56 protein-coding genes and 1 pseudogene (2 of these 57 only partly in view) are annotated in these 56,826 nt (G+C 56.0%); 34 read left to right on the top strand and 23 right to left on the bottom strand.

What is annotated here, in order from left to right; genetic code table 11:
* The 3 genes from J0A66_RS11290 to J0A66_RS11280 all read right to left on the bottom strand — a co-directional run.
* Positions 1 to 875: the 5' end (the start) of a formylglycine-generating enzyme family protein gene (locus J0A66_RS11290; protein ID WP_206573919.1), read on the bottom strand. 1,012 nt of this gene lie to the left of the window's left edge; the window shows 875 of its 1,887 coding nt (coding positions 1-875); its start codon is at positions 873 to 875; its stop codon lies off the left edge, out of view.
* Between the two features lie 211 nt (positions 876 to 1,086).
* Entirely contained in the window at positions 1,087 to 2,601 is a 1,515-nt protein-coding gene (locus J0A66_RS11285; RefSeq protein ID WP_206573918.1) for a YifB family Mg chelatase-like AAA ATPase, read from the bottom strand.
* A 197-nt stretch (positions 2,602 to 2,798) separates the two neighbouring features.
* On the bottom strand, positions 2,799 to 3,413 hold the full coding sequence (locus tag J0A66_RS11280; protein ID WP_206573917.1) for a trimeric intracellular cation channel family protein: 615 nt from the start codon (positions 3,411 to 3,413) through the stop codon (positions 2,799 to 2,801).
* 440 nt (positions 3,414 to 3,853) lie between these two features.
* Between J0A66_RS11280 and ilvG the strand changes: the two genes are divergently transcribed.
* From ilvG to J0A66_RS11235, 9 genes are all read left to right on the top strand, one after another.
* Entirely contained in the window at positions 3,854 to 5,509 is a 1,656-nt protein-coding gene (gene ilvG, locus J0A66_RS11275; RefSeq protein ID WP_206573916.1) for an acetolactate synthase 2 catalytic subunit, read from the top strand.
* Positions 5,506 to 5,790, top strand: a complete 285-nt coding sequence (ilvM, locus tag J0A66_RS11270; protein ID WP_206573915.1) for an acetolactate synthase 2 small subunit — start codon at positions 5,506 to 5,508, stop codon at positions 5,788 to 5,790. Before ilvG ends, ilvM begins: the two co-directional genes overlap by 4 nt.
* Before the next feature lie 13 nt (positions 5,791 to 5,803).
* On the top strand, positions 5,804 to 6,733 hold the full coding sequence (locus J0A66_RS11265; protein ID WP_206573914.1) for a branched-chain amino acid transaminase: 930 nt from the start codon (positions 5,804 to 5,806) through the stop codon (positions 6,731 to 6,733).
* 73 nt (positions 6,734 to 6,806) lie between these two features.
* On the top strand, positions 6,807 to 8,657 hold the full coding sequence (ilvD, locus tag J0A66_RS11260; protein ID WP_206573913.1) for a dihydroxy-acid dehydratase: 1,851 nt from the start codon (positions 6,807 to 6,809) through the stop codon (positions 8,655 to 8,657).
* Entirely contained in the window at positions 8,654 to 10,207 is a 1,554-nt protein-coding gene (gene ilvA, locus J0A66_RS11255) for a threonine ammonia-lyase, biosynthetic (protein WP_206573912.1), read from the top strand. The genes ilvD and ilvA overlap by 4 nt, the downstream gene beginning before the upstream one ends.
* Before the next feature lie 150 nt (positions 10,208 to 10,357).
* A complete protein-coding gene (locus J0A66_RS11250; RefSeq protein WP_206573911.1) occupies positions 10,358 to 11,869 on the top strand; it encodes a thymidine phosphorylase family protein in 1,512 nt (503 codons plus the stop codon).
* The gene (locus tag J0A66_RS11245) at positions 11,866 to 12,765 is read left to right on the top strand and encodes a ribose-phosphate diphosphokinase (protein WP_206573910.1); all 900 of its coding nucleotides are present in this window, start codon (positions 11,866 to 11,868) and stop codon (positions 12,763 to 12,765) included. The genes J0A66_RS11250 and J0A66_RS11245 overlap by 4 nt, the downstream gene beginning before the upstream one ends.
* 115 nt (positions 12,766 to 12,880) lie before the next feature.
* Positions 12,881 to 15,085, top strand: coding sequence for a hypothetical protein (locus J0A66_RS11240; protein ID WP_206573909.1), 2,205 nt, complete (start codon positions 12,881 to 12,883; stop codon positions 15,083 to 15,085).
* 85 nt (positions 15,086 to 15,170) lie between these two features.
* Positions 15,171 to 17,399 carry a tetratricopeptide repeat protein gene (locus J0A66_RS11235; protein WP_206573908.1) on the top strand — a complete coding sequence of 743 codons (2,229 nt, stop codon included), beginning with the start codon at positions 15,171 to 15,173 and terminating at the stop codon, positions 17,397 to 17,399.
* Here J0A66_RS11235 and J0A66_RS11230 read toward each other — a convergent pair.
* Entirely contained in the window at positions 17,390 to 18,310 is a 921-nt protein-coding gene (locus J0A66_RS11230; protein ID WP_206573907.1) for an ion transporter, read from the bottom strand. The genes J0A66_RS11235 and J0A66_RS11230 overlap by 10 nt on opposite strands.
* Positions 18,311 to 18,450: 140 nt before the next feature.
* On the opposite strand from J0A66_RS11230, the gene J0A66_RS11225 reads away from it, so the two are divergent.
* The 4 genes from J0A66_RS11225 (at position 18,451) to J0A66_RS11210 (ending at position 23,819) form a co-directional block, all read left to right on the top strand.
* Entirely contained in the window at positions 18,451 to 20,220 is a 1,770-nt protein-coding gene (locus J0A66_RS11225) for a hypothetical protein (RefSeq protein WP_206573906.1), read from the top strand.
* Positions 20,221 to 20,259: 39 nt separating this feature from the next.
* Positions 20,260 to 20,955 (top strand): MgtC/SapB family protein, encoded by a 696-nt coding sequence (locus J0A66_RS11220; protein ID WP_206573905.1) that lies wholly within the window; start codon positions 20,260 to 20,262, stop codon positions 20,953 to 20,955.
* A 153-nt stretch (positions 20,956 to 21,108) separates the two neighbouring features.
* A complete protein-coding gene (locus tag J0A66_RS11215; RefSeq protein ID WP_206573904.1) occupies positions 21,109 to 22,476 on the top strand; it encodes a PQQ-dependent sugar dehydrogenase in 1,368 nt (455 codons plus the stop codon).
* Between the two features lie 65 nt (positions 22,477 to 22,541).
* Entirely contained in the window at positions 22,542 to 23,819 is a 1,278-nt protein-coding gene (locus tag J0A66_RS11210) for a cytochrome P450 (protein WP_206573903.1), read from the top strand.
* Between the two features lie 115 nt (positions 23,820 to 23,934).
* On the opposite strand, the gene J0A66_RS11205 is transcribed toward J0A66_RS11210, so the two are convergent.
* Positions 23,935 to 24,150, bottom strand: a complete 216-nt coding sequence (locus J0A66_RS11205; RefSeq protein ID WP_206573902.1) for a hypothetical protein — start codon at positions 24,148 to 24,150, stop codon at positions 23,935 to 23,937.
* Positions 24,151 to 24,306: 156 nt separating this feature from the next.
* Between J0A66_RS11205 and J0A66_RS11200 the strand changes: the two genes are divergently transcribed.
* Together J0A66_RS11200 and J0A66_RS11195 are read left to right on the top strand one after the other, a co-directional pair.
* Positions 24,307 to 24,816, top strand: a complete 510-nt coding sequence (locus J0A66_RS11200) for a type 2 periplasmic-binding domain-containing protein (protein ID WP_206573901.1) — start codon at positions 24,307 to 24,309, stop codon at positions 24,814 to 24,816.
* Complete coding sequence (locus J0A66_RS11195) at positions 24,813 to 25,091, top strand: hypothetical protein (RefSeq protein ID WP_206573900.1); 279 nt, start codon at positions 24,813 to 24,815, stop codon at positions 25,089 to 25,091. Before J0A66_RS11200 ends, J0A66_RS11195 begins: the two co-directional genes overlap by 4 nt.
* Positions 25,092 to 25,139: 48 nt before the next feature.
* On the opposite strand, the gene J0A66_RS11190 is transcribed toward J0A66_RS11195, so the two are convergent.
* From J0A66_RS11190 to J0A66_RS11175, 4 genes are all read right to left on the bottom strand, one after another.
* On the bottom strand, positions 25,140 to 25,418 hold the full coding sequence (locus tag J0A66_RS11190) for a Rho-binding antiterminator (RefSeq protein ID WP_206573899.1): 279 nt from the start codon (positions 25,416 to 25,418) through the stop codon (positions 25,140 to 25,142).
* Entirely contained in the window at positions 25,419 to 26,075 is a 657-nt protein-coding gene (locus tag J0A66_RS11185; RefSeq protein ID WP_206573898.1) for a peroxiredoxin-like family protein, read from the bottom strand. It lies immediately after the preceding gene.
* A gap of 70 nt (positions 26,076 to 26,145) precedes the next feature.
* Positions 26,146 to 26,409: a DUF2024 family protein gene (locus J0A66_RS11180; protein WP_206573897.1), complete on the bottom strand. Its 264-nt coding sequence runs from the start codon at positions 26,407 to 26,409 to the stop codon at positions 26,146 to 26,148.
* A gap of 357 nt (positions 26,410 to 26,766) precedes the next feature.
* Positions 26,767 to 27,003 carry a thioredoxin family protein gene (locus tag J0A66_RS11175; protein ID WP_206573896.1) on the bottom strand — a complete coding sequence of 79 codons (237 nt, stop codon included), beginning with the start codon at positions 27,001 to 27,003 and terminating at the stop codon, positions 26,767 to 26,769.
* A 132-nt stretch (positions 27,004 to 27,135) separates the two neighbouring features.
* On the opposite strand from J0A66_RS11175, the gene J0A66_RS11170 reads away from it, so the two are divergent.
* From J0A66_RS11170 to J0A66_RS11130, 9 genes are all read left to right on the top strand, one after another.
* Positions 27,136 to 27,450 carry a winged helix-turn-helix transcriptional regulator gene (locus J0A66_RS11170; protein ID WP_241264146.1) on the top strand — a complete coding sequence of 105 codons (315 nt, stop codon included), beginning with the start codon at positions 27,136 to 27,138 and terminating at the stop codon, positions 27,448 to 27,450.
* Positions 27,451 to 27,670: 220 nt separating this feature from the next.
* A complete protein-coding gene (locus J0A66_RS11165; RefSeq protein ID WP_206573895.1) occupies positions 27,671 to 28,402 on the top strand; it encodes a tellurite resistance TerB family protein in 732 nt (243 codons plus the stop codon).
* Positions 28,403 to 28,883: 481 nt separating this feature from the next.
* On the top strand, positions 28,884 to 29,117 hold the full coding sequence (locus J0A66_RS11160) for a type II toxin-antitoxin system ParD family antitoxin (protein ID WP_206573894.1): 234 nt from the start codon (positions 28,884 to 28,886) through the stop codon (positions 29,115 to 29,117).
* The gene (locus J0A66_RS11155) at positions 29,110 to 29,406 is read left to right on the top strand and encodes a type II toxin-antitoxin system RelE/ParE family toxin (protein ID WP_206573893.1); all 297 of its coding nucleotides are present in this window, start codon (positions 29,110 to 29,112) and stop codon (positions 29,404 to 29,406) included. Before J0A66_RS11160 ends, J0A66_RS11155 begins: the two co-directional genes overlap by 8 nt.
* A gap of 158 nt (positions 29,407 to 29,564) precedes the next feature.
* Complete coding sequence (locus J0A66_RS11150) at positions 29,565 to 29,945, top strand: VOC family protein (RefSeq protein WP_206573892.1); 381 nt, start codon at positions 29,565 to 29,567, stop codon at positions 29,943 to 29,945.
* Positions 29,946 to 30,241: 296 nt separating this feature from the next.
* The gene (locus J0A66_RS11145; protein ID WP_206573891.1) at positions 30,242 to 31,888 is read left to right on the top strand and encodes a DNA glycosylase AlkZ-like family protein; all 1,647 of its coding nucleotides are present in this window, start codon (positions 30,242 to 30,244) and stop codon (positions 31,886 to 31,888) included.
* A gap of 194 nt (positions 31,889 to 32,082) precedes the next feature.
* Positions 32,083 to 32,487, top strand: coding sequence for a helix-turn-helix domain-containing protein (locus J0A66_RS11140; protein WP_206573890.1), 405 nt, complete (start codon positions 32,083 to 32,085; stop codon positions 32,485 to 32,487).
* A complete protein-coding gene (locus tag J0A66_RS11135) occupies positions 32,480 to 34,576 on the top strand; it encodes a VIT and vWA domain-containing protein (RefSeq protein ID WP_206573889.1) in 2,097 nt (698 codons plus the stop codon). The genes J0A66_RS11140 and J0A66_RS11135 overlap by 8 nt, the downstream gene beginning before the upstream one ends.
* On the top strand, positions 34,539 to 34,871 hold the full coding sequence (locus tag J0A66_RS11130) for a hypothetical protein (RefSeq protein ID WP_206573888.1): 333 nt from the start codon (positions 34,539 to 34,541) through the stop codon (positions 34,869 to 34,871). Before J0A66_RS11135 ends, J0A66_RS11130 begins: the two co-directional genes overlap by 38 nt.
* 165 nt (positions 34,872 to 35,036) lie before the next feature.
* Here J0A66_RS11130 and J0A66_RS11125 read toward each other — a convergent pair whose 3' ends face one another.
* The 8 genes from J0A66_RS11125 to J0A66_RS11090 form a co-directional block, all read right to left on the bottom strand.
* On the bottom strand, positions 35,037 to 35,546 hold the full coding sequence (locus tag J0A66_RS11125) for a hypothetical protein (protein ID WP_206573887.1): 510 nt from the start codon (positions 35,544 to 35,546) through the stop codon (positions 35,037 to 35,039).
* A gap of 18 nt (positions 35,547 to 35,564) precedes the next feature.
* Positions 35,565 to 35,966 (bottom strand): very short patch repair endonuclease, encoded by a 402-nt coding sequence (locus tag J0A66_RS23815; protein ID WP_206573886.1) that lies wholly within the window; start codon positions 35,964 to 35,966, stop codon positions 35,565 to 35,567.
* A 61-nt stretch (positions 35,967 to 36,027) separates the two neighbouring features.
* A complete protein-coding gene (locus tag J0A66_RS11115) occupies positions 36,028 to 37,020 on the bottom strand; it encodes a PD-(D/E)XK motif protein (RefSeq protein ID WP_206573885.1) in 993 nt (330 codons plus the stop codon).
* Positions 37,013 to 39,274: a Z1 domain-containing protein gene (locus tag J0A66_RS11110; RefSeq protein WP_206573884.1), complete on the bottom strand. Its 2,262-nt coding sequence runs from the start codon at positions 39,272 to 39,274 to the stop codon at positions 37,013 to 37,015. Before J0A66_RS11110 ends, J0A66_RS11115 begins: the two co-directional genes overlap by 8 nt.
* A gap of 98 nt (positions 39,275 to 39,372) precedes the next feature.
* Positions 39,373 to 41,379: an ATP-binding protein gene (locus J0A66_RS11105; protein WP_206573883.1), complete on the bottom strand. Its 2,007-nt coding sequence runs from the start codon at positions 41,377 to 41,379 to the stop codon at positions 39,373 to 39,375.
* A complete protein-coding gene (locus tag J0A66_RS11100; RefSeq protein ID WP_206573882.1) occupies positions 41,367 to 42,965 on the bottom strand; it encodes a DNA cytosine methyltransferase in 1,599 nt (532 codons plus the stop codon). Before J0A66_RS11100 ends, J0A66_RS11105 begins: the two co-directional genes overlap by 13 nt.
* Before the next feature lie 107 nt (positions 42,966 to 43,072).
* The gene (gene mads1 / locus J0A66_RS11095) at positions 43,073 to 43,273 is read right to left on the bottom strand and encodes a methylation-associated defense system helix-turn-helix domain-containing protein MAD1 (protein ID WP_206573881.1); all 201 of its coding nucleotides are present in this window, start codon (positions 43,271 to 43,273) and stop codon (positions 43,073 to 43,075) included.
* 107 nt (positions 43,274 to 43,380) lie between these two features.
* Positions 43,381 to 43,647 (bottom strand): hypothetical protein, encoded by a 267-nt coding sequence (locus J0A66_RS11090; RefSeq protein ID WP_206573880.1) that lies wholly within the window; start codon positions 43,645 to 43,647, stop codon positions 43,381 to 43,383.
* Between the two features lie 111 nt (positions 43,648 to 43,758).
* Between J0A66_RS11090 and J0A66_RS11085 the strand changes: the two genes are divergently transcribed.
* Positions 43,759 to 44,148 (top strand): thiol-disulfide oxidoreductase DCC family protein, encoded by a 390-nt coding sequence (locus J0A66_RS11085; protein WP_206573879.1) that lies wholly within the window; start codon positions 43,759 to 43,761, stop codon positions 44,146 to 44,148.
* A 493-nt stretch (positions 44,149 to 44,641) separates the two neighbouring features.
* Here J0A66_RS11085 and J0A66_RS11080 read toward each other — a convergent pair whose 3' ends face one another.
* Complete coding sequence (locus tag J0A66_RS11080) at positions 44,642 to 44,902, bottom strand: type II toxin-antitoxin system Phd/YefM family antitoxin (RefSeq protein ID WP_206573878.1); 261 nt, start codon at positions 44,900 to 44,902, stop codon at positions 44,642 to 44,644.
* Between the two features lie 267 nt (positions 44,903 to 45,169).
* Between J0A66_RS11080 and J0A66_RS11075 the strand changes: the two genes are divergently transcribed.
* Positions 45,170 to 45,571: a DUF6088 family protein gene (locus J0A66_RS11075; RefSeq protein WP_206573877.1), complete on the top strand. Its 402-nt coding sequence runs from the start codon at positions 45,170 to 45,172 to the stop codon at positions 45,569 to 45,571.
* A complete protein-coding gene (locus tag J0A66_RS11070) occupies positions 45,555 to 46,412 on the top strand; it encodes a nucleotidyl transferase AbiEii/AbiGii toxin family protein (protein ID WP_206573876.1) in 858 nt (285 codons plus the stop codon). Before J0A66_RS11075 ends, J0A66_RS11070 begins: the two co-directional genes overlap by 17 nt.
* 505 nt (positions 46,413 to 46,917) lie before the next feature.
* Here the strand turns inward: J0A66_RS11070 and J0A66_RS11065 are convergent.
* Entirely contained in the window at positions 46,918 to 48,216 is a 1,299-nt protein-coding gene (locus tag J0A66_RS11065; protein ID WP_206573875.1) for an aminotransferase class I/II-fold pyridoxal phosphate-dependent enzyme, read from the bottom strand.
* Between the two features lie 119 nt (positions 48,217 to 48,335).
* Between J0A66_RS11065 and J0A66_RS11060 the strand changes: the two genes are divergently transcribed.
* The 5 genes from J0A66_RS11060 to J0A66_RS11040 all read left to right on the top strand — a co-directional run bounded on the left by J0A66_RS11060 (position 48,336) and on the right by J0A66_RS11040 (position 52,360).
* Complete coding sequence (locus J0A66_RS11060; RefSeq protein WP_206573874.1) at positions 48,336 to 49,232, top strand: dihydrodipicolinate synthase family protein; 897 nt, start codon at positions 48,336 to 48,338, stop codon at positions 49,230 to 49,232.
* 14 nt (positions 49,233 to 49,246) lie between these two features.
* The gene (locus J0A66_RS11055) at positions 49,247 to 50,455 is read left to right on the top strand and encodes an MFS transporter (RefSeq protein ID WP_206573873.1); all 1,209 of its coding nucleotides are present in this window, start codon (positions 49,247 to 49,249) and stop codon (positions 50,453 to 50,455) included.
* A gap of 253 nt (positions 50,456 to 50,708) precedes the next feature.
* Entirely contained in the window at positions 50,709 to 50,930 is a 222-nt protein-coding gene (locus J0A66_RS11050) for an AbrB/MazE/SpoVT family DNA-binding domain-containing protein (protein WP_206573872.1), read from the top strand.
* The gene (locus J0A66_RS11045; protein WP_206573871.1) at positions 50,927 to 51,334 is read left to right on the top strand and encodes a type II toxin-antitoxin system VapC family toxin; all 408 of its coding nucleotides are present in this window, start codon (positions 50,927 to 50,929) and stop codon (positions 51,332 to 51,334) included. Before J0A66_RS11050 ends, J0A66_RS11045 begins: the two co-directional genes overlap by 4 nt.
* Before the next feature lie 204 nt (positions 51,335 to 51,538).
* Complete coding sequence (locus J0A66_RS11040; protein WP_206573870.1) at positions 51,539 to 52,360, top strand: isocitrate lyase/PEP mutase family protein; 822 nt, start codon at positions 51,539 to 51,541, stop codon at positions 52,358 to 52,360.
* Between the two features lie 64 nt (positions 52,361 to 52,424).
* On the opposite strand, the gene J0A66_RS11035 is transcribed toward J0A66_RS11040, so the two are convergent.
* The 4 genes and pseudogenes from J0A66_RS11035 to J0A66_RS23400 form a co-directional block, all read right to left on the bottom strand.
* Positions 52,425 to 53,744, bottom strand: coding sequence for a HipA domain-containing protein (locus tag J0A66_RS11035; protein WP_206573869.1), 1,320 nt, complete (start codon positions 53,742 to 53,744; stop codon positions 52,425 to 52,427).
* Positions 53,731 to 54,003 carry a helix-turn-helix domain-containing protein gene (locus J0A66_RS11030; protein ID WP_206573868.1) on the bottom strand — a complete coding sequence of 91 codons (273 nt, stop codon included), beginning with the start codon at positions 54,001 to 54,003 and terminating at the stop codon, positions 53,731 to 53,733. The genes J0A66_RS11035 and J0A66_RS11030 overlap by 14 nt, the downstream gene beginning before the upstream one ends.
* 204 nt (positions 54,004 to 54,207) lie before the next feature.
* Positions 54,208 to 54,504 (bottom strand): nucleotidyltransferase domain-containing protein, encoded by a 297-nt coding sequence (locus J0A66_RS11025; RefSeq protein ID WP_206573867.1) that lies wholly within the window; start codon positions 54,502 to 54,504, stop codon positions 54,208 to 54,210.
* Positions 54,504 to 54,926, bottom strand: a pseudogene (locus J0A66_RS23400) (nucleotidyltransferase substrate binding protein). The gene J0A66_RS11025 and the pseudogene J0A66_RS23400 overlap by 1 nt, the downstream one beginning before the upstream one ends.
* A 186-nt stretch (positions 54,927 to 55,112) precedes the next feature.
* Between J0A66_RS23400 and J0A66_RS11010 the strand changes: the two are divergent.
* Positions 55,113 to 56,354: a TIGR03862 family flavoprotein gene (locus tag J0A66_RS11010; RefSeq protein WP_241264145.1), complete on the top strand. Its 1,242-nt coding sequence runs from the start codon at positions 55,113 to 55,115 to the stop codon at positions 56,352 to 56,354.
* Positions 56,355 to 56,581: 227 nt separating this feature from the next.
* Positions 56,582 to 56,826, top strand: the 5' end (the start) of a protein-coding gene (locus tag J0A66_RS11005) for a marine proteobacterial sortase target protein (RefSeq protein WP_206573864.1). The gene runs 1,822 nt beyond the window's last position; only the first 245 of its 2,067 coding nucleotides appear in the window; it begins with the start codon at positions 56,582 to 56,584; its stop codon lies beyond the right edge, outside the window.

Genomic DNA, 56,826 nt, shown 5'->3' with positions numbered 1-56,826 from the left:
GGCACGGTAATCACTTTGGCCACTTCTGGCAGTGTCCTCTCTGCCACACAGTAACGCTTGTCCAGGCCGAGCAACTGGCAGGCTTCGGTACGCTTGAGGTTGCCCTTCAACTCCACGTTCATCTGTACTGCGTAGTTGCCAGCGCCGCTGAAACCATCACGGGTCACATCGGAGCGCTGAATCATCACATAGGCCTCCGAGTAGGGACGATGCTGTTTGGCAGCGGCCGCTTCAGTCAGGCCGTCATACAGCTGATCCAGGAAGCGCTTGGACGCTTTCTGTTTGGCCAGGAACTTGCCGCGCTCGGTACATTTGCCGATGGTTTCGTTGCGATCACAGGTGATCTCATGATTGACCGTTAGCTGATCCTGGCGGTTGAACTCATTAAACAAACGATCAACGCGGGCGTTGTTAAGCTGTTCCTTGAGGCTTTCAATCTTGTTCAGCAAGCTGTGCTTGGACAGGCGCAACTGTTCCACATCCTGCAGCTTGGACTGCCATTCATTGTACTTGGCGGTGATAGCGTCCTTGTTTTCCTTGTGCGCGCGCATGGCGGACAAGTATGCTTCACGGGCCTGATTGATATCCAGACTGGGATCTTCGATAGTGCGCTCATACTGGACATTCATCTCGTTCAGGCGTACCTGACGGGTATGTTCCAGTTCTTTATTTCGCGCTCTCAGCGCAGACAATTCACGTTCCAACTGAGCTGCCAGGGCAATCTCGCTTTCCAGCGTTCTGTGGTAGCTGTCGTATTCGCTTTGGTTGGTCTGAATCTGCTGTTGGATTTCCTCAACGGACTTGTTTTCCGCTGCGATACTGCCCGTCGAATGTATCAGGGCTATCGCCAGAGCAAGGTGTGCTATTCGCTTCATTATTCCATTCCAAACGGGTCGCCAGCCGGCAAACTGCTATTGTTTTTATGGTTTTTAAACGGCGTTATTCTTATCAATACAACGACATTCAACGCATGCAAAAATGCCGCAACAAGGCCCTATGCTATTGAGTTGTCAAGTAAAGCGCAAGTATCACCGGCGGTTATTGGTTATTAAATAAAACTCTTCGGATCGCCAGCCAGCCACCTGTCTACTGGCTGAGCAGACTGGCCAGCATGCGGTCAAAGGCGCGGTATTGCATAGCCTCGGCCAGATGTGTCTGATTTATCTGCTTTTCCTGCTGCAAGTCGGCAATGGTACGGGATACTTTGAGAATGCGGTGATAGCTGCGGACAGACAGGCCGAGTTTGTCGCAAGCCTGTTGTAAAAACGCCCTGTCTGTTGCCTGCAAAGGGCAAACCTGATCGATCTCCCCTGGCGACAGATGGCTGTTGGGCTTACCGCTGCGCTGCAGTTGCTGTTCCCTGGCCGCCACCACCCGCTTTTTCACCTGCCGGCTGGTTTCGCCCCGTTGCTGCTCGGCCTGGTGCAGGGTGCCTTTGGGCAGTCTGGGCACATCCACCTGCAGATCGATACGATCCAGAAATGGCCCGGAAAGCCGGTTGAGGTAACGCAGTATCTGATCCGGGCTGCTGCGTTTATCGTCCTTACTGCCGGTGGGACTGGGATTCATGGCCGCCACCAGTTGAAACCTGGCCGGAAACTGCGCCTGACGGGCTGCCCGGGAGATACACACCTGGCCGGACTCCATAGGTTCCCGCAGTACGTCCAATACCTTGCGATCAAACTCGGGTAGTTCGTCGAGAAACAGCACACCGTTGTGGGCCAGGGAGATTTCGCCGGGTCTGGGAATACTACCGCCCCCCACCAGCGCCACCGCCGAGCTGGTATGGTGAGGATGCCTGAAAGGCCGTTGACGCCAGTGTTCAAGGTCGACGGGCTTGCCGGTAATGGAATGGATGGCGGCAGTCTCCAGGGCTTCGGCCTCTGACATCAGTGGCAGGATGCCAGTCAGGCGATTAGCCAGCATAGTCTTGCCGGTACCCGGCGGGCCCGTAAACAGGATGTTGTGTGCCCCGGCAGCGGCGATCTCCAATGCCCGCTTTGCCGTTGCCTGGCCCACTATGTCATGCAGGTCCGGCTCCTGAACGCAGGACGCCCCGGGGACCTGGACCTGCATCAAATCCAGTGGCTGCTGGCCACAAAGATGGTGATACACCTCCAGCAATTGTCTGGCCGGATAGATTTCAGCGTTTTGGATAAGGCCGGCTTCCTGGCCGTTGTCGGCGGGTAGAATCAGTTTTTTACCGGCCAATTGCCCTGCGTAGGCAAAAGGTAGCGCCCCGGTGATGGCTCTGAGTTCCCCGGACAGGGCCAGTTCGCCTGTCAGTTCATACTGATCCAGTCTGTCGGGGGGGATCTGCCCGAGCGCGGCAATAATGCCTACTGCTATGGGTAGATCGAAGCGGCCCCCTTCCTTGGGCAAATCGGCGGGTGCCAGGTTGACAGTAATCCGCCGGGCGGGGAACTCGAAGCCTGAATTGATCAGGGCGCTGCGCACCCTGTCCCTGGACTCCCGCACCGAAGCCTCTGGCAGGCCGACAATATTGAATGCCGGCAGGCCATTGGCCAGATGCACCTCGACACGGATAAGCGGTGCCTCAATGCCGACACTGGCGCGGGTGTGGACAATGGCAAGCGACATACGGGCATCCCTTCTTTTGTCTCGCTAAAGCCTAGCCAAAATACCCTGAAATGCTATTCAGGTAATCAGCACAGAACTGGTGATTGTCACAGAGACACAGAGAAGCAATCTGCAAAGATCTGGCCCTTCTGTATTTCCAGCTACGACAGCGTTTGAGGGATACCGTGATTTACTCGAAGCGGCCTGCCAACTGTGTCTTAATGGCTGCCCTGAAAGACAGGCAGTTGCCAATGCCAGCGGATAGCCGCCAGACGCAGCGACAAGGTCGCCAGCATACCGATCAGCATGGCCCAGGAAATGGACAAGCCCATTGTCTGTGCCAGCACATAGAGCACACCGCCGAAAATACAGGTGGTGGCATAGAGTTCGCCTTTGAGCACCAGGGGGATTTCCCTGCAGATCACATCCCGGATCAGGCCGCCGAACACGCCGGTCATGGTCCCCATGACAATGGCAATAAAAGGGGTGGCGCCATAGTTCAGGGCTTTTTGCAGGCCCATCACATTGAAAAAGGCCAGACCGAAGGCATCGGCCACCAACAGCGACTGATAAGGAAACTTATGAGTAAAGCGCAACCAGAAAATGGTCAGGGCCGCCGCCGCCATAATGGCATACAGAAAATCCGGCTCCTGCACCCAGAACACGGGCAGATCCAGAATCATATCGCGCAGGGTTCCACCACCGATGGCGGTCACCGAAGCCAGCACCACCACCCCGAAGCCATCCATATGCTTGCGATAGGCCATCAGTGTGCCGGATACGGCAAATACCGCCACCCCAAGCAGGTCAATCCAATGCAGCCACTGGCCCATGTATTTCTCCCACAACTTAATGCTGTTTACTCTAAATGCAGGGCCGTAAATAACAAGCCCGGAGCGGACTGACCCGGCAGATTTGTCTTTCAAGGGAGGCAAATTTCGCCAAAATTCAAAAAACAGGAAATTATTTCTTGATTCGCTTTCTCGCGTCATGCTATTTCTAAAAGCAGTGACGTATTTTGGACAAATTAGGGCAATTAGCCTTTTTTACTATGAACCTGTTTACCAACCTTCTTCTTACAGTCGTCGTACTAGTCGTGGTGATTATTCCATCTCCGCGGGGGAAGCGTTTGGTCTGAATTAAGTCCAGTTTCACAAAACCCCCCGCGCGAAAGCCCGGGGGGTTTTTTTATGTCCATGGAAAGGACGGTATGCGGTGTGGCAGGGAGCATTCACCGGCGAGATGGACGAATAACTGAAGAGTGAGAGCAACAATGAAAGGCGCACAAGCCACCTTGCAGTATCTGACAGCACAGGGCATCGACCGGGTATTTGGTTATCCCGGCGGCGCCATCATGCCCCTGTACGATGCCCTGCTCGACTCCCCGGTCCGTCATTATCTTTGTCGCCACGAGCAGGGTGCCGCCTTTGCCGCCATCGGTTATGCCCGCTCCACCAACCAGGTGGGCGTCTGCATTGCTACATCCGGACCGGGGGCCACCAACCTGATCACCAGCCTGGCCGATGCCAAGCTGGACTCGGTGCCGCTGGTGGTGATCACGGGGCAGGTGGCCCGCGCCGCCATGGGTACCGATGCCTTCCAGGAAGTGGACGTACTGGGTCTTTCCTTAAGTATCTGCAAGCACAGCATGCAGGTGATGAGTCCGGAAGATCTGGTGCCCAGTCTGCAGCACGCCTTCCGGATTGCCAGTGAAGGCCGCCCCGGTCCGGTGCTGGTGGATATCCCCAAGGATATACTGCTGATGGAGGTGCCGGAGTTCGAGCCTGAAGACCAGGGGGCCCTGACCCTGCCCCAGCCCGATGAACAGACCATCGAGGCCGCCAACCAGTTGTTGGACAACAGCCAGCGGCCGGTGGTGTATGTGGGTGGCGGAGTCGGCATGGCCGACGCAGTACAGGAGCTGCGCCATTTTATCGCCCGTAACAACCTGCCCGCTGTCTGCACCCTCAAAGGCCTGGGCAGTGCGGATACCGATCATCCAGGCTATCTGGGGATGCTGGGTATGCACGGACTGGCCGCCGCCAACCTGGCGGTGCAGGGTTGCGATCTGCTGATCGCCATCGGCGCCCGGCTGGATGACAGGGTCACCGGCAAGCTGGACGAATTCGCCCCCCATGCCAAACTGCTACATCTGGATATCGACCCTGCCGAGATTCATAAACGCCGTCAGGCCGATGTCAGTCTGCTGGGTGATTTGAAACAGATACTCCCGCAACTGACCTGTCCCCAGGACAAGACGGAATGGCTGGAAAGGATGGCCACACTCAAAGCAGAAAAAGCCCTGACTTACTCATCCCATAGCGGAGACGGCCAAATCCATGCTCCGTCACTGTTGCGTAGCCTGAGTGACCTGGCTGAGACAGACGCCATTGTCACCTGCGATGTGGGACAGCATCAGATGTGGGTGGCCCAGCATATGCTGTTTTCCCATCCCACCTGCCATCTCAGCAGCGGCGGGCTGGGCACCATGGGCTTTGGCCTGCCGGCGGCCATCGGCGCCCAGGTGGCCAACCCGAACAAGCAGGTGGTGGCCGTTTGCGGTGACGGCTCCTTTATGATGAATGTGCAGGAACTGGGCACCCTGCGCCGCTACCAGATGCCGGTAAAAATACTGATCCTGGATAACCAGCGCCTGGGCATGGTTAAGCAGTGGCAGGAGCTGTTCCACGAGCAGCGTTACAGCGAAACCGACCTGTCCGACAACCCCGAATTCAGCCGCCTGGCTCAGGCGTTCGATATCGAAGCCGAACAGATCCAGTCAGCCGAACAGGTGATCCCGGCCCTTAAGCGTATGCTGTCCCACCCGGGACCATACCTGCTGCATGTGCGACTGGATCACAAAGACAATGTGTGGCCCATCGTGCCGCCCAATACCGCCAACCATCAAATGTGGGAGCAACCCAGATGAATTATCAAATCGATTTGCTGTTAGCCGATCAGCCCGCGGTTTTGGAGCGGGTGCTGCAAACCACCCGCTATCGCGGCTTTCGTATCAACCAGTTAAACATGCAACCCACCGCCAGCCAGTTGAAGGTTTCCATGCAGGTTTACGGGAAACAGCCTATTAACATACTGACGACCCAACTGCATAAATTGTATGATCTGGCTTCTCTTGAGTGTCAGGCTCAGCAAAATTCAACCTTGGGACGGCGATCTCTCGCCGCCCAGACACTGCCGAAAACGGCATAAACAGGAATACACCATGGCTAAGAAACAAGCGGAATTTATCTGGTTCAACGGCAATATCATGCCCTGGAAAGAGGCCACAGTGCATGTGATGACCCATGCCATCCACTATGGTTCGTCGGTATTTGAAGGGGTACGCGCCTACCATACGCCCCACAAGGGCACCTGTATCTTCCGCATGCAGGAGCACACCCAGCGCCTGCTGGACTCGGCCAAGATCTACCGCATGACCATTCCGTACAGTGCAGATGCGATCAACCAGGCTACCAAGGACATCATTAAGAAGAACCAGCTCAAGTCGGCCTATATCCGCCCCATCGCCTTCTACGGCGATATCGGCATGGGCCTGCAGGTGCCTTTCGGCCAGGAGACCGAACTGGTCATCGCGGCGTTTGAGTGGGGTGCTTACCTGGGCGAGGAAGGACTGAAAAGCGGCGTCGACGCCGGTATCACTTCCTGGAACCGTCTGGCCGCCAACACCATGCCCACCGGCGCCAAGGCCGGCGGCAACTATTTATCCTCACAACTGATTTCCATGGAGGCCCGCCGTCACGGCTATCAGGAGGGTATCGCCCTGGATATCAACGGCTATCTGAGCGAAGGGGCCGGTGAGAACCTCTTTATCATGCGTAACGGCATTATCTCCACGCCGCCACGTACCGCCGCCATTCTGCCCGGGATCACCCGTGACACAGTAATTACCCTGCTGGCGGAGATGGGCTACCAAGTACGCGAGGAAAACATCCCCCGCGAGGCCCTGTATCTGGCCGACGAGATCCTGATGTGCGGTACCGCCGCCGAAGTCACTCCGGTGAAATCCGTCGACGGCATCAAGGTGGGTAACGGCGGCCGGGGGCCCATCACCGAGAAAGTACAGGACATGTTCTTCGGCCTGTTCAATGGCAAAACAGAAGACAAATGGGGCTGGCTGACACCTGTGGAGTAAGCCCTTGTCAGTGTTCAGTTATAAGACAAACGGGGCCACCGGCCCCGGATTCAAGCAATAAAAGGATTCAGCAATGCCAAAATTACGTTCAGCCACCACCACTCAGGGGCGCAATATGGCCGGGGCCCGGGCCCTGTGGCGTGCCACCGGGATGACGGATGCGGATTTTGGCAAGCCCATTATTGCCGTCGCCAACTCCTTTACCCAGTTTGTGCCCGGCCATGTGCATCTTAAAGACATGGGCCAGCTGGTGGCCCGCAGTATTGAGGCGGCCGGGGCGGTAGCCAAGGAATTCAATACCATTGCCGTGGATGACGGCATCGCCATGGGCCACGGCGGCATGTTGTACAGCCTGCCGTCCCGGGAACTGATCGCCGATTCGGTGGAATATATGGTCAACGCCCATTGCGCCGATGCCCTGGTCTGTATTTCCAACTGTGACAAGATCACCCCCGGTATGCTGATGGCCGCGCTGCGCCTGAATATTCCTGTGGTGTTTGTGTCAGGCGGACCCATGGAAGCCGGCAAGACCAAGCTGTCTGACCAAATCATCCATCTGGATCTGGTGGACGCCATGGTGGCCGCGGCCGATCCCAAGGTCTCCGATGCCGACAGCGACAGTATAGAGCGTTCCGCCTGTCCCACCTGCGGGTCCTGCTCGGGCATGTTCACCGCCAATTCCATGAACTGCCTGACCGAGGCCCTGGGCTTGTCGTTGCCCGGCAACGGCTCCATGCTGGCCACTCACGCTGACAGGGAAGCTTTGTTCAAACAGGCCGGCCAGGTGGTGGTGGAGCTGTGCAAACGCTACTACCAGGACAATGACGAGTCCGCCCTGCCCCGCGCCATCGCCGGACGTGCGGCCTTTGAGAACGCCATGGCCCTGGATATCGCCATGGGCGGCTCCACCAATACCATTTTGCACCTGCTGGCGGCGGCGCAGGAAGCCGAGCTGGACTTTACCGTGGCGGATATCGACAAGCTGTCGCGCAAGGTGCCGCACCTGTGTAAGGTGGCCCCCTCCACCCAGCAGTATCATATGGAAGATGTTCACCGGGCGGGCGGCGTGCTGGGCATCCTGGCCGAGCTGAACCGCGGCGGCCTGCTCAATCCCGGCAGCCCCCATGTGTTGGGCAAATCCATCGGCGAGGTGATTGCCGACTGGGATATCGTCAACACACAGAACGAGCATGCCCTGAGGTTCTACCGGGCCGGTCCCGCCGGTATCCGCACCACCCGCGCCTTCAGCCAGGACTGCCGTTATCCCAGCGCCGACACCGACAGGCAAAAGGGTTGTATCCGCGACATGCAGCATGCCTTTAGTCAAGAAGGGGGCCTGGCGGTGCTGTTTGGTAACCTGGCCGAGGACGGCTGTATCGTCAAAACCGCCGGAGTGGATGAGTCCATACTTAAGTTCACCGGGCCAGCACGCATTTACGAGAGCCAGGAAGACGCCGTGGCAGGCATTCTCAACGATGAAGTCAAAGAAGGGGATGTGGTCATCATCCGTTACGAGGGCCCCAAGGGCGGCCCCGGCATGCAGGAGATGCTCTACCCCACCTCTTACCTGAAATCCAAGGGCCTGGGCAAGGCCTGCGCACTGATCACCGACGGACGTTTTTCCGGCGGTACCTCTGGCCTGTCCATCGGCCATGTGTCCCCCGAAGCGGCGGCCGGCGGCACTATCGGCCTGGTGCAGCCGGGGGATCCTATCGCCATCGATATTCCCAACCGCACTATCCAATTGCAGATCAGTGAGCAGGAACTGAGTGAACGCCGCACGCGCATGAACAGCTCTGATAAGCCCTGGAAGCCGCTGGATCGGCAGCGCCAGGTGTCCCTGGCCCTCAAAGCCTACGCCATGATGGCTACCAGCGCCGACAAAGGCGCAGTACGCGACCGCAGCCTGTTCGGGGAGGAATGATGGTCTCGGAAGGGGAATACCTGAAGAAGATACTCTTATCCCATGTTTACGATGTGGCGGTAAAAAGCGACCTGGTGAAACTGGACAAACTGTCCGCGGCCCTGGACAACGACATCTGGCTCAAGCGGGAAGACCAGCAGCCGGTGAAATCCTTTAAGCTGCGTGGCGCCTACAACCGCATCAGCCAACTCACTGAGGCCCAGCGCCAGGCCGGGGTGATTGCCGCCTCGGCCGGTAACCACGCCCAGGGGGTGGCTTATTCTGCCCGCATCAAACAAATCAAAGCCGTGATCGTCATGCCCCAGACCACCCCGGATATCAAGGTCGACGCGGTGCGTACCTTCGGCGGCGACTATGTACAGGTAGTGTTGCACGGCACCAGCTTCGATGCGGCCAGCAGCGAGGCCCGGCGCCTGAGCGACGAGCATGGCTATACCTTTATTCCGCCCTTTGATGATGCCGATGTGATCGCCGGGCAGGGCACCATCGGCCGTGAGCTGCTGGAGCAGAATCCGGACCTGGACACCCTGTTTATCGCCGTGGGCGGTGGCGGTCTGGCCGCAGGCATTGCCGTGTATTTAAAGCAGCTCAAGCCTGACCTGAAGATTATCGCGGTGGAGTCCGAAGAGTCCGCCTGCCTCAAGGCGGCCCTGGAAGCGGGCAAGCCTGTGGAGCTGCCCAGTGTCGGCATCTTTGCCGATGGGGTGGCGGTCAAGCTCATTGGCACCGAGACCTTCCGCCTGTGCCAGCAATATGTGGATGAAGTGATCACCGTGTCCAGCGATGAAATCTGTGCCGGCATCAAGGACATCTTCGACGACACCCGGGTGATTGCCGAACCGGCCGGCGCCCTGTCGGTAGCCGGTATGCGCAAGTATGTGCAGCAACATGGTCTTAAGGGGCGCAAGCTGGGCGGCATTTTGTGCGGGGCCAATATCAACTTCCACACCCTTCGCTACGTGTCCGAGCGCTGTGAACTGGGCGAGCAGAAAGAGGCGGTGTTCGCGGTGAAAATCCCCGAGCAGTCCGGTGCGTTTCGTAATTTCTGCCGCCTGTTAGGTGGACGGGCCATTACCGAATTCAACTACCGTTTTGCCAGTGACAAGGAAGCGCATATCTTCGTCGGCCTCAAGCTGCGTGAGGGCCGGGCCGAATTCGCCCACATCAGCCAGACCCTGAATCAGGCCGGCTATCAGCTGTTTGACCTTTCAGATAACGAAATGGCCAAGCTGCATGTGCGTTATATGGTAGGCGGCCGGCCACCGGCGCTGCTCAACGAGCATATCTTCTCGTTTGAGTTTCCCGAGCATCCGGGTGCCCTGATGAAATTCCTCGACACCTTGGGTGAGCGCTGGAACATTACCCTGTTCCATTACCGCAACCATGGCGCGGCCGAAGGGCTGGTGCTGGCCGGTTTCGATATCCCGGAAGGCTCGCGCAGTGAGTTCGACCGTCATGTGGCCCAGCTCGGTTACAGTTTCGAGGAACAGACTGACAACCCGGCCTACCGTTTCTTCCTCTCCGATCTGAACGGCGTCTTTACCGACTAAGCCCCGGGAAAAAGCAGTAAAAACTCCAGCGTCACAGATGACAGGCTCTGTGTCTCTGGGGTTATCTTTTTGTAACCCATTGACCCGGATCAACCCTTTTCGCCCTGCCATGTACTAGTCTGTGTTGAGCAGTAAAACAGGATAGTCATAATGGAAAACGTTCACACCCTCGCCGCCTTTAATATGGGTATCGACACCCACCAGGAGCCGGTGGTGTATATGCGCGAGGACTGCCACGTCTGTGTCGCCGAGGGCTTTAATGCCAGCAGCCGGGTACTGGTCACCAACGGCAGCCATATGCTGATCGCCACTCTCAATGTGGTGGAGCGTCACGTGCTGGAGGCCGGCCGGGTGGGCCTGTCAAAAATCGCAGTGCAGCGTCTGCGGGCCAGTGACGGCGACGAGATCTGCATCGGCCATGCTCCCGTTTTGCATTCCCTGAGCCATGTGCGTAAGAAGGTCTTCGGTCATGCGCTGAGCGCTTTCGAGATGCGAGAGGTCATAGAGGACATCTCGGCGCACCGTTACAGCGACATGGAAATTGCCAGTTTCCTCAGCGTTTGCGCCGGCGGGCGGCTGGATCTGGACGAAATCATCAGCCTGACCCAGGCCATGGTGGCCTGTGGCAAGCGCCTGACCTGGCCGGGTGAGGCGCGTATTTTCGACAAGCACTGCATCGGTGGCCTGCCCGGCAACCGCACCACCCCGCTGGTGGTGTCCATCGCCAGCGCTGCCGGCCTGACAGTGCCCAAGACGTCTTCCCGGGCTATTACTTCGCCGGCCGGCACCGCCGACACCATGGAAGTACTGACCACTGTGGATCTGCCCCTGGACCGCATACAGGCTATCGTCGCCGAAACCGGTGCCTGTCTTGCCTGGGGCGGCGCAGTCAATCTGAGTCCGGCCGACGATCTGCTGATCCGTATAGAACGGGCGTTGGACCTGGACGGCGAAGGCCAGTTGATCGCCTCGGTGCTGTCGAAGAAAATTGCCGCCGGCTCCACCCATGTGATCATCGATATCCCGGTGGGGGAAACCGCCAAGGTGCGCACGCGCCAGCAGGCCGACCGGTTGGCCTCCCTGTTTACAGAGGTGGGCCAGGCCTGTGACATCTTCGTGCGCTGCGTGATGACCGACGGCAGCAAGCCCATCGGCAGGGGTATCGGCCCGGCCGAAGAGGCCAAAGACCTGCTGGCGGTGCTGAAGAACGAGCCCGGGGCTCCCCGGGATCTGCGCCAACGTGCTCTGCATCTGACGGCCAACCTGCTGGATCTGGCGGACAACACCGGTCTGGATGCCGCCATGAGAAAGGCCGTTGAAATCCTCGACTCTGGCCAGGCCTGGCAGCAATTCCAGAGGATCCTGAGAGCCCAGGGCGGCATCAAAGCCCTGCCCCAAGCCGCCTATCAGCACCGCCAACTGGCCGTTCGCAGCGGCGTGCTGATGAGCATCGACAACCGTCGCCTGTCGCGCCTGGCCAAGCTGGCCGGCGCCCCTCTGGACAAGGCCGCCGGGCTGCGTTTATTCGTGGAGGTGGGTGACCGGATAAGCCCTGACCAGCCGCTTTTTACCCTGTGTAGCGAAAGTACCGGTGAGCGCGACTATGCCCTTGAATATTACCGGCAGAACCAGGACATCTTTGTTATCCAGGAGTCTGTATGAATCAAGCCGCCCCCCTGCTGTTTAGCTTTGCCTCCCATCCCCTGACTGCACCGCTGGCCAGACAACTGGGCGCCCGGGAAGGGCATTTTGCCCATCGCCTGTTTCCGGATGGAGAGTCCTATCTGCAGATCCAGACCGAGGTACAGGGCCTGGATGTGTTGGTGCTGGTGGATCTGGTGCACCCCAATCAGAAATACCTGCCGTTGATCTTCCTGACCGAGACACTGCGCGAATTCGGCGCCCGCTCGGTGGGACTGGTGGCGCCATATCTGAGCTATATGCGTCAGGACATCCGTTTTCTGGACGGAGAAGCCATCACCTCCAGAATTTTTGCCCGGACTTTGTCCCGCCATGTGGATTATCTGGTCACCGTGGACCCGCACCTGCATCGCTATCACAGCCTGGATGAGATTTACCCCATCCCCACCCAAACCGTCAAAGGTGCACCGGCCCTGGCCGACTGGCTGGCCAGCCAGGCCAATCTGCTGCTGGTGGGTCCGGACGCCGAAAGCGAACAATGGGTGGCGGATATTGCCGCGCACAGCGGTCATCCCTTCGTGATTGGCGAAAAAAATCGCCACGGCGATCGCAAGGTGGACATCAGCCTGCCGGATCTGCGCGACTACCGTGGCAGAACAGCCGTGATTATCGATGACGTGATTGCCTCCGGCCACACCATACTGCGCTGCATCGGCGAACTGCACCGGCAGGACTTTTCCGCTATCCGCTGTGCGGCAGTGCACGGCATCTTCGCCGATGGATCCGATCAGATGCTCCTCGAAGCAGGTCTTGAACAACTGGTCACCTGTAATACCATCGCCCATTCTTCCAACCTCATCGATATCAGCCCGCTGCTGGTCAAACCGATAAGGGACTGTCTGGCCTCGTCCGGTTAAGCCCACAGCCCTTTCATTTTTATCTGTTGTTCAAAAATTGACCGCCTTTGGGCCGTCAACTAGACTCATCGGGCGTCATAAAAAATAATATCTGGCAACTTTCAGGGAATAAATTATGTTCGGCCGTTCCGGTTCTACAGCAGCTGTTTTTGCTGCCGTTGGCTCCTTGCTGTGTTCCCCCCAGGCTGGAGCCGATTCCTATGTGGCTGGTGCCAATTACTCCAATGGTCAGGTTTATGCTCTGTGCTTCGATGATGAGTCTGGCACGGCGGTTCGCTCCCAACTTTCTGCCGATGGCGGCACCAAACCTGTGTCGCTGGTTTTCTTTACCGGCAAGACAGATGAATTGGGTAAAGAGGAGCTGCAGTTGCTGGTAGCCGATGAGGCAGGCGAGATTCGCCGTTTTGGCTGGGGAGAAACCCTCACCATTGGCGAAGAGCCGCAAAAAGACTGCAACAATGTCCAGATCTCACCCCGCCCATCACTCTACAGCAAACAACAGGGACCCGGCCCGGCAGCTCCTAATGGCCTGTCCGTTGCCCCGGGCGACCTGCTGCTGGTATTGAACAATCCTCAGGGGAGCGGTAAGGGCAAAGGAAAGAAGTCTGGAACCCCTGGCGGGGAACTGTGGAAATTTGACCTGCTCAACCCGGCTTCCCAGCCTGTAAAGGTTCTGTCGGCACTGCCCCATGGCAGACTGGAGGAAACACTGGTGTTGCCGAGTAACCTCAGCGCCCAGGCCCTGCATGACGACCTGCTGATAGTGGCCAACGACCCCTCTGTGGTAAAGAAGGTAGATCGCGCCTGTTATGAGCATCCCACCAGCGGATGCGGCGGTGCCGCTGTGGTTGACTTCATTGGCGGAGACAGTGCCGCCATCCTCACCGGTGAGCCCGCAGGAATCACCCTGCTCCCCTCGCCCAATCAGGACAAGCTGTTGCTCAGCAGTAATGATGGCTCGGTAGCCCTGTATGACATTTCTTCCGGTCAGGCTGTACTGGAGGATGAGACCCTTATCAGCAATCTGGGTGCCGGAAAATTCAAGATCAAAGCGCTGCGAGATCTGGACAGCCTCAGCCTGAACGGCCGCCGTGTGGTCAGTTTCCAGGCCAACCTGTATGTGGCAGGCCGGAACAACGGCAGTGTGCAGCAGATCTCCCTGAGCCTGGTGAATGGCAACCTGGTGGCCGACACGGCCAGCATTCTGCAGGTGTCAGACGGTATCCAGCATGCCCGGGCCCTGGCGACCACCTCTGAAGACTTTATCCGCATCGCTCCTTGCGAGGTCAACTGTCCTGACAAACTGGTGGTGGATATCGCCTATGTCATTGAACATGAATTCGATACGTCCGCACAAACCGGTGAGCCGGTGGCTGGCTATATAGGCGAAACCTATCAGGTGTTGAGGGACCCCCGGCCAGCCTGCAACAGCGACTTTTCAACCCTGCAACCCGGCCCCCTGTTTATCTGGAAAAGCCAGGTCTATCCCTATGATCCGGACCCCGTCACCCCCCTGGATCCGGACTCCACCAGTGTGATGATCCCGGGCTACCTTTGTGGTTCCCCCGCCCATGACCCGCACATTCTGCTGGTGCGTACCCTGTCTGATATTGAGACCAGGCGAAGTGAGATAGGGCACCGTACATACGATACCGACTTTGATGGAGACGGCCTGGCGGACTTGAGCTGTCTGTCCGCCGATCGGGGTCAGCAGCCTGTAGTGGGCTGGGCACCCATTCCTGAGACCGGTGAAGACAGCATTGTCGAGGGGCAGCAGATCATAGACACGGTCACCGGTTGCGGCAGCGTCAGAATCAAAACCCGGGAACTGTCCTATTTTGTCATCGGACTGCGCAACCATATAGTCCAGGGGGGCACGGCACTGACACATAAGACCCGCCAGAACAACCTGCAGGCCGCCGCAGTCAGCAGCGAAACCTACCAGTACAGCCAACGGGTCAATGCCGAATTCAAGGGACTGCGGGATACCCTCAGTGAGGCAGTGGCTGAGCTTACCTGTGTGGCCAATCCGCTGGTGGCTGCCCAGGTGGACAGCGATGTGGCGGATATTCAATCCGATCTCCTGCAACAGGACTATTCGCTGCTGGAGAGCAAGACCCTCAATCTGCTCAATCAGATCCGGGACAACGACAACCATCTCGCTGTCGCCGCCAAAGGCAGCGGCTGCAGCAAGAACTATCTGGGTGACCTGAATGCCAGGGCCACCCATGTCTATTTCAGCCTTGCCACCAAACTGCTCGGGAAAGTCTGGGTGCCCGGCTGCCCAGAGAGTCTGCCGGTGGAGCAGTGCCTGCAATAGGGCGGTGCGTCGATGCATCAGACCAAAGCGGCCTGCCTGAGGTGGCAGGCCAGGATCCTCAAGGCGCGTCGGACTGGGAGACACATTGAGCAGTTATCGGTACAAAGCCTTTATCAGTTACAGTCATAAGGATGCCAAGTGGGCTTACTGGCTGCACCGGCAACTGGAAGGCTACAAGATTCACCGGCATCTGGTCGGGCAGGATACCCCCGCCGGTAAAATCCCGGACAAGCTGGTACCGGTGTTCCTGGATCGGGCTGAGCTGGCCAGCGCCACCGACCTTGGCACCCTGCTGAGCGAATCCTTGTCCCACTCCTGGTGCCAGATCGTCATTTGTTCCACCACCTCTGCCAAATCCCACTGGGTCAACGAAGAGATCCTGACTTTCAAGCGCCTGGGGCGTAGTCATCGTATTTTCAGTCTGATCGTGGACGGCGAACCTTACGCCAGTCAGATGGGCCAGCCCGATCAGGAGTGCTTTCCGCCGGCGCTGCGCTTCCAGCTCGACGAGTCCGGCGAGTTGTCAGATCACCCCGCCGAGCCTATCGCCGCCGATGCCCGCCCTGGCAAGGACGGCAGAAAAAATGCGTTGTTCAAGATCATTGCCGGTATGCTGGGAGTGGGCTTCGACGCCCTTAAGCAAAGGGAGCTGCAGCGTCGCCAGCGCCACATGATGCTGGTCACTGCCGCAGCGTCGTTCGGCATGCTGGTCACCACCGGGCTGGCCGTCAATGCAATCCTGGCCAGGGACGAAGCCGAAACCCAGCGTATCAGGGCTGAAACAGAGGCTGAAACCGCCAATCGCACCGCCAACTTCATGGTCAGCCTGTTTTCTGTCTCCGACCCTGGCGAGGCCAGGGGCAACAGCATTACCGCCCGGGAGATTCTCGACAATGGCGCCCAGCGTATTGAGCAGGATCTGACAGACCAGCCCCAGATCCAGACGACCCTGATGAACACCATAGGGCAGGTGTACACGGCGCTGGGACTTTACCGGCGGGCCTCCGATTTGCTGGAAAAGTCGCTGGCCATCCGTCAGCGACTGCGAACCGATGAGTTGATCACGGAGGCGGAGCTGGTGGACAGCATGACCGGGTTGGCCCGCATCTATACGGAACTGGCCAGTCATGAGGAGGCCGAAGCGCTGTTCAACCGCGCCAATATCCTGCTGGAGCTGGAAGGTGATCCCCGTTCTAAACTGGCCATCGAGGTGAAGGCCGGTCTGGCGGAGCTGTATTTTCGTATGGGTCGCTATGAGGAGGCGGAGCCCCTGTTGCGCCAGGTATTGGCCCTCAGCCAGAAGCAATTCGGCGCCCAGTCGCTGGAAGCGGCCCAGGCTACCCAGCAGCTTGGTCTGAATCAGATGGATCAGGGCGAATATGCCCAGGCGGAATTCTTCCTGCGCGAATCGCTGACCACCATGGAAAGGGTCCTGGGCAGCGACCCGCACCCTGCCCGCGCCGAGAATATCAATAACCTGGCCTACCTGATGCACAGCATGGGCAATTTCACCGAAGCGGAGAGCAAATACCTGCAAGCTATGTCGATGCACAAAATATTGCTGGGTGAGGCACATCCGGATGTGGCAGCGGCCCATGTCAATCTGGCCATGCTGTATCAGGATTTTGGTCGTTACGAGCAGGCCAGGGCCATGTATGAGCAATCCATCAGCATCCTGCAGCAGGCCTATGGCAGCAAGCATCCCAAGATCGCCAAGGTGATGAACAATCTGGCCTACCTGCTGTATGACCAGGGGCAGGTGGTCGCTGCCCTGGCATTGATGGATGAGGTGGTCAGCATGGCCAGGGACACCCTGGGTGACAAGCATGCAGATCTGGCCCGTTATCTGTCCACTGAAGGGCGCTGGCTGGCCGAGCAAGGCCAATACGAGCGGGCAGTGGCCCTGCACCGGCATGCATTGTCAATGAAAGAAGCGCAACTTGGCGCAGACCATCCCAATGTTGCCATCAGTGAGTTCGATCTGGCCGACTCCCTGATGGGAATGGGAGAGTATGAAGAAGCGCTGTTACTGGCGGAGCGGTCGGTCAGCACGTTGTCTGAAGCCAAAGGGGCGGAACACTGGCATGTGGCAATCGCCAAACTGGTGCTGGCCAAAGCCTTCGTGAGCCTGGACCGGCTGGGCGATGCAGAACCCGTATTGCTGGAAAGCTACAGCCTGCTGGCCGGGGAGGAATACATTCCCCCGGCGTATCTGCGCAAGGCCCTGCAGCAACTGGTGGAGTTCTACACCATCAAGGATTCACCCCCGGATCGCGACAAATACCAGGCTCTGCTGGCCAAACATCAGGTCTGATGACCACACAGGGGACAGCGTCCGGTGCGGTTTGACTGTTTCAGCAGTGCGATGTTTTTCTCCAGATCCTCGTCTGAGATATCCAGTTTTTCCGCCAGATCCTTGAGCAACTGGTATTCGGCCTCGTCCACCTGCCCGTCGGCCAGGGCCTGCTCAATATGCAGGTGCAGGCTGCGTTTGCGCTCCCGCAATTCTTCACCAAACCTTGCCGCCAGCATGCCTGCAGGCAGGGCCACCAGGCCCACCCCGATCAGCATGATAAAGGTGGCCACCACCCGCCCGGCAGTGGTCAGGGGGGTCACATCGCCGTATCCCACTGTGGTCATGGTGACCACCGCCCACCAGAGTGAGCGGGGAATGCTGCCAAACACCTCGGGTTGACGCTGACTCTCCAGGGTGTACATCAGGCTCGCGGCAATCACGATCAATACCAGCATCACCACCAGGGCGCCGGTGATGCTTTTGAGCTCCTTCTGAATAACGCTAAGAAACACATTGAAGCCCTGGAAATAATGGGTCAGCTTCATCAGGCGCATCACCCGCAACAGCCTCAGGTAACGCAGATCCAGGGTCAGGAACAGGGATAACAGGAAAGGCAGGATGGCAATCAGGTCGACCAGCGCCATGGGAGTGACGGCATACTTCAGGCGGGCACGCCAGGCCGGCATGCCCTGATACTCGGCCTTCTCGATACAGCACCAGAGCCTGGCCAGATATTCCAGCAGGAAGACGGTCACTGAGAAGATCTCAAACCGCCAGAACCAGCCTGAGTGGGGCCGGCCGATACTGGGTTCGGACTCGATGATCACCGCCAGCACATTGGCCAGGATCAGAAAAATAAGAAAATGATTAAGGTACAGGGCCAGCCGGGAACGGGCCTGGTCCGTTTCCAGGAGGTTATACAGCCTCACTCGCCATTTACTGTTCATCTTTATGATTTTTTTAGTTTTCTGGTCAATGAAGTGTATACAGCCAGGGCACAAATTTCTGCAAAACCCTCTATGCTCATTACTGGCCCGAGTTATCCGTCAGAATAAGAACAAGGAACAGCATGAGCACGACGCCCTATGTTATCGGTATTACCGGCCACCGCGCGTTAGATGAGTGCGCCACCCGCTTCGCCAGCGACAAGATCAAGGCACTACTGGAGCAACTGCAGTCCCGCATGCAGGTCACCCCCCTGGTGGCCATTACCGGCATGGCCTGTGGGGCCGACAGGTTGCTGGCCCGGGCAGCGTTGGAGCTGGGGATCCCGGTGGAAGCTCATCTGCCCATGCCCCTGGAAGAGTACCGGCGGGATTTCAACGATGCAGAGTGGCAGGACATGCAACAACTGCTTGCCAATCCCCTGGTCACCGCCCAGGTTGTGGAGCAATTGCATGGTCTTCCGGCAGACCAGCCCCTGGAGGCCGAAGCGCGTGACATCCAGTACTGGGTGCTGGGCCAGCACCTGGTCAGCCAGTGTAATCTGCTGATCGCCGTGTGGGACGGGGACAATACCGGTCTGACCGGCGGCACCTCCGACGTCTTGCTCGACTATCTGGATGCCCAGCCCCGGCGTCGCCATGACAGGCAAAAAAGCCAGCAGGCGAAAATCAACTATCTGTACCGGGAAGACTCCGCACAGTTGATGGGCCGCCTGGCCTACTGGATCCCTGTGACCAGGCAGGGCCAGCTGTATACACGCGACGACAGCACCACCGCCGACTGTTACCTGTCAGGAGAGATAGGCACCTATGAACTGGAATGCTTCCCGCGTATGCCCGGCAGCCTCTGGGATGACGTCGAACACCTCGAGGAGTACAACCAGCAAACCCAGCGGCTGGTGGAAGAAGGCACCATCAATCCCCAAAACAGTCTGCTTAACCACTACGAGCAGGCATTTTCGCCCATTCCAGAGCACCGGCTGCAGGATCTGGACAAGGAGTTTCTCAAGGCCGATGCGGTGGCCATCGGAAACCAGAAGCACTCCGACAGCCAGTTCACCCTGTTCAGCCTGATCGCGGCCAGCATGGGCTTCTTATTCCTGATCTATGCCAAACTGGTGGCCAGCAAGTACCTGCTGATAGGCTACCTGCTGCTGTTTTTTGTCGGCTGGCGTTATTACCGCAATATCCAGCAAAGGCACAGCTTTACCAACCACCTGACGGCCCGGGTCCTGGCGGAAACCCTGCGAACGGAGCTCTACCTGGTGTTGATTGGCAGGAACAACCACAAGCGCCCCACCCAGATCATGAACAGCTGTGGCGTCAGCCAGTTCCAGGGCTTCAACTGGATTAAGCACATCATACTGTCCAAGGTGCCCATGCACCTGGTTAAACAGAGCAACCCTGAGCACCTGGAGTACAACGTGCAGTTTGTCTGCGACCATTGGCTGCTGGAGCAGGCTGACTATTTTGAGCGCAAGACCCACCTGCTGTCGCACCGGCACCACAAACTGGAACATATCAAGTCGGCTCTGTTTGTGTCCTCGGCGGTGATGGCGCTGCTGCTGATCCTGTTCAAGTATCCCATGACAGATATGCAGATTTACGCCGACATCAACGCCAAGAGCATTACGGTGCTGCTGATGGGGTTGTTGCCCTTCCTGCTGGGAGTGTGGGAAATCTACCAGAACAAAATGGCGGTCAAGGAGCTGTTGTGGCAGTACCGCACCCAGTCCATCCTGTTTAACGAAGCCAAGCAACATATCGAAACCGCCACCACCCTGGAGCAGAAGTGCGCCGTGCTCAGCGAACTGGCCGAGCGGGCCCTGCTGGAAAACTACATCTGGATTATCCATCGTTACCACAGGGAACATGAGCCACCCGCCGCCGGCTAGCCTATGCTTAGGGGCACGAGAGTTTGAGGGAAAGCAGGGATGTTTGAACTACAAGGCGACAATCTGGATATGCTGATTAGGCTGGTGGTGGCGCTGGCAGCCGGGGCCATCATCGGCTATGAACGCTCCTACCACGGCCGCCAGGCCGGTTTTCGCACACATGCGCTGGTCTGCACCGCCTCCTGCGTGCTGATGCTGGTGACAGTGTATCAGGATCATTGGATCAGCCTGCCCAAAGAGGTGATGGTGCTGGACCCCACCCGTATGGCCCAGGGCCTGATGACAGGTATCGGCTTTCTGGGCGCCGGGGTCATACTGCGCGAAGGCCATACCATACGCGGCCTGACCACTGCCGCCTCCATCTGGATCACGGCCGCCATCGGCGTGCTGGCCGGCGTCGGATTCTATTTCCCGCTGCTGGTATCCGTCATCCTGACCCTGGGGGTGCTGTCGGTGTTTCACTGGATTGAAGTCCATATGCCCACCCGCTCCTTCTATCGCTTCGATGTGCAGTTTACCCGCCCGGGGCAGCTCACCGAGCAGGACATCAAGAAACTGTTACACGAACATGGCTTCCGGATTAACGAATTCAGTTACCGGGTGGATGCCCAAAGCAAGGTCCGGCGCCATACCATGGAGCTGTCCACCAGCAGCGGCAAGAACGCTACCCGGCTGTGCGATACGCTGGAAAAGAACGACCTTGTGCTGGAGTTCAGGCTGACCCCTTCCGATTGAATTTTGTGCAGCCAGAGGGGTAAAAACGAAATGGCCGGGCAGAACCCGTGTGCCGACCTGTGCCCGGCCGGACTCTCCCTGGCCGTCTGGTCCAAACCGGCAGAGATTATGCATTACTCCTGAAACAGTCCTGGCTGAATCAAGGAGATCCTCATGTCACTACAACAAAACCTGCAGGCCCCGCTGGTGTTGGCGGTGGTACTGAGTTTACTTGCCTGCAAGGACCGGCCCCAGCCGCCGGTGGTGAACGCCGCCCATGCCGGCGCAACCACTGAAACTGCGATGTCCACCTATGGCAAGGATCCCAACCTGCCGCCCCCGGATGAAGACCTGATCCCCACCGTCAATGCGGCTGAAGCCATCGGCTGGCCTGAAAACGCCGCGCCCAAAGCCCATGCCGGTAACCAGGTGCAGCGTTTTGCAGCCGATCTGAAGCATCCCCGCTGGCTCTATGTGCTGCCAAATGGCGACGTGCTGGTGGCCGAATCCAACGCCCCGGCAAAACCTGAACAGGACAAAGGCATCAAGGAATGGGTTATGGGCCTGGTCAAGGAAGATGCCGGGGCCGCCGTGCCCAGTGCGGATCGTATCACCCTGCTCAGGGACGCGGATGGGGATGGCAGGGCCGAACAGCGGCATGTGTTTCTGGATAACCTGCATTCCCCCTTTGGCATGACGCTGATTGGCGACAGCCTGTACATAGCCAATACCGATGCGGTGGTGAAAGTGCCTTATAAACAGGGCCAGACCAGCATCAGCGCCAAGCCTTCCAGGCTGGTGGATCTTCCCGCCGGCCCCATCAACTACCACTGGACCAAGGGACTGACGGCCAGCCCGGACGGCAGCAAGCTGTATGTGGCGGTGGGCTCCAACAGCAATATCGCCGAAAACGGCATGGACAAGGAAAAAGGCCGGGCCGCCATCTGGGAAGTGGATATCAATACCGGTGAGCATCGCATCTACGCCTCAGGGCTGCGTAATCCGGTCGGCATGACCTGGGTGGGCGATACGTTGTGGACTGCCGTCAATGAACGGGACGAACTGGGGGATCACCTGGTGCCCGACTATATGACGTCAGTGCAGGAAGAGGGTTTCTATGGCTGGCCTTACAGCTACTTCGGCCAGCATGTTGACGAACGGGTGGAGCCGCAAAAGCCGCAGAAGGTGCAACAGGCCATCAAGCCCGACTATGCCCTGGGCGCCCATACCGCCTCCCTGGGCCTGACCTACACAGAGAATCAGGATCGGGTCGCAGGGATGGGCAAGGGGATGTTTGTCGGCCAGCACGGATCCTGGAACCGGGAGCCCCGTTCCGGCTACAAGGTTATCTTTGTGCCCTTTGCCGGGCAGGAGCCGGCGGGTCAGCCCAGGGATCTGCTGACCGGCTTCCTCAATGAGGACGGTCAGGCCCGCGGCCGCCCCGTCGGTGTGGTGCTGGACAAACAGGGCGATCTGCTGGTGGCCGATGACGTGGGCAATACCATCTGGCATGTCAGCGAGGCCGGACGAACCGACAGTTAATCTGCGTCGCTGCAACAAGGACGAAAACGCCTGGTGCAGCGACCACAAGGAAACAGGAGTCTCCCATGGATATTATTCTGGGCATGATGCGCGACCCATATCGCCATATCTCGAAGAAATGCAAACGGCTGGGCAGTGATCTGTTCGAAACCCACTTCATGATGCAAAAAGCGATTTGCATGAAGGGGGCCAACGCCACGGCGCTGTTTTACCAGAACAGCCGCTTCTGCCGGCGTAATGCCATGCCCGAGCCGGTGCTGGCCACCCTGTTCGGTAAAGGGGGGGTACAAGGCATGGACGACAAGCCCCATCAGCACCGAAAACAGTTGTTTATGTCTTTTATGGACGAACACAGCCTGGCGCAATTGACCCGATTGTTCGAGAAACAATGGCTGCAATGGGCAGAACAGGCCGATGATCAACAGGAATATGTGCTCTATGGGGTCCTGCAGGAGGTGATTGCCCGGGCGGCCTGTCAGTGGGCCGGGGTGACGCTGCACGAAGCGTCGGCGCAGCGGCACATCCGCGATCTGGTATTGATGTATGACCAGGACGGTGCCAGGGGACTGGGGCATTTTCGCGCCAGACGCGCCAGAACGCGCGCCGAAAAGTGGATGGCCGGCGTCATCGAGGACTACCGCCAGCAGCCCCCGCAGCCCTTCCCCCTGTCTGCCATCGCCCACCACCGGGACCAGGACCACCAACTGCTGAGCCTGGACGTGGCGGCAGTGGAGGCCCTTAACCTGCTCAGGCCCATCGTGGCGGTATCCGTGTATATCCTGGATTGCGCCCACGCCCTGCATGGCCAGGCACAGCTTAAACCGCAACTGCTGGAAGATGACCAGTTGCTGGACAGCTTTATCCAGGAGGTCCGCCGTTTCTATCCCTTCTTCCCCGTGCTGCTGGCCAGGGTGCGCGACACCTTCGTATGGAAAGAGATCACCTTCGAAAAAGACATGCGGGTGATCCTGGATGTCTACGGCACCAACCACGACAAAGCCCTGTGGCAGAATCCTGACCAGTTCAGGGCCGACCGCTTTGTGAACTGGACGCCCAATCCTTACACTTGCATCCCCCAGGGGGGAGGCAATCCGCATCTGGGCCATCGCTGCCCCGGCGAAGCCATTACCCTGAATCTGATGAAGGCCGCCGTCAGGCTGTTGTGTCAACGCCTGGAGTACCAGGTGCCCGAACAGGATCTTGATCTGGACTGGCGGCGTCTGCCTGCCCTTCCCAAAGACAAAATGCGCATTACGGGCGTCAGGCTGAACAGCCAGGGCAGGGTACACCCCCTGGACCGCCCCCCGCAGCGGGACGACTGGGCCAGGCGGGCCCGGGCCTGACCCGGGGCAGGGATTCCTGCCAGCACCATGCGGGAACGACATCGTTGCCCAGGGCCTGACCTCATGAGCCAGCAGGCGTTATGCCCGCCCACTCACGGCGTCATGCCCGCTGCAGTTATGGGGCATCCCTCTTCTGCTTGCGCCTGAAGTACAAGGTTACGGGTCGGTCAGTCTGGACAGACTGCCTGCCCACATCATTGCGGCTATACCAATGCAGGGGCATATCCACCGGCAAGACGCGGTAATCGTCGCTTAGCTGACTGACACGGATACCTGTACCCCAATAGGGCGGAAAGCAGTTGATCATCAGCCTGAGGCAACGGACTTTCATACAAAAATCTCCGATGCCATCCCGGTTGTTTTGCCCTGTTCTGGTCGGACCTGATAAGAATGTCGACTCTCAGTCTGGCCGGGCCAGAAATGTTTCCTGTCTTTTTACGGGCTTGTGATAGGCTGAGCAAAAATCACCCAACATAAGGTGCCAATGGTGAAAAAAGTCTTGGCGCTGCTGTGTTTGGTCCTGGCTGCCAATGCCTGGGCAAAGCCGCAGTTGCTGGCCTGTATTGACGAGTTTCCGCCCTATCAGATGCTGGGGGAGCCTCCTCTGGGCGAGCATGTGGCCGCCCTGGAGGTGCTGGCGGACAAATTGGCCAGGCCGCTGGCCTTCACCACCGAGCCGGATTTTTCCCATTGCCTGCAACGCCTGAAATCCGGCGAGGCAGACCTCATCGCCGGCCTGATCGACAAACCGGCAAGACACGAATTTCTCCATATGCTGCCTATGCGCCGGGAGAGCGCCTATTTCTTCGTTACCCGCTCACAGGGACCGGTGATTGAGGACTATGACGACCTGCATCATCACCTGATTGCAGTATCCAAAGACTATTACTACTTTCCAAGATTCGATCAGGACCCACAGTTGAAAAAGATCGCCGTCGACAATGTGCACATAGCCTACAAGCTGTTGCTGGCGGGGCGGGGCGGGTCGAGACGTTGATCAGCTCGGCCGAAAACCATGCGGCTATTCTGGCCGCCCATCCGGACCTGCAAGATCAGCTTGTGGTGCAGCCCTATCAGATCGAACTGGACAGGGTGATCTATTTCGGCCTGTCCAGGCAATCGGGGCATGCCAAAGAGATCGACACCATCCGCAAAAAAGTGAACCAGGCGTTTAATGACAATGCTTTTGCGAAGGCCATGCAGGAGTTTGCCAAGCGCCATCCCCAGTACTACCAGGTGATGCCGCCCAAGCTGGAGGCCAGCAACAGATAATCCACCGCCCGGACCCGGCGCAGCGGATTCCGGAAGGGCTGCCCGCCCCTAAATCCCGCACCGCCGGTCGGCATCCAGATCCAGCACCTGGAAATACCGGTTGTCGGTCAGGGCCCGGATTTGACTCACCCCGGCCAGATCCACCTCAATCTTGCCGTCTTCCCCCTGCAACACCAGGAATTCGCGGCCCTGCTCGGTCCGGGTCGTTACCGCAGTGCCGGTCTGCCGGTCACCGTCGTGCATCTGCAACTCCAGGTGGTAGCCATACAGGCAGGCCACTTCAATATGGTCGTGCAGCCCACAGTCGATGGGCGGGCGGGGATTCATCTATTCCGGCTCCACAAAATGATAATAGGCACTGAGCACCTCAGCGGGCTCGGCACGCTGGGTGTAGTCCTCTTCGATAAAGGCGTACTGAATGCGCCCGGTCTTGTCCAGCACATAGACTGCCGGCAGTGGCAACGAAAACTCCGCGCTGCAATTTCGCTGAGTCAGATCGATATGCCATTTTTCCATCAGGGCGCGCATCTCATCATCTATCTGCCAGATCAGGCCAAACCCCTCAGCCGCCTGGCCTTTACTGTCCACCAGTATACGAAAACCTAACTGGTGTTCGTCACGGGTTTGCTGGGCAAAAGCGGGCGTTTCCGGGCTCAGGGCGACAAAATTCACCTTACCCGGCTGACGGGCCAGTGTTTCCTGCCAGGCTTTAAGCTCCAGCACACAGTAGGGACACCAGCCGCCGCGGTAAAAGCTTAAAATCAGCGGCCCCCGGCTGTACAGGGAGGATAATGACACCGGCGCGCCATCCAGTTCCACCAACTGTGCCTCTGGGGCACTGTCTCCCAATCCCAGCGCCTGGCTTTTCACCTGGCTGTGTTGCAGCAGTGACAAACTGCGGCTGATGGCATTGCGCAGCTCATCGGAGGCGCGCATGGGATCCTGTTGCTGGTAATCACGAAGTCTGACGCTTAAATCCAACATACTGTTACTCACCAAAACGGGTAGTTTGGATATAGGCCAGACTGGCCGATTAGGCAATCTGCTGGCTGCCTCAATCTGTAGCCGGGCAACCCTGCATCGGGATAATGGCATAGCCGCGCTCGCTGATTGTCGCCCTGACAGCCGGATTGGCCAGCTCGGCGTGACAAAAGTCACAGCGTTGCTGGCGGATTTGACCCTGGCCCACACCGATTGATTTGAGGTAGGCGGCTGCATAGTCCGTCACCCCGGCCTTGGTCTGTTCAGAAACCAGCACGTCAAAGTGATAGTAGCCCCCGGCTGTGTGTACATGTGTGTCATAAACCAGTACCTGCATTCTTCTCTCCTGTTGTTTGTAGGTGCTACGGTTGCGTCTTAGCATTCCTGGCGCGATCCCTGATAAACCTGGCTTAGGTGCAGAGTTGTTTCGCGCAGAGAACGCCAAGCCGCAAAGGGGAAAAGGGATTCTGTCTTGATCTCTCTGCGTCTCTGCGTTCTTGGCGCGAGATCATCGGATGACAGTCGGGTAATACGAACAAGCATCAAATCAACCGACAGTCACGCAGACAAACCTACTGTCCCTCCCACTCTGGGCTCTGCGTGGCCTTCGTAGTCCGGAAGGAGCGCAGCGGATTCCGGCATTCCCGGCCCCCGCCCAAAAAAGGCCGGAACCTAACCAGGCCCGGCCCGCCCCTCAGCCTAAATCGCCCAGGGCCGCACCAAAGTTGATATGGAACACCTGCCCGTCCAGCCACAGGGCCGGTACCGACTGCACGCCCTGGCTTTTGGCCTCGGCCAGCCGGGATGACTGCTCACCCAGGTGTACGGGCTCCAGATCGAAGCGGGCCGGATCCAGCGCTGCGGCCAGATTCTGTTCGGCGGTGACACAAACCGGGCAGCCGGCGTGGTAGAAAATTGCCTTGGATTTCATGATATTCTCCAGTTGGTTGGTTGCTTAAAAGGCCGGGCCATTAAAGCGCCGCCCACAGCAGAAAAACAGCAGGTACAAAGCGGTAAGCCAGTTACCAGATGGTGCATCTTATTGATGAGTAACGAGAAAAAAATGGACAAAAAGTTAAGCGTCGGCGCCATGGTGGAGAGCATCGTCGGCTGCAAATGGTCGCTGTCTGTGATTGCCCTGATCCGACAAGGCATCAACCGCCCCGGCGCCATGCAGCGCCAGGTGGACGGCCTGACCACCAAGGTCCTTAACGAGCGGCTGGTGAAGCTCACCCGTTTCGGCATCCTGCACAAACATATCTACCCGGAAAGTCCGCCCAGGGTGGAATACGAATTTACCGACTTCGGCCGGCGCTTTCTGACCATTATCGACAGCATCGAACAGGTGCAGGCTGAGCTGAATAACAGTGCCGGTTAACCCTGCGGTACACTTTTACGCGCCAAAAAATGCACAAAATCACATTTTTCTGCGCGTAAAAATGCGCAATGCTACATTTTTCAGGACCCCTATCCGTTTCAGCCCTGATCTCAACCCCAGCCATATCCGTTAACAATTTTGTGGCCCACCGGCTTTGACAAGCCCGGGGCGCCGGGTAAGCTGAATCGAATCCAACCCCAAGTGAGCAGCAGGAGCGACCATGAATACCCTGAAACTATTGGACCAGTTACTCAAATCCGGCGGCGGCAGTGCCGGTGATATCAAACGCCAGCTAAGCGGCGGAACCGGCATGGGGGGCCTGTCACAGATGCTCTCCGGCAAAGGCGGCGCGGCCCTGGGCGGCGGCGCACTGGGACTGCTGCTGGGCAGCAAAAAGGGCCGCAAACTGGGCGGCAAGGTGCTCACCTACGGCGGTCTGGCGGCACTGGGGGTGGTGGCCTACAAAGCCTACAGCAACTGGCAGCAGAACCAGCAGGCCGGTGCGGCCGGGGCCGGCGGCGTGGGCGGTGATCACGGCCTGAAAAACGAGCCGCAAACCATCGACCGCCTGCCCGCGCCCCAGGCCGAACAGCACGGCCGGGCGATACTGGCCGCGGTGATCGCCGCCGCCAAATCCGACGGTCATATCGACGATCGTGAGCGCGAGCTCATCGACCAGGAAGTGGCCAAATTCACCCGTGATCAGGCCTTCTTGCGCTGGGTAGACAACGAACTGCAATCGCCACTGGATCCGGCCCGCACCGCGGCCCTGGCCACCAGCCCGGAGTTGGCCGCCGAAATGTACCTGGCCAGCGTGCTGGTGGTGGACGAAGAAAGTTTTATGGAGCGCAGCTACCTGGACGAACTGGCCAGGCAACTGCAACTGTCCCCGGCGCTGGTGGCCGAAATCAAAAAACAGGCCAGCGAAGCGGAACAGCTTTGCACGGGCTGATAACAGATTGGGGTGGTTGGTCGGCTAAAGCCGACCCTACCAGCCAAACCTTTACCGTATCGGATTGTGTAGGGGCGGATTTAGCCGCCTAAGTCAGACGGTACTGTAGGGTCGGTTTTAGCCGCCCAATCCACAGACTCAGACAAATTCAGGCAGGGTCTACAGGGGCGGATTTATCCGCCTGAACCAAACCACCAACTGGCAGATTCTGTAATTATGAGCCGAATAATCCACGTATTCGGCTCACAACTTGAGCCGATTGACCAGGTCGGACTGGCCAGGGAATTAACTGACTTGCCGGACAAAAAATATCCGCATAAGCTGCCCGGCGGCGTCAGAAATACGTGCTATGTCATAGCACAGGAATGCCAGATTCAAGCCTTCTAACCTAAAGGGATGAGTATTTAAGTCAGTCAGGCCTTTGGCAAAGTTTGCCAATATATGCCAAAATTTACAGCAATCAGCTTGTAAAGGAAGCTCAATGGCAACGTTAAATATATCGATCCCAGATGAAATGCGAAGCTGGATTGACCGACAGGTTGAAAGTGGTCGTTTTGCTAATGCCAGCGATTATATCCGAGATCTGATTCGTCATAACCAAGGCGAAGCCGAAGCAATCCGACTGGCATTGGTGGAAGGGGAGCTTAGCGGCGAAAGTAACCTCTCGGTCACCGACATCATCAGTCAGCAGAAACGAAAAGCGGAAAATGAGTAGTTACCGACTTTCTAGCAAAGCGGCGGAAGATCTTGCCAGTATTTTTCAGTATACGGCCCGCCACTTTGGCTCAATTCAGGCTGAGAGCTACTTATTGTCATTGCAGGCGTGCTTTGAACAGCTCGCCAGTAATCCCAAACTCGCCCACAGGGCCGATGAAATCCGTGCAGGCTACCGCCGTTACGTGCATGCAAAGCATAATATTTTCTTCATCGTCCGCAGCCAGGACATCTTTATTGTCAGAGTGCTGCACCAACAGATGAAGTATCAATTGCATATTTCGGGTTAGTGTCTTCTCACTCCCCCTTGCTCCTACCCAATCCCCAAAAGCCATTAAGCCAATCCCATTAATCTATTGAGCCTGGGCTTTACCTAAAGCGTACTTCAGGTTTTATCCTGCGGTGGAATTTATCCACTAACATATTCCGCCTGGAACAAGGAGAAAGCATGAACCTCAACCAAATCACCTTACCGGTTAACGATATGCAGGCCGCCGTCGACTTTTACCTTAAGCTGGGCATGACCCAGATAGTGGACACGCCCCACTACGCCAGATTCAGTTGTCCCGAGGGAGACAGCACCTTCTCCCTGGCCCTGCAGGCAGAGCCAGTGCACAACCAGGCGGTGATTTACTTTGAATCCAACAATCTGGATGCAAAGGTCAACGACCTAACCCAGCGCGGCATCCAATTCGACCAGCCGCCACAGGACATGCCCTACCTGTGGCGCGAAGCCATCCTGCATGACCCCGCTGGCAACAAAATCAAGCTCTACCACGCCGGCGAAAACCGCCTGAACCCGCCCTGGCGAGTCACCAAAACCGCTTAATCCGGGGGCCTGAATGTCGGGGCTGTAGGGGCGGCTTCAGCCGCCTTTTTTATACCGGAACCGGAGCGATTGCATATTGAACAAAAGTCATATAAATCAGTATATTAAGATGGTTAAGCAAGGCCATAATGAAACATTGGACGGAATCCTAATGTACTTTTGGACGCTGGGCTAATGTACTTTTAGGTAGAAAACAGCAGTTGCTAAAGGATCTTTAGTCACGAAAATGCCTGAGCATGAAATTTCAGGTAGGCTAGTGCAGATGCCAACTACTTAACCCAATTAAACAAATTCAGATGGCCCATATTCCCACTAAAGAAACCCTCACCTGCGAATTTAAAAGTGACCGTCGCTGCCTGTCAGACAAGGACTTGATTGAGGCGGTGGTCTGTATGGCGAACGGGGAGGGTGGAGACATCTACCTGGGCGTGGAGGATGACGGCACAGTAACAGGGTTGCATGCCAAGCACGCGTTATTGGATGGGTTGGCGGCCATGATTGCGAATCGTACGCATCCGGCTCAGGCCGTTACGGTAACGCCTATTGAAGTTAAGAATAAAAGAATTGCGCGAATTGCGGTACCAAAAAGTGGGACCCCTGTCGCTACCAATGAGGGGCTGGTTAAAAGACGCAGATTGAAGGCGAATGGTGAGCCGGAGTGTGTTCCATTCCTTCCTGTTGATTTTTCTTCCCGACGCGCGAGCTTTGGTTTGATTGATATCAGCTCCCAGCCTGTTAGTGGCTCAACTTTGAGTGATTTAAACAGCGTAGAGAGAAACCGTCTGCGTCAATTTATTGAACGGTTAAACGGTGATCAAGCATTGTTGGAATTAGATGACCACCAGTTGGACGCAGCCCTTGGGTTGGTCGCCAGAACGGAAGATGGCTTCTTGCCGACGTTGACAGGATTACTATTGATAGGCCTTGAAGGTGCATTAAGGAATTTGGTACCGAGCCATGAAATCGCCTTTCAGGTACTTGATGGCGAGGAGGTACGTCTGAATGAATTCACCCGCTCTCCTTTACTGAGCGCCATCGAACGGATTGAAACATTGTTAAAACCCTTAAACCCGGAAAAGGAGTTTCAGGATGGGTTATTCCGGGTCGCAGTACCGAAAATTGATCCGCGTGCCTTCAGGGAGGCTTTTGCCAATGCCATTACCCATAGGGATTACGGTCAGCGTGGGGCAGTGCATATCCGTATGCAAGGCGACGAGATGGTCATCAGCAATCCTGGCGGTTTTGTTGAAGGAGTTAGTCTTTCCAATCTTCTCACTACCGAACCTCGCCCGCGTAATCCTGCACTCGCAGACGCGCTTAAGAGAATCGGTCTGGTGGAACGGACTGGGCGTGGCGTGGATCTGATCTACAGGGGTATGTTGCGTTTTGGCCGCCACATACCGGACTTCAGCCAGAGCGACAGTCATACTGTGGTACTAAGGCTAAGTTTGGAAGACGCTGACGAAGAGTTTCTTAAGGTTGTACTTAAAGAGGAAAGTCGGTTGGGGGGGCGGCTGCCAATTGACAGCCTAATCATCCTCAATGCCTTGCGTGAGGGGCGGCGTTTGCAGTTGGAAGAAATTGCCTCGCAAGTGCAAAAAGAACCAGGGAGAGTTAAAGCAAGCGTCGAGCGCCTCGTCGAAAGCGGCTTATTGCAGGCTCACGGTAGCGGCAGGGGACGAAACTATACGCTCTCTCATCATCTCTATGACTTACAAGGAAAAAAAGCCGAGTACATACGTCAGGCCGGATTCAGCAAGCTACAGAATGAGCAACTGGTAAAAAACTATGTGACACAGCACGGCCGTATAACCAGAAGCGAGGTAATGGAGCTTTGTCATTTGGACAAGGACCAAGCTTATAGATTGTTGAAAAAGCTAGTGGCTGACAATGAATTGGTCAGGCATGGTGTTGCCAAGTTGGCCTATTACACCTTTGAGTAGTTCGCACTGGTATACAAATAAGACGTGTTTTACGCGCACATTAACGCGCAAAAGCGCGCGTAAACGCGCATAAACCGCGTCAACAGAAGCAGGAAACCTTAGCCGCCAGCCATCCCATTAAATCCAATTATTTATTTGACAGTTTAACTGACAATTACTATAACAGTCCTACTGTTAATTAAACTGTCAGATAAATGTCCTATTCCCTCGACCAACTAGCCACCCTGGCCGACCTGCCCAAGCGGACCATCCGCTATTACATGCACAAAGGCCTGGTATCCAGACCGGAAGGGGCCAGAAAAACCGCCACCTATACAGACCAGCACCTGGAGCAATTAATGCTGGTAAAAAAGTGGAAGCAGGCGGGACTAAATCTGGAGCGTATCGGCGAGCTGCTGCAACAGGACACGCCGGACATGCCCATCGTCTCATCACAACAGATGGGAGAGGTCAGCCTGGTGCAGCGGATATTTGTCAGTGAAGGTGTCGTATTAGAGCTGGATCCGGCCCGGGCAAGCCTGAGCCAGGCCGGCCTGCGCAGCTTCATTAACGGTCTGTCTCAGCTATTGAACCAAGCACAGGAGCACAAGGATGAATAAGCACCACACCACCCCCCTGCTGGAACGCGCCGAAATAGAAATTAACCTTCAGGCCCCATTGGCTGTTACCCACTACCGCCTGTGCTTTGACAACACAGGTAAAGAAACAGTGGAAGCCCTGTTTCACTTCACCCTGGCCCGCATGGCCTGCCTGATGCACGCCACCCTGAAGCTGAACGGGCGGGACTATCAGGGCGAGGTGATGGCCAAGGCAGCAGCGAATGAGCGCTATGAAGAAGCCATTGATGAAGGCAAAAAGTCCCTGTTGCTGGAATCCATTGGTGACGGCCTGTATCAGATCAATCTCGGTAACCTGGAGCCGGGCGACACTGCCACCCTCGAGCTACAGATTGCCAGCTGGCTGACACCCCAACCAGGAGGCTGGCAGTATCGTTTGCTCACAGTGATTGCCGCCAAATATGGTCAGACCCAGGCGGCCAGTGCACCCACCAACAGTGTGCTGGCCTGTTATCCGTTTATAGGGCGCTTACATTGCCAGGGTCTTGCCAAACCTGTGCATGCCAGTCATGCGCTGCGCGAAGAAGACGGCTGTTTTGCCTTTAAAGGGGAACTGGACCGGGACATTCTGTTCAGCCTGCCCGCCAGCCCCCTCAGCAGTCAGCTACTCAGCGCCAGTTGGCAAGGTGCCCGCTACAGCCTGGGTTACATCAATGCAGAAGCTCCCTCCAAAACAGTGCAGAATGCGGTATTGCATGTTCTGCTGGACTGCTCCGGCTCGATGCAGGGTGACAGCATTGAACAGGTCAGGCGCGCCTTGCTGACGTTATTAGAACAAGCCGATGAGCAGCTTCACCTGAACCTGTACCGTTTTGGCAGCCGGTTTGAGGCATACGGCCGCCACCCCTTGCCCTGTGACAAGCGCCACAAACAAAACCTGAGGGACTATGTGCAATCTATGCAGGCGGATATGGGCGGAACCGAAATCATTCAGGCCTTGAATGCCCTGGTGATGCACGCAAACCACCCCGGCCCACAGCAAGTTCTAATGATCACCGATGGCCAGGTCTATGTGCAGGACGAACAAGTGGCCGCATTACAGGCCCGTTGCCAGCAACAGCAATGTACTTTGCATGCCCTGGGGGTAGGGCATGCTGCCGATGAGATCCTGCTCAGCCGGTTGACCGGGGAGGCAGGCCAGCTGATGCTGGTCAACCCGGTGGAGCCGGTCGGGTCAGTCATCACCGATCTTCTCCAACAGTTAAGGCAACCAACACAGGCCGTGCAAGCCAGTTGGCAACCAAAACCAACGTGGCAGAAGACCCCTCGCCTGCAATTTGGTAACACCCCCGTAATGGTTGCTGCCAGCCACCCTGTGAACAGTCTGCCCCGCCTGGACTGCCAAATCGGCGAAGAGAAGAAACAACTACAGGCTACAGCCCTGACCGAGCCGCTCTGGACGCAAGCCCTGGTGCAGTTGGCGGCCAGCCAGCAGCTGCCTTCACAGCCCCTGCAACAGCAAGCCGACTTGGCCGTGCAAATGCAGCTGATTACCGACCATACCAGCTTTGTGCTGGTCACCGATAAACAGGTAAAACATCCAGAGCGTTATCCCACTATTCAGGAAATTGCCCAAATGCGCGGCTTTGACGGCGCGGTGATGGGACGGATGGCAAGTTATGATGTCGATCAGCCTCAGGTAGATTGCCTGGATATGCCGGCCTTTTTGCGCAGAAGCAGTCGCGCTGACCACAACGAGCTTTACAGTCTCATTCCTGATCAGCCAGCGGCGCCCAAGGTGGTAGTCAAGCTGCACCGACGTTTAACCCGGCGGTTCTTCAGACATGACCTGCCGGACCTCGCCCAACTGCAAGAATGGGGTATCCATGCCCCGGCCCTGCTGACATTGCAGGCTGAATCAACAACCTATCCGGAGCAGGGCAAAGCCCTGATGGCATTGTGGCTGTCACTGCTGTTCAGCCGGTTCAGCCTGCCTGTACCAGGCAACGTACAGGCCATTTTGCAGGCCCGGCCACAGCTCAATATCAGCAGTGTACGAGATGCCATGCAGACCGACATCGAACAGCTGATTAATGAAAACTCGAGTACCGGCCATGCCCTTGCAGATTAATCCACAACGGCTGATTGACCACTGCCAGCAGCAATTGCTGGCGGTGTATCAACAGGTTAGAACTGGCAAGCCAAACCTCAAACAGCAATACCGGCTGGAGGGTGTAATTCACGCCGCCAGGTTACTGAATATCCTGAGCGAAGAACAGGCCCGACAGATGATGGAAAGCGCCCACTACCAAGTATTCGGCGAAAGCATAGAACAGCGCCAGGCCCGCAAAGCCAGGGTAAATCAGTTAAAGGATAAATCCTGGGATGCGTTTTATGATGAGCCTGCGATTAATAGACGGTTTTGATGACTAGCGATGCCCAAAAATCAGTGGCCAACATCCACATGCAAACTGATAAATTTCTGTCACTGTTTTTGCTCCTGGATATTGGGGGGCTGTCTGCAGGTTTAAACTGCTGAACGTTGATAACAATTCTTCACTGTAAGAGTTTTATCCAAGTCATTGTAAACGTTAGTCTATGGCTTGTGGGTAGATCTGACGTCCGATGCTTAAAGCGCGGCGGGAACGTCCAATGTACCATGCGTTCATTCTGACATCCCAACTTCGGGCAGCGCAAAACTGTTCCCAATCGAGCTCAATTATTTGTTCAAGAGAAAACTCGTCATTGATAAGTACGACGAGTATGAATTCAAATAATCTTCGGTGCTTGTCTTCCGTGTCAGGGTATATTGTCCCTGTCTTCCTGGATCTTTGTAACGTTTTGATTGAGTAGCGGTTTCCATCCCGAGAGATTGCGTCTATGTTTTTTGTACCTGTTGGGGCTGGCGCTAAGACTGGGAGGTCAGCTCTCTCTTTAAAATAGGATATGGCGAGCTTTTCCCCAATTTCGCCAACACTAAAACTCAACCCGCGATTTCTGGCTTCTTTGTCGACTGCACTGCGGAGTTGCAATAGAGCGATGTCGTCAAAAGATCGAAGATCAGTAAGAAATTTGTTACCGCTGGAAACACCACTTTTCATATTTACTTCTCAGCTTGGTTATAATTTGTGTGGTAGCAGCTTTAGTTCGTGCATAAGTTCATCCAGCCGAACCGAATCCGCCACCTCGCACTCCCAAATTACCAATACGCTCCATCCGGCAGCCTCTAGCTCAGAACGAACCTTTGCGTCCCTCTCTTTATTGCGAGCCAGCTTTGCAGCCCACCACTCAGAACGGGTTTTTGGGATACGAAAGTTACTGCATCCCTCATGGCAGTGCCAAAAGCAACCGTGAACGAAAACAACCGCTCGCCGTCCAGGGAAAACCAGATCAGGGTTTCCCGCCAGAGACCTGTCGTGTAGACGGTAGCGGAGCCCTGCCGCCCATAAAGCGCGGCGCACCTTGAACTCCGGTTGTGTGTCTTTGCCACGGATACGAGACATGTTTTCGGAGCGGCTCATCGGTGCGCTCTTGGGTCTCCGGAGCTTGCTTATTAATGTCTTTGGTTTTGGTGTGGGCTCTTTAAGGCTCATGTCGTTGGTTGGCAGCCGTGATGAAAGCAGATGCCTCGTCGACACCCAGGGAGGGCAGGTTGGCGAGATCAACGGTGTACTTTACAGAGACTATACCTGGTGGGGGCAAGAAGTTGTCGGGAAGCCTCGGAAAATCCTCGTCAACGGCATAGACTTCGGCTCCTCGCAAAAAAAAGTGGAGTAGCTCACCAGAGTTTCGCGCTTCCTCAGACCATCCCATGTTCACCATCTTCGTCATAAACCAGTCAAGCGAGGCGGCGTCTCCGCGCAGAAGCTCCACAATGGCATCCACTTCGGTTGCCAGAGATTCGTTGCCGCCAATGCTCTCTTCCAGTTGGACCGACACGAACAAGAGTTGACATCCTGCAGGGGCTCGAAGTTGATCCAAGCGTGATATCTCATGTTCTGGACGGCTTCTGCGAGTGGTCTTCACTTCTATGTGCAGTCGTTCGCCGACGAAGTCGTGGCGCTCTGCTTCCGGGCCACTCCACTGCTCGACTGCTGCTGAACCGAGTGCCGGTATCATGAGGCGGCGCAATACCAGCAGTTCGCCGAAAAGACCTACTTGAATCGTTTTGTCCATCGCTGGACGTACCGGCTTCCAGGCCGACTGCCATGCACGGATGGTCGCGGCCACCGCCTTCCAAGGTTCTCGAGCCTGGAGTACGACAGCATCCACGATATCCCTACAAAAAGGGGTGAACACCTGCTCATGAGACGGAGGAGCAGAAAGTTCAAGTACTTCTCCAGATTCTAGGCGACGATGCCGTACTTTAAGGCCATTCAGATCGGATGGAGGCGATCCGGTGGGACCATGAGCTACCGGAATCAGTAGATGGAGTTGTCCGCTCTGGTCCATCGCCATGAGCAGAGAGGTGCCGTTCCCGTCCACGGTGACAGATATAGTGGCGAGGGCGTCCTCGCTTTGTGGCCGCACAGATCGCAACTGTGCCCAGTGCTGTGCAGTTATGCCTTCAGTCATTGCTCACCATGTTGTTCACTATCCACGCTGTCCCCGCATCCGAAGTCTGTGGCAGACTCAATGCCAGGGCAATGACGGCCTCTGTTTCTGGAACACCGAGGTGGTCAGGATCTAAAGGGTAGATGATTAGAAGTCCCTGGGTTGATGGTCTGGCCGCACGCATAGCACCAGCATCGTAGGAACCGCCGTCCCGCTTGTAGGCATCCGGACCGTTAGGCAGGTCCACTCCTTCATGGGCCGGATCGGTCAGGATACCTATGCTTTCGCTGCTGACACGTGTGCGGCGCACAAGGCCGACTTCCTTCCCACCAAGGGGGATGATGCGTCTACTGTCGGGTGATGCCACAAAAACAGACCAGTCTATCAGTTCACCGGCAATTGCTCTCTCCATGATCCAATCGGCCAAAAGATTGTTGCGAAAGACAACAATGTCCTCATGGATTTGGTAGCCCCGCAGGAAGTCCGTGATTGTCTCGGGGGTGATGTCCCGCGCCATAAGCCCCCCTTTGCATGGCACAGGGGAAACACCAGCAATAAATCTGTCAGTCAATGCTAGGTTTGCCTGCAGTTTTGACGGTTCAGACAGAGGAAGCAGGACGGTTTGTGGGTGCTCTCCCGACCAAGAGTCTTGTTGTGTCTGCGCTGTACCAGACTTGTTACGCGCTGTCAGCAGGAGGTCGCTGTGTGCGCGGAGGCGGATGGCCATCTGATCTGGTCTGCGACCGGCTCGTGACAGCGCAATGATGGAATCCCGCAGCGACTGTTCGACCAAGGCCAGCTCTGAAAACCACCTTGCGATGCCGTCAGTGGTCCAGATGCGGATGAGATCCTCATAGCCACGACGGAAGCCGTACCAGCGTGCCATTTGCAGCAGGGTGTCGCACATGGAAGCGGTACGAAGAAAATAAGAGATAGTAAGTCCTTCTAGCGTTAAGCCCCGGGACAATCGGTTACCGCCGACCGCAACGATATGCCGTCCAGGCTTCTCTTCGTATTCCAGGTTTTCTCCAGTGACGCTGTTAAGTTCCAGTACCATAAGCTCCCGAAGTACTATACAGGCGGCTTCCAATATGACACTGTCGCCTGCGGGTGCCTCGATACCGGCTTTCATGTTTTCCCAAGCCGGTCCGAAAATCATATCAAGCCGCTGCCCCTGACGCTCAGCTTCGCGCCACAGGTCAAACTGCTCACGGATGGCTTCGGCGATACGCCGCTGGTCATCCGTCTTTTGACTCACATGCACCAGCATGGTGTGAGGTTTGCCGGCGAACCCTCGCAGGATCCTGATTCCGCCGGCTAGGCAGAACGAGATAAGCGCATTGGTCAGCGAATCCGGTATTGTATCGCTGGCTATGCCGAGAACAATCTCCGCCTTTCTGCGCCGGCGGGAGCCGCGCAATGCTGTCACATCCTCCCCGGGCACTATTCGCAGTACTTCACGCTCCCGCGCAGTGGCTCCGAAAAGTTCCTCGGTTCCAGTGTAGCCTTTAGGGCGCGGCAACTGGATAACAAAGTCTTTGGGAAAGAGATCGATACCTACTCTACGATCAGTAGCTTCAGGGTTGACCAGAATGTTAGCGAAGGGGGTGGCAGTGTAGGCGATATAGGCTGCCTTCTTCATTCGCGTCAGAATGGAACGGATCAGGGCATTTGTTCTTGATGGCGCCAAGTTCTCGTCGTCGTCATCCCCATCTCCAATGGCCGGATCCAGGGGACGATTGCCTTTTGTATTGATGGACGCTTGGTCCGCTTCATCGTCAATGATCAGGACCGCCATTTCATCCAAGTAATTTGATGCAGACTCTAACCAGCGGTCCAACTTCTGCAGTATAGCGACGTTCTTCTTTACAACCGCCAGGAAAGAACCCGGTAATTGGAGGATGCCCTCATCCTGCGCCCGGAAATCCTCGGTGGGTGTCGTCAGCAGGCTCCACTCTGAGGAATACTCGGCAACTAGCGAGTTGCCCGCTTGATGTCCGGTTAACTCCCGCTCTAGACGGTTTTGAGTTTGGCTCCGGAGAGAGTCGTGGATACCGGAGAGGACTATGACAAGCCGGTAGCCAGCGTCGGCGGCTCGCGCGGCCACGGCGGTATAATTCGCCGTCTTGCCGCTCTGCACATAGCCAACAACAAGCCCGCGTCCCTGGAACGGGGCGTTCTGCTGAGGGTCTGGAATGTGTCGCAAAACCCTCAGCGACTCGGCCGCCACTGAATCCACTTGCTGAGATTCCCATTTTTGGTCTGCGTACAGCAACGCCTCCAGCCTACTCCAATGGCGCCATGATTCAGCAGTGAGGCGATCAGTCCATATCGGTCTCGGTGGGACTGTCCCTAAGATGCGGACTGTATCCATCAGTCATCTCTTTCTGTCATCAGATGTCTTTGTACCTCCGCCTCATCCAGACCGCCGAGAAAGTCGGCCAAATGCGAAAGGGCATGAGGATCGGAGCGGATTTGGCGCACCAGGGCGGACAATCCCGGATTGAGATCACTGACCTGAATATCAAGGGAGCCTGTCATCCCTTTTGTCACCTTCCACACAAACTTGTCTGTCTTGACTTCTTTGATACCAACTTTCGGTGCTGGAGTAGGCGAAGCTCCCGGTGACACTGTAGGTGATAGAGTGGGCGCGGACATTTTTTCTGCGCCATTTCTTGTGGCGTTTGCACCAGTGGAGAAGCCAGCATGAGGTTGAGTAGTGGGAGTCTGCCGTGGTTTTCGGTATTTCTTCTGACTGTCCTTGCGGGCGAGATTGGCGAGACTTTTTATCTCTGCCTGTAATTGCATTGGAAGCTGGACTATTTGCTTGCTGATATTGATTTTAAAGGCATCATCCAACACTTTGTCAAAATTGACGACTACTCGCGCGAGTTTGGTTTTCTCGTCGTTAGTTCGCCACATCTGATGCCATCCACCCCACTTGATAAGGCGATCGTGACGGTATATGAACAGTCCCTGGGTATCATTCCAATTGCCGTGCAGGCTAATCAGGTCACGTGCCCGACGGGCAGCATCGGCGCCCTCTTTCTGGTGATATGCGGCAATCTCTTCCTCATTCGGAAGTAGATAAGCCTGCACCATTACCTTGCCATCCTCGTATTCCGTCGGTATGCGGACAGTCTTGGCGTCGTAAGCGGAGGCAAGAGGGTGACCAACCGGGTTGTTGGGTTCGACATGATTGCCGTTGATGGTGATTGTTACTTTTTTCCGACCGACGGCTTTGCCTTCAAGGAAGCGGTGAAAGACCAGCGCGAGATGACGCTCCAGAAGCATGACTTCATACGAATACGGGTCCAGGCCGCGGGCTGCCGACAGATTTTGCGGCGGACGCATATCTTTCCAGAGAACGACCGTCCCACTGCTTCCAAGAACAGTGGCTTCCAACTCCCAGGGTTCCATAGGGTTAGATGTGGCGATCCATCCTTCCATATTGTCAACGTCCCAAGTCAGGTGGTGTGACTGCTCGCCTTCCAGTTTTGTCGCAACCGTGAAAACCTTTGCTTGGGACCAGGATGCGCCCTTAAGACCGTAACCGTACTTACCCAGGCTGTTGTCCTCGTATACGGAATCGCCGCCGATTCTCATGGCTTCAGACAATCTTTCAGAATCCATGCCGCAGCCGTTATCAGTTATGCTCATCCATCGACCGTGCCCTCCGTCTGGACGTCCGAACTTTATGGAGATATCTGTTGCATCGGCGCTGATCGCATTGTCCACCAAGTCGGCAACTGCTGACGGCATCGTGTGACCGACTGCTGCCAGGATTTTCACAAGTCTGGCAGGGTTGGGGGCCAGCTCAACACCGTTGTTCAACACTACATTTTTAACAGGCGTAGACATAATCCCTTCCTTCTTAGGTGCCGAGAAAAGATCGGGCCGCGCATCACTCAGTATCTGCCAAGTACGCATTCCCTCTTCGTCGTGAAGAGCAATCATTGCGGACTTTGCAAGCCCACTGCTTTCGCCGTCTGCCAAGATTGCTCTGGTCACATGATCATCTGCTGAGAATACAGCCCATGCGCCGGAAGCGGGACTTTTTCCCGCCTCTACATCCATTGCGAATAGGCAGCCTGGCTCCACATAGTGGTAAAGTTTGTCCTTCGGACAATTCCCCTCTAGGCGCCAGTTCTTATCCTGGCGCTTCAGCCACTGCCGCGCATTACTCACTCCTTTGTCCGTGTCGTGAAGTAGGTCCATTTCGATAAGATCAGAATCCTTGGCTGCAGGGAAAACCCGGTCAACCACATTCCAGTCAAAATTTATGGCCCTTTGCTTGGACCCTTCCTTCCCCTGTCGCCGGTACTCGTGAAACATACCGAGTTCACTGTGGGTCAGGATTCGCAGAATCAGGAAACGCATTTCTTCTTTTCACTCCATCCGGTGGTCGCAACCTTCTGTTTTTTGGGGCTCAGCAGTTCATGGCGCATATCGGGGATCGTTTGACAGCCAATCATCGCTCGTATTTCCATGGCGATCGCGTAGGAGACTAACGGTGGCACAGCGTTGCCAATCTGCTTGAACGCCGGGTTCATACTTCCGCGAAGCACGAACCCATCTGGGAAAGACTGCAATCTTGCCGCCTCTCTGACAGAGATGGTTCTCGCTTGATCGCTGTCAAAATGGATATGGCTGTACGAGTCCTTGCCCAGATGCGCCATCAGTGTGCGTACCGGTTTGTCTCGGTACAGTTTCCACCATTTGTTAGGAAACTTTCCCGGGTCGTAGGGCAGCGTCCACTCTTTGATAAATCCCCGAATCTGGGCGGGATCTGCATTTTTATTTTCACCCGACAGCCAGCGTTTGTTCATTAGCTGCTGGCGTTTCTCTTCAATGAAGTGCCAGACCTCCGGATATTGCCAGCCTTCCTCCATCATGCGGAAGATCTTATAGTCGCGGGGCAGATAGCGAATGACATGTCCCGTGGTCTGGTCAGCAGTACAGAATCCCGGCCATTGCCGCATCAATCGGGACCAGGCGGTTGTCGGTTTGTGGGATGTATAAAACACTGGGTCAGCTGGATCCTTGCGGCCGCGTGTGATCTGTCCTTTCTCCAGAAGGTCTAGGGCAAAGATCGGAGGTAGATCTGCAAGCGCCTCGCCGGCGGTGGTAGTTGAAGGCAGGCCGTCATCTTCGGTCGGGTCGCTGATCCAGCAGTGACCGTGCCCAACTTCCTGGTTGTGTCCGTTGTGCCGCGGGATAAGCTTTCGAGCTGCCGCACGTGTGCCCCCATATCCAGCTGGTAGCAACGTGTGATGGGTGGGTGTAGGAAATACAACATCCACATCCAGGCTCTCATGAACTCCAATCAGAAACATGCGCTCTCGTATTTGGGGGACGCCGAACCATGAGGCATTTAGCAGGGTGTAGCGGACCAAATAGCCTTCCTTCCTAAGGTGCTCTGCCACAGTCTCTGCGACATTCTTACCACCGTGATTCAGGATGTCCGGCACATTCTCCATCAGAAGAGCAAGAGGCTTGGTTTCGCGGACGTAATGCAGATAGCGCTGCCAGAGATTCACCCTGCCATCCACCAGAAATGCGATATCCGCATCGTCCTCTTCTCGGCGGTGTGCCTCATGACGGAGCTTGGCGCGCCCCACGCGGGCGAAGGCTTGACAAGGAGGTCCCCCAACCAGAACATCCACCTGCTCATCAACAGAACCAGAAATATCCAGGTCCTTGAAAATGGAAGCAGGATCTTCACGAGTAATGTCACGAGCCTTGAAATGGGCCTGTAGATTTCTGCCGTGGCTTACGGCCGCAAAATTGGCCCCATGAGACTCTGCAGCCCAAGGGTCCAGTTCCACGGAGGCAACAAGCTCAAAGCCTGCAGTGGCAAACCCAAGGGAAATCCCACCGCATCCGGCGAACAAGTCCATAAATCGTGGCGGATTGCCCCCTCTGAGCCGGGCAGTTTTTTTCCGAATTGCACTTGATGCCGCCATTTATACTATTCCCCGAATCCGCATTTAACTTTCTCTTTGTGATCGGCAATTAAAGCTGCCTAACAATACAATTCTGAGCGTCACCCAACCTTGCCAGAGCTGCGATCTTAATCGCTTCCAGTCGCAGGATATATTGATTGCTGCTTGATCCAGTTGTCGATTTCTACACGTGAAAACCGCCACGTGCTACCGACCTTAAAAGCAGGGATCTTCTTGGCTGCAGCTAAGCGATAGACTGTACGCTTTCCTGCTTTCAGATAGGTTGCAACCTCATCTAAAGTTAGGATCTCATTTTCAGCGTTTACCATAGCCTTACCTTTGCCGACGTTGCATTATGGTTGCCAAATCCTGCCATCTCTACCAATGAAAGACAATTATTAAAACTGGATAATCACCAAAACGTCTTGTGTATTTTTCAGTTCCACACTGGTGAGAGAATGGAGAGATTAATATTTTGGTGCTTTAGCTCAACAGCGGCTTCGCTGCGGTTGTTTAGCTTGGTCAGCAGAGCCTTTCTATGCTCGGTTTTGTTATAGCTTTGCCCTGCTAATTCAAGCGTCAGCATCCGGATATAGTCTGCGACCGTTGCAGTGATTTCCTGCTCGCTCCAGCTTTCCGGTCTAGCCATATTATTCCTTTGTCCTGCACCGATCTTGGCTACTTTTACCAGAGCATACGCCAATCTGTTTTTCTTTTGAATACAAAGAGATGACTATCATAAAAAGCGATAGAATTTCGCCTTGCGTCCACTTCAGCCAACCAAAAACCACCACCAGTCAGCTAAGCTGACAGCATGAACAGTCAATCAAAACGCTCCAGCCTGCGGGTTTTCTACGATGCCGATTGTCCGCGTTGCCGCAAGGACAGGGTCTGGTATGAAAAGCGCGTGGAGTATGGCGAAGATATCCAGTGGGTGGATATTAATACCCATAAAGATGATCTGGAGGCGTTAGGTATCGACCCGAAGCGGGCTTTGTTGGAGCTACATGTGCAGGATGAACAGGGGCGTATCTGGCGGGAGCTGGATGCCTATCGGCTGCTGTTTGGCCGCTTACCCCGGTACCGGTGGCTGGGCTGGGTGATTGGGTTGCCGTTGGTTAAGCCGCTGCTGTCTTGGTTGTACCGGCTGTGGGTGCGTCGGCGGCTTAAGCGCCAGGGGCGTTTGCCTGGTTCTGGGAATTGATCTGATTGGTCCGCTGAAGCCCTGCAAGGCGGTACCGTCTGCGAGAGATTCCGGCTAACAACATGCCGGAATGACGGGATGGGGGCCGGGATGATGGTAATCGTTGGCTTTCTTCTTGAGCGCCTGTGTTTAATCCGGAGCTTTAGACGAGCAGAACAAGACGATAACGCAAAAAATGCACAATAACCTTTGCGGTGATGCCGTGCAGTTTTAAAGGTATGGAAGGGCTGCCTGATTGTGCTCAGACCCGGCAAGGGTGTCGCTATTTTGCTTAGCAAGCCTAAATCAAATTTAGGTTTTGGTGCCTGACCATTTATAGGTTCTAGAGCAGATTCCGGTTCAGGGGCCGGAATGACGGGGTCGTGGCTGGGGGCGGGAGTGGTGCTTTAGCTGTTGCACGCTATTTTGTTGTTTCACGCTCTACCAGATGATTACCGGCAACTTTCAATGAGATCGGGCTAAGCGGTAGGTTGCCAATGACTCCCTTTACGCCTTAGTCGTGTTGACCCGACTGCACTTCATTGAAAAAGGATTCACCGTCGACCAGGTTTCCTGCTGCTATATCTGCATCGGCTTGCACGGCTCTTGATTGCAGCAAGCGCAACTTGACCGCTTCGATGCTCTCATATTCTTCAGCGGATACCACCCCAGCAACGGGCTTGCCGTTTTTGTTGATCTGAATTGGAGCACGCTGCGCTTTTAACAGCATATCGCCAAAATGGGTCTTCGCTTCGTTAGCCGAAAGAATGTCCATCGTTTTGACCTTAAAATATCATTCGATTCGTTCAGTATGTTCGATTCGCACCATTCCCACCAAGTGCAGAGTAAGCCTTAAGACAATTCTGTGTTTGTTCTGCAATCATCGTATTCCTCACTCTTCTCCCTGCTGATCTAAGCCTGGCTTGATCTGCCGTAGAGACAGTCCAGCGAAGCTGATACGGCAAGTTTTTTGTCGTATTTTTGCGTTTGATAATTGTCGTATTTTTGCATAGACTCAAAGCGGTGATATTGGAGATTTTGTATGGCTATCCTGGACAAAGTTAAAACCCGTGTGAAGCGCTCTAAGCGCTCGGTATTTCTGCGCTCTGATTTCAAGGATATTGCCGACTATGATCAGGTGGGACGGGCGCTGAGAGCGCTTGTTAAAGCCGGCTTGCTGCTCAAGATTGGCTACGGATTGTATGCCCGTGCCCGTATCAATCGTATTACCGGTAAACCAATGCCGGATAATAATGCTGGTGCTGACGGTGTGGTTATCGAAGCGATGGAAAAGTTGGGTGTTGATTATCAGCTTGATGGGCTGTCCCAGATGAGTTTGGCAGGTGAAAGTACACAGATTCCTGCAACGGTCAGGATTATTCCCAAGGATCCGCGATTTACCCGTAAAATCGCGGTAGGCGCTCAGCGTGTCAACACCGCTTGATACCAGTTTGTTTGTTGATGTTGCCGATGCCATCGGGCTCGGTAATCCGGCAATAATTGAAAAAGACTATTATGTTGTTCAGTTGCTTGGGCTCATTAGTGCGCTGAAGTTAGAGCACTATCAGATTGTATTCTCGGGCGGAACCGCCCTGGCGAAGTCTTCCATCAGAACTTATCGCATGTCGGAAGATATTGATCTGAAGTTAGTCCCAACCCCCGACTTTATTCAGCACTCGTCCCGTAACGCCAGAAGAGAAGCCAGAAAGGCAGTTAAGCAGTTAATCGACAAAGAAATCAGGCAAAGCAGTTGCTTCTCAACCGAGGGGGCTGCGCAGGTTCGGGATGAATACCGCTATTTCTGTTTTGATATTCGTTATCCCCAGGCTTACCAACAAGCCCCCAGCCTGAGGCCCTTCATCAAGATGGAATTCACCGAGTCTGAGCTGTTAAGCCAACCTCAGAAGCGGGATATCCAGTCAATATACGCAGAAGTACTTAAAGGTGCTGATGAGGTATCTGGCCTATATTGCGCAAGCATTCTTGATACCCAGGCAGAAAAGCTGCTGTCAATGTTACGACGGACCGCAAGTTTGGCCAGAGATGGTGAGCGTAATGATGACAAAGCCCTTATCCGGCACATTTATGATACTTACCATATTCAGCAGGCTGAACCTTCTGATCTGAACGAACTTGCGTCTTTGTTTAAAAAAGCAATGCAGGCTGATATAGAGAGGTTTGGCAATCAGCACCCTCAGATGGTTGAGTCGCCTTTGCAAGAGCTGCGCTATGGATTGAAACTGCTGGAAAGTGATTCAATCCACTTTGAAAGGTATAAGGATTAATACCAAGTCTATTAATGTTGCGCTCAACACAGAGCAGGTCAGATGGGCTTAGGTCAAGGCGCCGTTTTGAAGGCATAGTGGTGTCTATGTCAAAAAACGGGAACGCAGAGATAAGCCCATCTGGCCGCTCCCTGCGGGCGAGGTCAAAATGCCCCCTGGCTGCGTTAGCGGCTTTTGATTTAGCCCCACTAAACCTGCAAGCCCCTGCCTTGTCATGGAGCATTTTGTCTCTCGCTGAGTGACCACAACATTAATAGACTTGGTATATAAGCCCGATGGTCTATGCAGAGTTCCCCGTAGAGTGGGAGGATGCCTTTTGGGTTTTCAAAGAATTAGCGACTGCTGTGTTGGATGAGGTAGAAAACGGGGCCGGGTAAGTGGCACAGGTGAAAGGACTTGTCCCGGTTTGAAACAGGGCTGCCTATCAGAGATTCCGGCTAATCTACATGCCGGAATGACGTGAGAGGGGGCCGGAATGACGGGATGGGCTGAAGGGATCGGGGCTCTATGCGCTAATCACTGCCAGGTCCTTGGCAAACCGACCGGCTTTATCCTCGTCCAGATTTTGCAGGCTGACCCGGATGGCCTGGGACTGCTGGTTGATATCAAAGGCGCTGCCGGGCCTGACCAGCCAGCCCCGGCGCGACAGTTCATAGGCCGCGGCCTGGCTGGGGCCGTTAACCGGCACCCATACGTTCAGGCCGTCGCTGGTCATGGGGCAGTGGATGCCCTGCCCGGCCAGGGCCTCTATCAGCATGTTCCGGCGCTTGGCACACAGCCCCCGCACTTCGGCCAGATGGACTTGCACCGTATCGCTGGTCAGGCAGGTGTGCACCAGGGATTGCAGCACCCGGCTGACCCAGGACATGCCGGGGGCCAGGCGGGTATTGATGCGCTGCACGCTGTCTTTGTCGGCGGCCACAAAGGCCATGCGCAAATCCGGGCCGAAGCCTTTGGAGACCGAGCGCAGCACCGCCCAGTTCAGGCTGGAATCGGGGATCACCGAATGGTATTCACAGCTGGCCATCAGCGCGAAATGGTCATCCACCATCACCAGTACATTGGGGTAATCGGTCAGCACCTTTCTTATCTCTGCCGCCCGCTGCGCGGACAGACAGGCACCGGTGGGATTATGCGCCCTTGGGGTTATCAGCACGGCGCGGGCACCTTTGCTAAGCGCGGCCCGCAGGGCGTCGGGTTGCATACCGAAGCGGTCGATGGCCGCGCCCACCACCTTCATGCCCGCCAGGCGCATGGCATTGGCCGAGCTGATATAACAGGGATCTTCCACCACCACGCTGTCACCGGGCACCAGGTGGGCGGCCATCAGCCGCTCCATGGAGTCGATGGCACCGTTACACAGGGTGATAGCAAACTCTGCCGGGCAACTGCCGGCAAACCAATCCCGGCCGTAATCCAGCATGGCCGGCAACACCGTGGCCTGGCCGTACAGGTACTGGTGAAAATGGGTCTGGCCGGCCACCTCATCCAGATCCGGCAGCCACTCAATGCAGGGGCTGCCGTCGGCCAGGTCAATCAGGCTGGTATCTGTCATGCCTTCCTGTTCACCGGCATGGGTGGGGGTGGTAATGCGCGTGCCCAGTCGGCCCTGTGTCACGGCGAGGCCGGCCTGGGTCAGGCGCTGATAGGCGGCAGATACCGTATTGCGGTTCACCCCAAGGCGTTCGGCCAACTCCCGCACCGGCGGCAGTGTATAGCCGGCTTGCAATGCCCCGCTGCTGACCTGCTCGCGGATGGATTCAAAAATACTTTGTGCCGTGGCGCCTGAGATCTTGACTTGCATTTTTGTCCTATGACAATATGTTTTATGACATGGGCTGAATGAGCCAAACCTATTCTATCCCATGCGGTGGCAGAATCGTATTTTAATCATGGATACCACTTGGATTAATAGGAGCTCAAATGTTTACCGGCTTATGTGCATTTCCCCTTACGCCCTTTAAAGACGAGCAGTTCGACCCGGTGGCCTTTGCCCGGATCATCAATAATCTGACTGATGCCAAAGTGGACGCTATCTGCGCCATGGGCTCCACCGGCCTTTACCCTTACCTGAATAATGACGAGCGCCGTACGGTGGCCGAAAATGCCGTGGCCCTGGCCGATGGTATTCCGGTGATGGCGGGCATCGGCGCACTGCGTACCCGGGATGTACTGCACAATGCCGATATCGTCCAGCGGGCCGGGGTAAATGCGGTGTTGCTGGCGCCCATGTCTTATCATCACCTGCATGACGAAGAGGTCTATGCCCTGTATGAGAAGGTCACGGCCAATCTGTCGGTGCCTTTGTGTGTGTATGAAAATCCCAATGCCACCAATTTCACCTTCAGCGACGAGCTGTATCAGGCCATCAGCCGGCTGCCCAATGTGGCAGCCGTCAAGATCCCCGGTATGCCCTTTGGCGACAAGGTCCAGGGCGAGCAGCGCCTGGCACGCCTGCGAGAGCTGGTGCCGGATAGCCTGTCCATCGGCGTCAGCGCCGATAAGTTTGGGGTGGCCGGGATGCGCGCCGGCTGTGATGCCTGGCATTCGGTGCTTGCCGGGCTGTTTCCCAAAACCGTACAGTGCCTGATCCAGGCCGTGCGCGACGGCCAGGGTGAATCGGCCGCCATGGCCTCAGATCGTCTGTCGCCCATCTGGCAACTCTTTGTACAAAGCAAAGGGGGCTTAAGGGTAATGGCCACGGCGGCGGATATACTGGGGGTTTGTGAGGGCAATTGCCTGCCTCATCCTCTTAAGCCGTTAACCGGGCCGGCCCGCCAGGAGCTGGAAGCACAACTGACCAGCCTGCAGTTGGATTAACCGGTCGGCCTTGTATGCGCGAGCTCCCCCTGGCATTTAGCCGACTGAGGCTGCCGGTACTGGCCCGTTATGTGCTGGCAGCGGTACTGGCCAGAACTGCCACCGGCGGCTCGGCGGTGGCGGTGATCCTGCTGGCCAATGCCTATGGCGCCAGCGGCAAGGCGGCGGGGATCCTGGCGGCCTGCCTGACCATGCCGCACTTACTGGGGCCGCTGTTTGGCCGCTGGCTGGACAGAGTCGCGGATGCGCGCCTGCTCATTGCGGCAACCGCACTGATCTATGCTGTTTTTTTCCCGCTGGCGGTCCAGGCCTTTGCCTGGCCATCCCCCTGGCTGATTGCCTTTAGCTTGCTGATTTGCGGCACTTGCAGCTCATTTTTGATGGGTGGCCTGAGCACCCAGTTAGCGCCGCTGGTGGGCGCGGATAAGGCGCTGCGGCGCCGTGCCATGAGCTGGGACACCATCAGCTATGGCATCGGCCTGACCCTGGGGCCCATGCTGATTGCTTTGTTGTGTGAACGCTATTCCATCCCTGTGGCGGTGACTCTGTTAACCACCTTGCCGCTGTTCGCCGCCGTGGCGATATTGAGTTTTCCCAAAGGCGTCAGCAAAACGCCGCAGCACCATGCGGCCATACCAAGTGTGAAACAGGTGGTGGCCCTGTTTGGCGCCAGCCACGCGCTTAGGAAAACCCTGCTGATGACCTCGGCCGCCGCCTTTTCGGTGGCGGCCTTACCGGTGCTGGCGGTGTACCTGAGCGAGTCCTGGCACAGTGACAAGCAAAATGGCGCTTATCTGGTCACCAGTTATGGTGTCGGCAGTCTGTGTGGCTCGCTGCTGCTGATGTTCAGGCCCTTAATGGCCGACGCCCTGCTGCTTCTGAGAAAACACGGCGGCTTGCTGCTGGCCGCCCTGGTCTTGCTGACGCTGAGCTCGTCCTATAACGCCGGGCTGTTCAGTTACTGGCTGTGCGGGGTGATCAATGCCTGCTTTTTTGCCGCCACCCTGGCCGCCAGAAGCGAATATGCCCCCGAGGGCAGCGCTGCCCAGGTGTATATGTGGGTGGCTGCCGCCAAAATTGGCGCCGCCTCGCTGGGGGCCCTGGCGGCGGGCTATTGGGTGGATGCTTCGGTCAGGCTGCCGCTGGTGCTCTCCGCCTCTGTATTGGCCCTGACGTTGCTGCTGTGTTTCTGGCGCCGCCCCGTGCTGGCGGCCCAAAGTTAAAACAACACAGGCGGTTAATTTAACTTCAGCCTGAAAGTAAAATAAAAACTGGTGCTCAGTGCGCCGGTTCTTCTTTCATCACCCAGCATTGTCTGTGCTAATTTTTCCCCACCTTTAGTCATTCCGGTGTCTCCCGGCCAGTGGTGAAATACCTTAAAGTCCATTTGGTTAGGCTAAAAACACAGTGTATTTACTATGCGCAATAGTAAAGATGTATTAATCTTTACTTTAAGGTTAAAGTAAAGAGGTGTCTATGCCCGTAGTAAGCCAAAAAAGACAGGTCACTTTACCCCTGGAGCAGTGCGAAGTCGCCGGTATCAAGCCCGGCGATGAATATGAAAGCTTCGTCAGCCGCCAGGGCAGTATCACTATCGTTACCAAACGCAAAGGCGCGGCCAAAGGCCTGCTAAAAGGTATCCCGGTCAACGACAAAGTGAGCGAAGATGAGTCCCTTGAGAGCGCAATGCAGCGATGATTGCTGTTGATACCAATATAGTGCTGCGTTACCTGCTGCAAGATGACGAAAAGCAGTCCTCCAGGGCGAGTAAAATTTTTGAAGGCTCCGAGAAGGTCCTCATCACTGATGTAGTCCTGGTGGAGACCATCTGGACGCTGAGAGGAAAGCGTTACCGTCTTGATAAAGCTAAGCTGGTCGCAGTGCTGCATGGGCTGATTGAAGAGCCCAATGTGGTATTTGAGGATGGGCATTGTGTCTGGTGTGCCCTGGTTGACTATACCAATGCCAGAACTGCTGACTTCGCTGACGCCCTGATCGTCAATAAGTCGCAGCGTTACGTCAGCAAAGGCAAGCAAACTGTTTCACTGGTTTATACCTTCGACAAAGGCGCACTGGAGATTGACGGAACTAAGAAGCCGTAACTTGTCCCTCTACCTTTGTTGTAGTCATCAAGAGAAGAACGCCGGTGGCATTGAACTGCCGGTACTGCCGCTAATCCACTCAGGCTCGACTGTAAACTAACCTCCAGCGTGAGATTGCTTAGGGTTCAGTTCCGCAATCATCGTATACCCACGGCTTCCCCCTGCTAATCTGTGCCTGGTTTTAATCAATCCTTGGAGAAAAGTATGTCGGGTCATTCTGTTCAATCATTTAAAGCCCTGCACCAGGGCGAGCGGCCGTTGGTGCTGGTGAATATCTGGGACGCGGCCAGTGCCGCATTGGTGCAGGCGGGCGGGGCGCAGGCGCTGGCGACCAGCAGTGCCTCGCTGGCCTGGTCGTTGGGGTATGCGGACGGGGACGTCCTGCCGGTGCAGGAGCTGCTGGCTGCGGTGGGCAGGATTGTGCGGGTGGCACGGGTGCCGCTGACGGTGGATATTGAAGGGGGCTACAGCGACGACCCGGCCAGGGTGGCCGAGCTGGCCCGGCAACTGGCGCATCTTGGGGTGGCGGGTATCAATCTGGAGGATGGTACAGGCACCGTTGAATCCCTGGCGGAAAAGATTGGGGCGATTCGTGCGGCAGTGGCAGACGAGCTCTTTATCAACGCTCGCACCGATGTGTATCTGCGCGGTCTGGCCGAGGGCGAGGCAGCACTGGTGGAGACCATCCGGCGTCTGCAGACGTATCGGCAGGCCGGCGCAGACGGCGGCTTTGTACCGGGGTTGTTGGACGAGGCGATTGTCGCCCAACTGGTTGAGGCGGTGGCCATGCCCCTGAACCTGATGGTGACGGCGGACAGTACGTTGATTGCCCGCATGGCGGTGCTGGGCATTCGCCGTTTCAGCATGGGCCCGGGACCGTTTCTGCAGGCCTATGGGGCGTTGCTGGCTCAGGCCGGCACGATGGCCAGCCCAGTTGAATCCGAAACCCGGGTGGGTGCCAGAATAATGCCGGGCACAACCAACACTGAGCTGGATTTTGGCCGGATGAATGGGTTGTTGGGTTGATGCCCGGCTGAAGCCGGTTTGACAGCGCTAAACTGGCCGGCTTAATGAGGGAGGAAATACCTTGTCAGAATGCATCCCTAGCCACCGCTTTAAACTGGCGGCTCTCGGCGAGCAGCTTGTCGGTACGCTGGTGAATCAGGCTGCCCAGTTGTTGCAGTAGAGCTTGCTGGCCGGGCTGGAGGTTTTCCAGCTTCAATTGGTCTGTCTGGCTGCGTACCAGGTTGGCCATTCTGTCCAGACGCCGTTTCAGCAGACTGGCTTCCAACTGCGTTGCCTGTGCCAGGCTAAGCAGATCGTATGCGGTGATACGATGGATATCGAAATTATCCCCTATGGCCATGGCGAGCTCAGTATCCAGTGACGGGTTATGCTGGGCTTCGAATAGTACTGATACCAAATCGTAAAATGGCGCCAGGGTGATGCCGTTAGGATTGACTAAGAAACTGATGTTTTTGCCGTGGGCGTCGCTGTTACCGATAAGCAGGTTGAAACTCATCCAGTCCAGCATTTGCTGAATCGTCAGCGCTGGCACGGCACACTGTTTGGCGAATGAAAACAGTGTTACCAGCGAGGCCCCGTCGCGAATATGGCGTACGTCACGGCCGCCACCAAAATTGTGCTCGTACTTATATTCGGGTGGCATATCCAGTGCTTGGCAGCCGTCGATGATATGACGCTTATCCACCCCATTGGGATGGCGCTTGCGGTCAAAACGTTCTACCAGCAGGGCATCGTATTCACCAAACCGGCGTAAACTGACTTCTGCCACGGGTAGACCCACGGCCTTGGCCAGGCGCATGCAGAAATATTCGTTCAGTACGATTGTTTGACAGGCATCAGAGGCGAATTTAAGTATATGGGTGCTGGAATAGCGTCCCTGTGCCAGAAACAGCCGGTTTCTCTCATCGACATAGACATTCAGCTTGTTCTGTACCCCGGCGACAGACAATCGGTATTTGCCATCCCAGGTGGCAATCTGATGCGGGTTGGCGCTGGATAACCTCGCAATCACTTCTTCATCGCTGATGGCGCGAAGGTCGGTGGCGACCTGGTCAGGTTGACCGCTAAAAAAGCTCAGCGCGCCTGCCGGATCACTGCCTATGGTGCGCAGAATGCCGTACAGATTGCTCTTAGACAGATGCTGCGTTTCCAGCAGCAGCTCCAGTGCCGATCCTTCAGGAAACAAGTTGCGCAGGAAGTTGATCACTGAACTGGCTTCTGCCTCACCTGACAAGGGAAGGTGGGGCGACAGGGGATAGCCGGTTTGCTGCCACTGCGTTGTATACTGAAGTTGGCATGCCCTGGGCTGGCTGAAGATCAGTTCGGCGACCGGTTCGTCGCGGAAATACACTTCCAGGGTCGGGTGCTTATCAGCCCCAGTCATCAGTTTGCTCCGGAATATCCACTATCTGCAATTGAATACCCAGGGCTTCCAGTGCCTTGAATAAGGTGTCGGCCCTCGTATTAGCTTTGCCGGTCTCCACATTGCTGTATGCCTGTTTGGATACGCCGCTGAGACTGGCCGCATCTTCCAGGGTGATCCCTAGTAACGAGCGTTTGTAACGGATATAAGCACCCAGCATCGCCATATCCACTGCCCGGGTCATATCTGGTTTTTCTGCGGGAACCACACGTTTAGCCATAATGTCTGCTAATAATCCTATTCTGTTAGGATTAAACTAGTGATTCTTTGGGTGATTGTCAATAATCCTATTTATTTAGGATTATAATTGCGCAGAGGAAAGATAACGATTAAAATCCTAGTTTAGAAGGATTTTATAGGAGAAATCCGACCAACGAGCTTTAAATCCTACTCTTATAGGATTTTTTTAGCCAGGGCACCATACTCAGGGATAGAGGGACTTACCGACCCTGTCTATATGCTGGCGCAGATCGGGATTATTAATGGTGGAATAAATTGAAAGATCGATTTGATAGGGTAAATCCAGTTCTTCCAGCTCGCAGTGAAGAGCCAGTAACTGTTTGGCATTCAGGTTGCCATGTAAGCAGATATCCAGGTCTGACCCCGGTCTGTAGGTACCCATGGCGCGGGAGCCATACACAATGGCAGATTCGATGTCAGCATGGCGGGAAAACACAGAGCGAATCTTGTCAATGACTTCCCCGGATAAGCCGAACTCCATCAACTATTCGTCCACGCTAACTTGTCCAGACTCTCAACCAACTGTTTCAGGGCCGGAAAATACTGCTCACAAATGCTGTTGTAAATAGCTTCAGCCACTTCCGGATTGTAGGCATTAGAGGTGAGCTGACGACTCTTGATCATTTGCATCCAGAGGTCTCAGTCCTGTACCAGTCCCAGTTGGAAGGCTGTTCTGAACGCATCACGACTGCCTTGTAAGCCTTCTTCTCCCTGAAACTGATAAAAATCTTTGACGGTGTTCCAGGCCAGTTCATAGGTAAACTTAAAAGCGTGGATCAACCCCTGCTTTTCCAGATCCGATAGCGCCCTTTGCTCTGTAAGCGCTACTGCACTTTTGAGATTGGCAAAGGCCTTTTTGAAGTTCTGCAGCCGTTGTATCCAGCGACTATCCAGGGGGTTCATTAAGGCTCTCTTTTTTTGTCTCTTTGCGAAGTCTATCCCTTCGATATCAGCCAATCAAACAGCTGTGTTATTGAATAAACCTACGATGAAATAAGTGTGCTGATTCAGTTTTGCGTATTGTGACAGTGTGGTTTGTGGATGCGATAATCCCCTGATTATCAATATGTATATTGAAAGAGGCCGGGATTGAAGCCAGTAAAAACAGTTGTGGTGGTGGGCGCCGGGCCAGCCGGGCTGATGGCCGCCGAGGTGATCCGCGCCGCCGGTCATCGGGTGGCCGTATATGACGCCAAGCCCAGCGCCTGTCGTAAAGTGCTGCTGGCCGGTACCAGTGGCCTGAATATCAGCCATGCTGAGCCCTTTGCTGAGTTTATCCAACGTTACTATGACAAAGCCGACTGGCTGGCGCCCGCCCTGCATGAGTTTAACGCCGATGCCCTGCGGGAATGGTGTCAGGGGCTGGGGATCAGTACCTTTGTCGGCAGTTCCGGGCGCGTATTTACCGAACAGATGAAGGCCGCGCCGCTGGTGCGCCACTGGCTGAAGCGCTTGCGTGAGTCAGGCGTAGAATTTCATATGCGCCACAAGTTGATGGATATGGCGGATAGGACGCTGCGCTTTGAGCATCAGGGCGAGACAGTTGATGTGCAGGCCGATGCCGTAGTGCTGGCCCTGGGAGGCGGCAGCTGGCCGCAATTGGGCTCGGATGGCAGTTGGCAGCGCTGGCTGGAGGAAGCCGGTGTTAAGGTGCTGCCACTGCGAAGTGCCAACTGTGGGTTTGACTGCACCTGGAGTGAGCATCTTAAAGAGCGCTTTGCCGGACAGCCGCTGAAAAATGTGGTGATGAGCGTGCAAACCGGTGACGGTTACAAGCTTGAGCGGCGCGGTGAGTGCGTGATCACCCAATCAGGCCTGGAAGGCAGCCTGGTCTATGCCCTGTCCAAAGCCCTGCGTGAGCAGATTGACCAAAAGGGTCATGCTGAGCTGAGCCTGGACCTGCTGCCGGATCTGAGCCTGGCACAACTGACCGACCGGCTGGGAAGCAAGCGGGCCAAGGAGTCCTTCGGCAAATACCTGAAGCGCACAGCCGGTCTTGGCGGCGTTAAGGCGGCGCTGGTATATGAATGCCTTGAGCGCCCGCAAACCCTGAGCCAGGAAAAGTTGGCAAAGCATCTTAAGGCCCTGCCAATAAGGCTTGAGCGCACCCGGCCCATTGAGGAAGCCATCTCCAGTGCCGGCGGCGTGTGTCAAAGTGCCCTAGACCAGAATTTAATGCTGACCCAACTGCCCGGTTTTTTCTGCGCCGGCGAAATGCTCGACTGGGAGGCCCCCACCGGCGGCTACCTGCTGACAGCCTGTTTCGCCACCGGCCGCCTGGCCGGCAGGGGCGTGTGTACGCACTTGCACGGGCAGGGCCCCTCCCTGTAAGCCAGGCCTGGGCTATCGTCTATCGTCATCATGAACTTGTTTCCAGGATCTCTTGAAGGCGGTGCATGTGGGTAAGGGATGCTGAAACAGGTTCAGCACGACGTTTCTCTTCTTCCCGTGTTGCCATATTTTCGCCATAAAATGTCAGCGGATTGCCCGATTCTGTCCAGGCTTCTGCCAGTTGTCTGAGGGTTAATTAGGGTATTCCACTTTCAGGATAACCCGGCATGGCTCCTTTACTCTCATACGCTGTTCGGCCGGCGGTTTTCCGCTGGCTTCATCTGGCTCCGTTACTGCTTTGCCTGGGGGCGCTGTTTGCCCAGGCACAACAGGCTGAGGAGGAGCTTCTTCCCCTGGATGATCTTTCTCATGTCCGGCAGGGCAGTCTGGCCCTGGCCAGTCCCGCGTGGCAGGGCTTAAAGCTGAGTCCGGCGGTGGCCACCCGTGTGCATATGCAGGTTACCGGACTGGT

This window comes from Bowmanella dokdonensis (assembly GCF_017254865.1).
In the GTDB taxonomy this organism is placed as follows: Bacteria; Pseudomonadota; Gammaproteobacteria; order Enterobacterales; family Alteromonadaceae; genus Bowmanella; species Bowmanella dokdonensis.
Note: the sequence above shows the minus strand (reverse complement) of the source record. Positions and strands in the feature narration are given on the sequence as shown.

Bases quoted from the DNA above. Each gene is read 5' to 3' on its own strand.
- J0A66_RS11075 (WP_206573877.1), top strand. From the start codon at position 45,170: ATGGCTATCCTGGACAAAGTTAAAACCCGTGTGAAGCGCTCTAAGCGC.
- J0A66_RS11085 (WP_206573879.1), top strand. From the start codon at position 43,759: ATGAACAGTCAATCAAAACGCTCCAGCCTGCGGGTTTTCTACGATGCC.
- J0A66_RS11190 (WP_206573899.1), bottom strand. From the start codon at position 25,418: ATGAATCCCCGCCCGCCCATCGACTGTGGGCTGCACGACCATATTGAA.
- J0A66_RS11105 (WP_206573883.1), bottom strand. From the start codon at position 41,379: ATGCGTTTCCTGATTCTGCGAATCCTGACCCACAGTGAACTCGGTATG.
- J0A66_RS11210 (WP_206573903.1), top strand. From the start codon at position 22,542: ATGGATATTATTCTGGGCATGATGCGCGACCCATATCGCCATATCTCG.
- J0A66_RS11240 (WP_206573909.1), top strand. From the start codon at position 12,881: ATGTTCGGCCGTTCCGGTTCTACAGCAGCTGTTTTTGCTGCCGTTGGC.
- J0A66_RS11050 (WP_206573872.1), top strand. From the start codon at position 50,709: ATGCCCGTAGTAAGCCAAAAAAGACAGGTCACTTTACCCCTGGAGCAG.
- J0A66_RS11125 (WP_206573887.1), bottom strand. From the start codon at position 35,546: ATGAAAAGTGGTGTTTCCAGCGGTAACAAATTTCTTACTGATCTTCGA.
- J0A66_RS11065 (WP_206573875.1), bottom strand. From the start codon at position 48,216: ATGCAAGTCAAGATCTCAGGCGCCACGGCACAAAGTATTTTTGAATCC.
- J0A66_RS11245 (WP_206573910.1), top strand. From the start codon at position 11,866: ATGAATCAAGCCGCCCCCCTGCTGTTTAGCTTTGCCTCCCATCCCCTG.
- J0A66_RS11205 (WP_206573902.1), bottom strand. From the start codon at position 24,150: ATGAAAGTCCGTTGCCTCAGGCTGATGATCAACTGCTTTCCGCCCTAT.
- J0A66_RS11265 (WP_206573914.1), top strand. From the start codon at position 5,804: ATGGCTAAGAAACAAGCGGAATTTATCTGGTTCAACGGCAATATCATG.
- J0A66_RS11025 (WP_206573867.1), bottom strand. From the start codon at position 54,504: ATGGAGTTCGGCTTATCCGGGGAAGTCATTGACAAGATTCGCTCTGTG.
- J0A66_RS11040 (WP_206573870.1), top strand. From the start codon at position 51,539: ATGTCGGGTCATTCTGTTCAATCATTTAAAGCCCTGCACCAGGGCGAG.
- J0A66_RS11060 (WP_206573874.1), top strand. From the start codon at position 48,336: ATGTTTACCGGCTTATGTGCATTTCCCCTTACGCCCTTTAAAGACGAG.
- J0A66_RS11135 (WP_206573889.1), top strand. From the start codon at position 32,480: ATGAATAAGCACCACACCACCCCCCTGCTGGAACGCGCCGAAATAGAA.
- J0A66_RS11045 (WP_206573871.1), top strand. From the start codon at position 50,927: ATGATTGCTGTTGATACCAATATAGTGCTGCGTTACCTGCTGCAAGAT.
- mads1 (WP_206573881.1), bottom strand. From the start codon at position 43,273: ATGGTAAACGCTGAAAATGAGATCCTAACTTTAGATGAGGTTGCAACC.
- ilvA (WP_206573912.1), top strand. From the start codon at position 8,654: ATGATGGTCTCGGAAGGGGAATACCTGAAGAAGATACTCTTATCCCAT.
- J0A66_RS11175 (WP_206573896.1), bottom strand. From the start codon at position 27,003: ATGAAATCCAAGGCAATTTTCTACCACGCCGGCTGCCCGGTTTGTGTC.
- J0A66_RS11100 (WP_206573882.1), bottom strand. From the start codon at position 42,965: ATGGCGGCATCAAGTGCAATTCGGAAAAAAACTGCCCGGCTCAGAGGG.
- J0A66_RS11215 (WP_206573904.1), top strand. From the start codon at position 21,109: ATGTCACTACAACAAAACCTGCAGGCCCCGCTGGTGTTGGCGGTGGTA.
- J0A66_RS11220 (WP_206573905.1), top strand. From the start codon at position 20,260: ATGTTTGAACTACAAGGCGACAATCTGGATATGCTGATTAGGCTGGTG.
- J0A66_RS11055 (WP_206573873.1), top strand. From the start codon at position 49,247: ATGCGCGAGCTCCCCCTGGCATTTAGCCGACTGAGGCTGCCGGTACTG.
- J0A66_RS23815 (WP_206573886.1), bottom strand. From the start codon at position 35,966: ATGAGCCGCTCCGAAAACATGTCTCGTATCCGTGGCAAAGACACACAA.
- J0A66_RS11080 (WP_206573878.1), bottom strand. From the start codon at position 44,902: ATGGACATTCTTTCGGCTAACGAAGCGAAGACCCATTTTGGCGATATG.
- ilvG (WP_206573916.1), top strand. From the start codon at position 3,854: ATGAAAGGCGCACAAGCCACCTTGCAGTATCTGACAGCACAGGGCATC.
- J0A66_RS11150 (WP_206573892.1), top strand. From the start codon at position 29,565: ATGAACCTCAACCAAATCACCTTACCGGTTAACGATATGCAGGCCGCC.
- J0A66_RS11280 (WP_206573917.1), bottom strand. From the start codon at position 3,413: ATGGGCCAGTGGCTGCATTGGATTGACCTGCTTGGGGTGGCGGTATTT.
- J0A66_RS11170 (WP_241264146.1), top strand. From the start codon at position 27,136: ATGGACAAAAAGTTAAGCGTCGGCGCCATGGTGGAGAGCATCGTCGGC.
- J0A66_RS11130 (WP_206573888.1), top strand. From the start codon at position 34,539: ATGAAAACTCGAGTACCGGCCATGCCCTTGCAGATTAATCCACAACGG.
- J0A66_RS11030 (WP_206573868.1), bottom strand. From the start codon at position 54,003: ATGGCTAAACGTGTGGTTCCCGCAGAAAAACCAGATATGACCCGGGCA.
- J0A66_RS11145 (WP_206573891.1), top strand. From the start codon at position 30,242: ATGGCCCATATTCCCACTAAAGAAACCCTCACCTGCGAATTTAAAAGT.
- J0A66_RS11160 (WP_206573894.1), top strand. From the start codon at position 28,884: ATGGCAACGTTAAATATATCGATCCCAGATGAAATGCGAAGCTGGATT.
- J0A66_RS11285 (WP_206573918.1), bottom strand. From the start codon at position 2,601: ATGTCGCTTGCCATTGTCCACACCCGCGCCAGTGTCGGCATTGAGGCA.
- J0A66_RS11185 (WP_206573898.1), bottom strand. From the start codon at position 26,075: ATGTTGGATTTAAGCGTCAGACTTCGTGATTACCAGCAACAGGATCCC.
- J0A66_RS11115 (WP_206573885.1), bottom strand. From the start codon at position 37,020: ATGACTGAAGGCATAACTGCACAGCACTGGGCACAGTTGCGATCTGTG.
- J0A66_RS11225 (WP_206573906.1), top strand. From the start codon at position 18,451: ATGAGCACGACGCCCTATGTTATCGGTATTACCGGCCACCGCGCGTTA.
- J0A66_RS11165 (WP_206573895.1), top strand. From the start codon at position 27,671: ATGAATACCCTGAAACTATTGGACCAGTTACTCAAATCCGGCGGCGGC.
- J0A66_RS11155 (WP_206573893.1), top strand. From the start codon at position 29,110: ATGAGTAGTTACCGACTTTCTAGCAAAGCGGCGGAAGATCTTGCCAGT.
- ilvD (WP_206573913.1), top strand. From the start codon at position 6,807: ATGCCAAAATTACGTTCAGCCACCACCACTCAGGGGCGCAATATGGCC.
- ilvM (WP_206573915.1), top strand. From the start codon at position 5,506: ATGAATTATCAAATCGATTTGCTGTTAGCCGATCAGCCCGCGGTTTTG.
- J0A66_RS11035 (WP_206573869.1), bottom strand. From the start codon at position 53,744: ATGACTGGGGCTGATAAGCACCCGACCCTGGAAGTGTATTTCCGCGAC.
- J0A66_RS11140 (WP_206573890.1), top strand. From the start codon at position 32,083: ATGTCCTATTCCCTCGACCAACTAGCCACCCTGGCCGACCTGCCCAAG.
- J0A66_RS11180 (WP_206573897.1), bottom strand. From the start codon at position 26,409: ATGCAGGTACTGGTTTATGACACACATGTACACACAGCCGGGGGCTAC.
- J0A66_RS11250 (WP_206573911.1), top strand. From the start codon at position 10,358: ATGGAAAACGTTCACACCCTCGCCGCCTTTAATATGGGTATCGACACC.